The organism is Brevibacterium linens ATCC 9172 (assembly GCF_900169165.1).
Taxonomy (GTDB): domain Bacteria; phylum Actinomycetota; class Actinomycetes; order Actinomycetales; family Brevibacteriaceae; genus Brevibacterium; species Brevibacterium linens.
The window spans coordinates 1-57,103 of record NZ_FXYY01000002.1; the positions used below are offsets into that span (position 1 = coordinate 1).

Annotated in this window: 53 protein-coding genes, 3 tRNA genes and 1 pseudogene (1 of these 57 cut by a window edge); 21 read left to right on the top strand and 36 right to left on the bottom strand. The window is 65.4% G+C overall.

Features of this window, described 5'->3' with window-relative positions:
• Positions 1-437 precede the first annotated feature (437 nt).
• Positions 438-1,517: a threonine aldolase family protein gene (locus tag BLIN9172_RS01540; protein WP_170286856.1), complete on the top strand. Its 1,080-nt coding sequence runs from the start codon at positions 438-440 to the stop codon at positions 1,515-1,517.
• Positions 1,518-1,523: 6 nt separating this feature from the next.
• On the opposite strand, the gene BLIN9172_RS01545 is transcribed toward BLIN9172_RS01540, so the two are convergent.
• Positions 1,524-2,840, bottom strand: a complete 1,317-nt coding sequence (locus tag BLIN9172_RS01545; protein WP_101553561.1) for an APC family permease — start codon at positions 2,838-2,840, stop codon at positions 1,524-1,526.
• A gap of 81 nt (positions 2,841-2,921) precedes the next feature.
• On the opposite strand from BLIN9172_RS01545, the gene BLIN9172_RS01550 reads away from it, so the two are divergent.
• Positions 2,922-3,896: a GlxA family transcriptional regulator gene (locus tag BLIN9172_RS01550; protein WP_101553562.1), complete on the top strand. Its 975-nt coding sequence runs from the start codon at positions 2,922-2,924 to the stop codon at positions 3,894-3,896.
• Here BLIN9172_RS01550 and BLIN9172_RS01555 read toward each other — a convergent pair.
• Entirely contained in the window at positions 3,868-4,278 is a 411-nt protein-coding gene (locus BLIN9172_RS01555; protein WP_101546844.1) for a universal stress protein, read from the bottom strand. The two genes, BLIN9172_RS01550 and BLIN9172_RS01555, sit on opposite strands and share 29 nt — an antisense overlap.
• Before the next feature lie 161 nt (positions 4,279-4,439).
• Between BLIN9172_RS01555 and BLIN9172_RS01560 the strand changes: the two genes are divergently transcribed.
• Complete coding sequence (locus tag BLIN9172_RS01560) at positions 4,440-5,717, top strand: class I SAM-dependent methyltransferase (protein WP_101553563.1); 1,278 nt, start codon at positions 4,440-4,442, stop codon at positions 5,715-5,717.
• A 96-nt stretch (positions 5,718-5,813) separates the two neighbouring features.
• Here BLIN9172_RS01560 and BLIN9172_RS01565 read toward each other — a convergent pair whose 3' ends face one another.
• The 4 genes from BLIN9172_RS01565 to BLIN9172_RS01580 all read right to left on the bottom strand — a co-directional run bounded on the left by BLIN9172_RS01565 (position 5,814) and on the right by BLIN9172_RS01580 (position 10,603).
• Positions 5,814-6,785 (bottom strand): HAAS signaling domain-containing protein, encoded by a 972-nt coding sequence (locus tag BLIN9172_RS01565; protein ID WP_101553564.1) that lies wholly within the window; start codon positions 6,783-6,785, stop codon positions 5,814-5,816.
• Positions 6,782-7,129: a PadR family transcriptional regulator gene (locus tag BLIN9172_RS01570; protein WP_101553565.1), complete on the bottom strand. Its 348-nt coding sequence runs from the start codon at positions 7,127-7,129 to the stop codon at positions 6,782-6,784. The genes BLIN9172_RS01565 and BLIN9172_RS01570 overlap by 4 nt, the downstream gene beginning before the upstream one ends.
• Positions 7,130-7,579: 450 nt before the next feature.
• Positions 7,580-8,941: an APC family permease gene (locus BLIN9172_RS01575; RefSeq protein ID WP_101553566.1), complete on the bottom strand. Its 1,362-nt coding sequence runs from the start codon at positions 8,939-8,941 to the stop codon at positions 7,580-7,582.
• A gap of 15 nt (positions 8,942-8,956) precedes the next feature.
• Positions 8,957-10,603: an amidohydrolase gene (locus tag BLIN9172_RS01580; protein WP_101553567.1), complete on the bottom strand. Its 1,647-nt coding sequence runs from the start codon at positions 10,601-10,603 to the stop codon at positions 8,957-8,959.
• Positions 10,604-10,668: 65 nt separating this feature from the next.
• Here BLIN9172_RS01580 and BLIN9172_RS01585 point away from each other — a divergent pair, with 65 nt between their 5' ends.
• The 3 genes from BLIN9172_RS01585 to BLIN9172_RS01595 all read left to right on the top strand — a co-directional run bounded on the left by BLIN9172_RS01585 (position 10,669) and on the right by BLIN9172_RS01595 (position 12,508).
• Positions 10,669-11,364 (top strand): TetR/AcrR family transcriptional regulator, encoded by a 696-nt coding sequence (locus BLIN9172_RS01585; protein ID WP_240811908.1) that lies wholly within the window; start codon positions 10,669-10,671, stop codon positions 11,362-11,364.
• 80 nt (positions 11,365-11,444) lie between these two features.
• Positions 11,445-11,882 (top strand): ASCH domain-containing protein, encoded by a 438-nt coding sequence (locus BLIN9172_RS01590; protein WP_101553774.1) that lies wholly within the window; start codon positions 11,445-11,447, stop codon positions 11,880-11,882.
• The gene (locus BLIN9172_RS01595; RefSeq protein WP_101553569.1) at positions 11,879-12,508 is read left to right on the top strand and encodes a maleylpyruvate isomerase family mycothiol-dependent enzyme; all 630 of its coding nucleotides are present in this window, start codon (positions 11,879-11,881) and stop codon (positions 12,506-12,508) included. Before BLIN9172_RS01590 ends, BLIN9172_RS01595 begins: the two co-directional genes overlap by 4 nt.
• A 4-nt stretch (positions 12,509-12,512) precedes the next feature.
• On the opposite strand, the gene BLIN9172_RS01600 is transcribed toward BLIN9172_RS01595, so the two are convergent.
• Positions 12,513-12,953 carry an anthrone oxygenase family protein gene (locus tag BLIN9172_RS01600; protein ID WP_101553570.1) on the bottom strand — a complete coding sequence of 147 codons (441 nt, stop codon included), beginning with the start codon at positions 12,951-12,953 and terminating at the stop codon, positions 12,513-12,515.
• Between the two features lie 114 nt (positions 12,954-13,067).
• Here BLIN9172_RS01600 and BLIN9172_RS01605 point away from each other — a divergent pair, with 114 nt between their 5' ends.
• The gene (locus BLIN9172_RS01605; protein ID WP_197021741.1) at positions 13,068-13,715 is read left to right on the top strand and encodes a MerR family transcriptional regulator; all 648 of its coding nucleotides are present in this window, start codon (positions 13,068-13,070) and stop codon (positions 13,713-13,715) included.
• 51 nt (positions 13,716-13,766) lie between these two features.
• Here BLIN9172_RS01605 and BLIN9172_RS01610 read toward each other — a convergent pair whose 3' ends face one another.
• The 8 genes from BLIN9172_RS01610 to BLIN9172_RS01645 form a co-directional block, all read right to left on the bottom strand.
• Entirely contained in the window at positions 13,767-14,231 is a 465-nt protein-coding gene (locus BLIN9172_RS01610) for a GNAT family N-acetyltransferase (protein ID WP_101553571.1), read from the bottom strand.
• 200 nt (positions 14,232-14,431) lie between these two features.
• Positions 14,432-14,516: transfer RNA gene (locus BLIN9172_RS01615), tRNA-Leu, on the bottom strand.
• Between the two features lie 142 nt (positions 14,517-14,658).
• A complete protein-coding gene (gene bcp, locus BLIN9172_RS01620; protein ID WP_101553572.1) occupies positions 14,659-15,132 on the bottom strand; it encodes a thioredoxin-dependent thiol peroxidase in 474 nt (157 codons plus the stop codon).
• 117 nt (positions 15,133-15,249) lie between these two features.
• Positions 15,250-17,019, bottom strand: a complete 1,770-nt coding sequence (locus BLIN9172_RS01625) for an acetyl/propionyl/methylcrotonyl-CoA carboxylase subunit alpha (RefSeq protein ID WP_101553573.1) — start codon at positions 17,017-17,019, stop codon at positions 15,250-15,252.
• A gap of 3 nt (positions 17,020-17,022) precedes the next feature.
• Positions 17,023-18,729, bottom strand: a complete 1,707-nt coding sequence (locus tag BLIN9172_RS01630) for a 5-oxoprolinase subunit B/C family protein (RefSeq protein WP_101553574.1) — start codon at positions 18,727-18,729, stop codon at positions 17,023-17,025.
• Positions 18,726-19,544, bottom strand: coding sequence for a putative hydro-lyase (locus BLIN9172_RS01635; RefSeq protein WP_101553575.1), 819 nt, complete (start codon positions 19,542-19,544; stop codon positions 18,726-18,728). The genes BLIN9172_RS01630 and BLIN9172_RS01635 overlap by 4 nt, the downstream gene beginning before the upstream one ends.
• Complete coding sequence (locus tag BLIN9172_RS01640; RefSeq protein WP_373270434.1) at positions 19,541-20,326, bottom strand: LamB/YcsF family protein; 786 nt, start codon at positions 20,324-20,326, stop codon at positions 19,541-19,543. Before BLIN9172_RS01640 ends, BLIN9172_RS01635 begins: the two co-directional genes overlap by 4 nt.
• Before the next feature lie 2 nt (positions 20,327-20,328).
• Positions 20,329-21,660 carry an NRAMP family divalent metal transporter gene (locus tag BLIN9172_RS01645; protein WP_373270447.1) on the bottom strand — a complete coding sequence of 444 codons (1,332 nt, stop codon included), beginning with the start codon at positions 21,658-21,660 and terminating at the stop codon, positions 20,329-20,331.
• Positions 21,661-21,839: 179 nt separating this feature from the next.
• Between BLIN9172_RS01645 and BLIN9172_RS01650 the strand changes: the two genes are divergently transcribed.
• Complete coding sequence (locus BLIN9172_RS01650; RefSeq protein ID WP_101553576.1) at positions 21,840-22,478, top strand: GntR family transcriptional regulator; 639 nt, start codon at positions 21,840-21,842, stop codon at positions 22,476-22,478.
• Between the two features lie 350 nt (positions 22,479-22,828).
• On the opposite strand, the gene BLIN9172_RS01655 is transcribed toward BLIN9172_RS01650, so the two are convergent.
• The 7 genes from BLIN9172_RS01655 to BLIN9172_RS01685 all read right to left on the bottom strand — a co-directional run bounded on the left by BLIN9172_RS01655 (position 22,829) and on the right by BLIN9172_RS01685 (position 27,874).
• Positions 22,829-22,901: transfer RNA gene (locus BLIN9172_RS01655), tRNA-Lys, on the bottom strand.
• A gap of 224 nt (positions 22,902-23,125) precedes the next feature.
• Positions 23,126-23,446, bottom strand: coding sequence for a GroES family chaperonin (locus tag BLIN9172_RS01660; RefSeq protein WP_101553577.1), 321 nt, complete (start codon positions 23,444-23,446; stop codon positions 23,126-23,128).
• Entirely contained in the window at positions 23,439-23,723 is a 285-nt protein-coding gene (locus BLIN9172_RS01665; protein ID WP_062862037.1) for a DUF3618 domain-containing protein, read from the bottom strand. The genes BLIN9172_RS01660 and BLIN9172_RS01665 overlap by 8 nt, the downstream gene beginning before the upstream one ends.
• A gap of 96 nt (positions 23,724-23,819) precedes the next feature.
• Positions 23,820-24,074, bottom strand: coding sequence for an ASCH domain-containing protein (locus BLIN9172_RS01670; RefSeq protein ID WP_101553578.1), 255 nt, complete (start codon positions 24,072-24,074; stop codon positions 23,820-23,822).
• A gap of 51 nt (positions 24,075-24,125) precedes the next feature.
• Positions 24,126-24,443: a hypothetical protein gene (locus tag BLIN9172_RS01675; protein ID WP_101553579.1), complete on the bottom strand. Its 318-nt coding sequence runs from the start codon at positions 24,441-24,443 to the stop codon at positions 24,126-24,128.
• Positions 24,444-24,449: 6 nt separating this feature from the next.
• On the bottom strand, positions 24,450-26,072 hold the full coding sequence (locus BLIN9172_RS01680; protein ID WP_101553580.1) for a hypothetical protein: 1,623 nt from the start codon (positions 26,070-26,072) through the stop codon (positions 24,450-24,452).
• A 131-nt stretch (positions 26,073-26,203) separates the two neighbouring features.
• Positions 26,204-27,874, bottom strand: a complete 1,671-nt coding sequence (locus BLIN9172_RS01685; RefSeq protein ID WP_101553581.1) for a hypothetical protein — start codon at positions 27,872-27,874, stop codon at positions 26,204-26,206.
• 227 nt (positions 27,875-28,101) lie between these two features.
• Here BLIN9172_RS01685 and BLIN9172_RS01690 point away from each other — a divergent pair.
• The 4 genes from BLIN9172_RS01690 (at position 28,102) to BLIN9172_RS01705 (ending at position 32,648) form a co-directional block, all read left to right on the top strand.
• Positions 28,102-28,174: transfer RNA gene (locus tag BLIN9172_RS01690), tRNA-His, on the top strand.
• Positions 28,175-28,358: 184 nt separating this feature from the next.
• Positions 28,359-29,204 (top strand): PfkB family carbohydrate kinase, encoded by an 846-nt coding sequence (locus BLIN9172_RS01695; RefSeq protein ID WP_101553582.1) that lies wholly within the window; start codon positions 28,359-28,361, stop codon positions 29,202-29,204.
• A gap of 108 nt (positions 29,205-29,312) precedes the next feature.
• Positions 29,313-30,230 (top strand): dihydrodipicolinate synthase family protein, encoded by a 918-nt coding sequence (locus BLIN9172_RS01700; protein ID WP_240811909.1) that lies wholly within the window; start codon positions 29,313-29,315, stop codon positions 30,228-30,230.
• 231 nt (positions 30,231-30,461) lie between these two features.
• Positions 30,462-32,648: a choice-of-anchor I family protein gene (locus BLIN9172_RS01705; RefSeq protein WP_180956935.1), complete on the top strand. Its 2,187-nt coding sequence runs from the start codon at positions 30,462-30,464 to the stop codon at positions 32,646-32,648.
• 95 nt (positions 32,649-32,743) lie between these two features.
• On the opposite strand, the gene BLIN9172_RS01710 is transcribed toward BLIN9172_RS01705, so the two are convergent.
• Positions 32,744-33,559 (bottom strand): siderophore-interacting protein, encoded by an 816-nt coding sequence (locus tag BLIN9172_RS01710; protein ID WP_101553583.1) that lies wholly within the window; start codon positions 33,557-33,559, stop codon positions 32,744-32,746.
• Positions 33,560-33,794: 235 nt separating this feature from the next.
• Positions 33,795-35,126: a glutaminase gene (locus BLIN9172_RS01715; protein ID WP_101553584.1), complete on the bottom strand. Its 1,332-nt coding sequence runs from the start codon at positions 35,124-35,126 to the stop codon at positions 33,795-33,797.
• A gap of 248 nt (positions 35,127-35,374) precedes the next feature.
• Between BLIN9172_RS01715 and BLIN9172_RS01720 the strand changes: the two genes are divergently transcribed.
• Complete coding sequence (locus BLIN9172_RS01720; protein ID WP_101553585.1) at positions 35,375-36,232, top strand: hypothetical protein; 858 nt, start codon at positions 35,375-35,377, stop codon at positions 36,230-36,232.
• Between the two features lie 11 nt (positions 36,233-36,243).
• The gene (locus BLIN9172_RS01725; RefSeq protein WP_145997911.1) at positions 36,244-36,969 is read left to right on the top strand and encodes a hypothetical protein; all 726 of its coding nucleotides are present in this window, start codon (positions 36,244-36,246) and stop codon (positions 36,967-36,969) included.
• Positions 36,970-37,087: 118 nt separating this feature from the next.
• Here the strand turns inward: BLIN9172_RS01725 and BLIN9172_RS01730 are convergent, their stop codons facing one another.
• From BLIN9172_RS01730 to BLIN9172_RS01755, 7 genes and pseudogenes are all read right to left on the bottom strand, one after another.
• Positions 37,088-37,441: an antitoxin gene (locus BLIN9172_RS01730; protein WP_101553587.1), complete on the bottom strand. Its 354-nt coding sequence runs from the start codon at positions 37,439-37,441 to the stop codon at positions 37,088-37,090.
• Between the two features lie 165 nt (positions 37,442-37,606).
• Positions 37,607-38,956 (bottom strand): Na+/H+ antiporter NhaA, encoded by a 1,350-nt coding sequence (gene nhaA, locus BLIN9172_RS01735; protein ID WP_373270448.1) that lies wholly within the window; start codon positions 38,954-38,956, stop codon positions 37,607-37,609.
• 142 nt (positions 38,957-39,098) lie between these two features.
• On the bottom strand, positions 39,099-39,251 hold the full coding sequence (locus tag BLIN9172_RS18030; protein WP_164742817.1) for a hypothetical protein: 153 nt from the start codon (positions 39,249-39,251) through the stop codon (positions 39,099-39,101).
• A gap of 270 nt (positions 39,252-39,521) precedes the next feature.
• Positions 39,522-40,256, bottom strand: a complete 735-nt coding sequence (locus BLIN9172_RS01740) for an LmeA family phospholipid-binding protein (RefSeq protein ID WP_101553589.1) — start codon at positions 40,254-40,256, stop codon at positions 39,522-39,524.
• A 91-nt stretch (positions 40,257-40,347) separates the two neighbouring features.
• Positions 40,348-41,070, bottom strand: coding sequence for a LutC/YkgG family protein (locus BLIN9172_RS01745; RefSeq protein WP_101553590.1), 723 nt, complete (start codon positions 41,068-41,070; stop codon positions 40,348-40,350).
• Positions 41,067-42,587 (bottom strand): LutB/LldF family L-lactate oxidation iron-sulfur protein, encoded by a 1,521-nt coding sequence (locus BLIN9172_RS01750; RefSeq protein ID WP_240811910.1) that lies wholly within the window; start codon positions 42,585-42,587, stop codon positions 41,067-41,069. Before BLIN9172_RS01750 ends, BLIN9172_RS01745 begins: the two co-directional genes overlap by 4 nt.
• Positions 42,588-42,829: 242 nt before the next feature.
• Positions 42,830-43,579, bottom strand: a pseudogene (locus tag BLIN9172_RS01755) ((Fe-S)-binding protein); the annotation flags it as partial.
• Positions 43,580-43,885: 306 nt separating this feature from the next.
• Here BLIN9172_RS01755 and BLIN9172_RS01760 point away from each other — a divergent pair.
• On the top strand, positions 43,886-44,806 hold the full coding sequence (locus tag BLIN9172_RS01760) for an SCO6745 family protein (protein WP_101553591.1): 921 nt from the start codon (positions 43,886-43,888) through the stop codon (positions 44,804-44,806).
• 7 nt (positions 44,807-44,813) lie between these two features.
• Here BLIN9172_RS01760 and BLIN9172_RS01765 read toward each other — a convergent pair whose 3' ends face one another.
• The 3 genes from BLIN9172_RS01765 to orn all read right to left on the bottom strand — a co-directional run bounded on the left by BLIN9172_RS01765 (position 44,814) and on the right by orn (position 47,549).
• Positions 44,814-46,478: a SulP family inorganic anion transporter gene (locus BLIN9172_RS01765; protein WP_101553592.1), complete on the bottom strand. Its 1,665-nt coding sequence runs from the start codon at positions 46,476-46,478 to the stop codon at positions 44,814-44,816.
• On the bottom strand, positions 46,475-46,846 hold the full coding sequence (locus BLIN9172_RS01770) for an ArsR/SmtB family transcription factor (protein ID WP_101553593.1): 372 nt from the start codon (positions 46,844-46,846) through the stop codon (positions 46,475-46,477). Before BLIN9172_RS01770 ends, BLIN9172_RS01765 begins: the two co-directional genes overlap by 4 nt.
• Positions 46,847-46,964: 118 nt before the next feature.
• Positions 46,965-47,549, bottom strand: a complete 585-nt coding sequence (gene orn, locus BLIN9172_RS01775; RefSeq protein WP_101553779.1) for an oligoribonuclease — start codon at positions 47,547-47,549, stop codon at positions 46,965-46,967.
• 203 nt (positions 47,550-47,752) lie between these two features.
• Here orn and BLIN9172_RS01780 point away from each other — a divergent pair, with 203 nt between their 5' ends.
• The 3 genes from BLIN9172_RS01780 (at position 47,753) to BLIN9172_RS01790 (ending at position 52,342) form a co-directional block, all read left to right on the top strand.
• Positions 47,753-49,372, top strand: a complete 1,620-nt coding sequence (locus tag BLIN9172_RS01780) for a DUF8094 domain-containing protein (RefSeq protein ID WP_101553594.1) — start codon at positions 47,753-47,755, stop codon at positions 49,370-49,372.
• Positions 49,373-49,529: 157 nt separating this feature from the next.
• Positions 49,530-50,486, top strand: coding sequence for a tetratricopeptide repeat protein (locus BLIN9172_RS01785; protein WP_101553595.1), 957 nt, complete (start codon positions 49,530-49,532; stop codon positions 50,484-50,486).
• Between the two features lie 167 nt (positions 50,487-50,653).
• Positions 50,654-52,342, top strand: a complete 1,689-nt coding sequence (locus BLIN9172_RS01790; protein WP_240811911.1) for a hypothetical protein — start codon at positions 50,654-50,656, stop codon at positions 52,340-52,342.
• A gap of 197 nt (positions 52,343-52,539) precedes the next feature.
• Here the strand turns inward: BLIN9172_RS01790 and BLIN9172_RS01795 are convergent, their stop codons facing one another.
• Positions 52,540-52,941 (bottom strand): hypothetical protein, encoded by a 402-nt coding sequence (locus BLIN9172_RS01795; protein WP_101553597.1) that lies wholly within the window; start codon positions 52,939-52,941, stop codon positions 52,540-52,542.
• A gap of 146 nt (positions 52,942-53,087) precedes the next feature.
• On the bottom strand, positions 53,088-53,438 hold the full coding sequence (locus BLIN9172_RS01800) for a hypothetical protein (protein ID WP_025778593.1): 351 nt from the start codon (positions 53,436-53,438) through the stop codon (positions 53,088-53,090).
• A 114-nt stretch (positions 53,439-53,552) separates the two neighbouring features.
• Between BLIN9172_RS01800 and BLIN9172_RS01805 the strand changes: the two genes are divergently transcribed.
• The 3 genes from BLIN9172_RS01805 to BLIN9172_RS01815 all read left to right on the top strand — a co-directional run.
• Positions 53,553-54,764, top strand: coding sequence for a cysteine desulfurase family protein (locus BLIN9172_RS01805; protein WP_101553598.1), 1,212 nt, complete (start codon positions 53,553-53,555; stop codon positions 54,762-54,764).
• A complete protein-coding gene (gene mnmA / locus BLIN9172_RS01810; protein WP_101553599.1) occupies positions 54,761-55,975 on the top strand; it encodes a tRNA 2-thiouridine(34) synthase MnmA in 1,215 nt (404 codons plus the stop codon). The genes BLIN9172_RS01805 and mnmA overlap by 4 nt, the downstream gene beginning before the upstream one ends.
• Before the next feature lie 66 nt (positions 55,976-56,041).
• Positions 56,042-57,103: the 5' portion of a S9 family peptidase gene (locus tag BLIN9172_RS01815; RefSeq protein WP_101553600.1), read on the top strand. Its footprint extends 990 nt past the window's final position; the window shows 1,062 of its 2,052 coding nt (coding positions 1-1,062); the start codon lies at positions 56,042-56,044; the stop codon falls past the right edge of the window.

The following is a 57,103-nucleotide window of genomic DNA, read 5'->3' on the forward strand; positions in this document are numbered from 1 at the left end:
GCGCAGCATCCGGAACGGTTCGCGAAACCACCGACGACCCCGGCACCAGCCGAGGTCGTCGGGATCAACCATCGAGAGATAGACACGCTAGCAGCGTGAGTGACTCCAAACAGCTTGACAGGGCGCGCGCACGGCATAAATGCTCTGCTCCTGCACTTTGAGCCAGCTGCTGTCTTTGGAGGATGAACTGCGCCGATTGTGGCGGTGCGCAACAGCTGGGTCAACGTGCGGGCGCAGCGCACACATGCTCTGCGCATGCACGTTGAGCCAGCGGGTGTATGGAGAGGTGCGTGACGCCGGCGACTCCACTCCGGACAATTCGCCGCGCGTGGACCGCACTGCACACCTCGCGCGGCACGTACTAGTCTGAGAGCGTGAACTCCCAGACACCTGATCAGACAACGCCGTCGACGAACCCCGCGGACATCCTCCCCGACATCGGCACCGCCGCCCCGCCCGTCGACACCAGACCGACCGCGCACCCGCGCAACTTCGGCTCCGACAACTGGGCCGGAGTCCACCCCGAAGTCATCACCGCCATCGCCGAGGCCAACGTCGGCCACACGCCCGGCTACGGCGGCGACCCGTGGACACAGCGCTTCCGCGACATCATGGCCCACCATTTCGGGCCCGAGGCCCAGGCGTTCCCCGTCTTCAACGGCACCGGAGCCAATGTCCTGGCCCTGCAGTCGGCGCTGCCGCGGTGGGCCGCAGTGATCACGGCCGCCTCGGCGCATATCAACTACGACGAAACCGGAGCCCCGGAGAAGGTCGGCGGGCTCAAGATCGTCGGTGCCGCCACCGAGAACGGCAAACTCACCCCCGAAACCATCATGGGTGCGATCATCGGCCGCGGCCACGAACACAATGCGCAGCCGCTGGCCGTGAGCATCTCCCAGTCCACCGAATGGGGCACGACCTACACCCCGGACGAGATCGCGGCGATCGCGGCCACCGCGCACGAGAACGACATGATCCTCCACGTCGACGGGTCCCGACTCGGCAATGCCGCCGCCCACCTCGGCGTCGGACTCGGCGACATCACGACTGTGGTCGGAGTCGACATCCTCAGCCTCGGCGGAACGAAGAACGGCCTGCTCGGTGCCGAGGCGGTCGTCGTTCTGAACCCCGACATCGGCCACGGAATGCGATTCCTGCGCAAGATGAACCTGCAGCTGGCCTCGAAGATGCGCTTCCTCTCCGCTCAGCTGAACGCACTGTACGAGGGCGATCTGTGGCGCAACTCCGCCACCCGGTCGAATGCGATGGCGCAGCACCTTGCCCACAGACTCGCCGAGGCGGCCGAACGCGGCCGTGTCCCCGGGCTCGAGATCGTGCAGAAGGTCGAGTCGAACGTCGTGTTCGTCCGGATGCCCGCCGAGGTGGCCGCCCGGGCCCGACAGACGTTCGCCTTCGCGGACTGGCCGTTGGCCAAGGACATCGTCCGCCTCATGTGTGCGTTCGATACGACGACCGAGGACGTCGACGCCCTGGTCGCCGCCATCGTCGGTGACTGAAGGACCTCACGCTCGGTTTCGGGCCCGGGCGAGGGTGACCGCACCGGCGACGAGGAAGACCGCGACGGGAAAGATCGCGCGGGGCCCCGATGCGATGAGCGACCATGCCATGAGCGGGACGAGCGCGAGATTGGCCACGCTCCACACTCGCAGTCCGGCGGTGCGGACGTAGGCGACGATGCACATGATGTAGATGATGACGAAGACGCCGCTGGCCGAGGCGATCATGTCGACGACGAGATCCGGTCTCACCAGGAGAATCACCAGCGACACCGTGAATCCGACGCTGAGGACCAGGATGGCCCGGCGCGGCGTCGCACCGGTTTCGACGGCCAAGGACCGCGGCAGAATCCGCTCCGTCGCGGCCACAGCGACGATGGTGGCCACGCCCCTGGTCCAGGCCACGGCATTGATCGTGATCGCCAGGATCCCCATGGCGGCCAGGACGCTTGCGGCGACTCCTCCCCACGGCGTGGACCGCAGAGCGTCGACGATCCCGGTGACCGGATCGACCTGGCTCGACTGCGCCTGAACGGCCACGGTGAGGGTGAGGACGAGGACCAGCAGCAGTGCCAGCGAGATGATCGCCACCGGGGCGAAGTCACGCCGTGGATCCGGCAGCTCACGGGCGAGGAAGGTGAGATTCTCGAAGCCGATGAACGCCCAGAACGCGATGAGCGCCCCGGCGGGGATGAGGGCCAGCTCGGGGATGTCGGGGACGACGTCGGGCGTTCGGCTCGGGTGCAGCAGAGACCAGGCGACGACCGCGACGATGGCGATGGCGAGGACCACCGCGCCGACGCGCTCGACAGTGCTGCCCAGCGACCGGCCGCGCAGATTGACGACGACGGCGAAGGCCATGAGCGCGGCGGCGATCGCGATCTCGGGAACGTCGATGGCCATGATGGCCGCGAGGTTCCGCGCCGCCATCACGGACCCCGAGGGCAGTCCGACGACCACGACCATCGAGAACATGAGGGGGACCATCTCCGCGGGACGACGCCCCAGCCCGACCCCGATCGTCTCGCGAAGAGGATCGGCGCTGTGCCCCGAGGCGGTGACGGTGTCGCGGAAGAGCATGAGCATGGGCAGGCAGACGAGCGCCGCGATGATCCAGGTGAGAGCGGCCGCGCCTCCGGACTCATGCAGGACGGCGGCCGGCACCGCGATGAGTCCGGCTCCGACGACGGATGACAGACCTGCGGCCACGCCCGGTCCGAGTGACCAGATCCTCGCCCACCCCGTATGGTGTCCGTCGGGGAACCTCGGTGCAGACGATTGTGATGGTGCGACCGAGGTCGCAGAGGTGCGTCGTGAAGTCATGACTCCACTCAACCGTCGATCGCTGAGAACCACGAGTGTCTTAAACGACACGCCTCACCGGTTTTCGGTCATACTGGGACCATGTTCACCGCAGCAGTACTCGTTCGCAATGGGCTCTCACTCTTCGAATTCGGCGTTACGGCCGAGGTCTTCGGGATCGATCGCACGGAAGTCGGGTCACCGCCGATCGACTTCCGCGCCTGCTCGGAGGACGGACCGCGCTGGTTGGAGACGAAGCACGTCTCCACGGTGAGGATCGAGTCCACGCACGGTCTCGAGGGCCTTCGCGGCGCCGACGTCGTCATCGTCAGCGCCAGCCTGCCCCACACCGGCACCGAGGCGGAACGGGCAGCCCTCCGCCGTGCCCATTCGGAGGGTGCCGTGATCGTCTCACTGTGCAGCGGTGCTTTCCTGCTCGCCGGCGCGGGCCTCCTCGATGGTCGTCAGGCGAGCACTCACTGGCTGTTCGCCGACCAGTTGGCACGCGATTTCCCACGCATCGACGTCGTCGAGGCCAACCTGTTCACCGATGCGGGGCAGATCGTCACGGCCGCGGGCACCGCTGCGGCGATCGACGCCTGTCTGCACATCGTCCGACGCGAGATCGGAGCGACGACGGCCCGCATGATCGCGCGGAGAATGGTCGTCGCCCCGGCCCGCAGCGGAAACCAGCTGCAGTTCGTCGAGCGGCCGGTTCCCGCAGCCGCCGATCAGGGGCTCTCGGCCACGCTCGAGTGGGCGGCGAGCCGCCTCGGCGAGGACATCGACGCACCTGCCCTGGCCCGGCACGCGAACGTGTCCGTACGGCAGCTGGGCAGGCGGTTCAAGCAGGAGCTCGGAACGACACCGCTGCAATGGATCACGCAGGAGCGGATCCGCGCGGCACAGGAGCTGCTCGAGGTCAGCGACCTGTCGATCGAGACGATCGGGCGGAAGGTTGGCTATTCGTCGGCGACCCAGCTGCGTGAGCACTTCCGCCGCTCGGTCGGGACGAGCCCATCGCAGTATCGGGAGTCCTTCGCCGCGGTTACTTCTTCGTCCGTCGGTCGACCTTGACCGAGACGACGGGGACGTCGGAGTCGAGGATGATGCGTTGGGCCGTCGACCCCATGATGAGCTTGCCGACAGGGGAGCGGCGGCGTGAACCGATGACGATCATGCGGGTGTCGGAGGTCGCCTCGGCCAGCGCCAGGAGCTCTTCGACGGGATCGTTGCCGCGGAGGAACTGAAGGATCTCGTGGGAGACGTCGGAGGACTTCAGAGTCTCCTTGAGCTCCTCGATGTCTTTGCTGGTGGCGACGCCGCGTTCGTCGGGGGTCTCACCGATTCCGGCATTGAGCACGACGAGGACGTCGTCGAATGCGCGGGCCTGCTCGATGCCGAATTCGACAGCGGCCTTGCCTTCGGGCGACGGGGAATAACCGACGAGGATTGTCATGATCTCTCCTGGTGCGACATTGGACGAAGCTCTCTCAACTACTAGCATATCCGCCCAGTTCGGACGGGTGGCTGTTCACTCTGCGGGGAGGGCCTCGGCCGGTGATTGACGGCACACAAGCGAGGAGGCGGCACACGGCCCGCTCGGTTTAGACTGATCGAATGTCCGCCTCCCTGCTGCCCTCTGACTCCGCCGCCGCCCACCGCAGCCGGGAACTGTTGGCGGCTTACCCCCGGCTGAGCGACATGCCCGGTCTGCCGCAGGCGCGGATGCTCATCGATTACGTCATCGGACGCCGCTGCGGAGTCCTCGACGTCTCGGGCCGAGACACCGAAGGCGCCTTCGTCGCCGCCGAACTCTCAGCTGAGGTCCCTGAGAACCTCATCCTCGTCGATGATGGGCACGGCCTGCAGGCGACCCTGCTCAGCCGTCTGACGCAGGTGTGCACATACAACGACCGGCTCGACGAGGCGCGGGCCTCGGCTGCGGCGGTCGAGTCTTCGGCCGGCGCCGGCGATTCCGCGGGAGTAGCCGGAGAGCTCGGTACCGAAGCGGCACCCGTGCTGGCGGTGAGCGAGCTCAGAGAGATCGCGGAACTGGCCGAACTCGCGGTGGGGGAGACCTGGGCCGTCGTCAACGCTCCGAAGGCGCTGAACGCGCTCACCGAGACGATCGCGGTGCTGCAGCCGTTCGTGAGCACCATCATCGTCATCGGCCGCAGCGATGCGATGAGCCGCGGCGTCAACAAGGAACTTGCCCGCGGCTTCGGTCGAGTCGATGTCTCTCCCGGGGTCGGCAAGCACCGGATGATCATCGGCAGCCGCCCCCTGTCCTCTCCGAGCCTGCCGGAATTCCCGCGCCGCGGAGTGATCTCCCACGGCGGTGTCGGTGAGCTCGAAGTCCGCGCACATGGGGCCTGCTTCTCCGGGACGAAGAGCGATGAGGGCTCGGAGCTGCTCATCGACTCTCTGCTGGGGCTGCTCCCGGGTGAAGCGCTGGAGTCTGTGCTCGACCTCGGCTGCGGCAACGGTTGGCTGCTCACCGTGGCCATGCGGGCCTCGGGGGCGAATACGGGATTCGGCGTCGATGTGTCGAAGGCGGCGGTCACCTCGGCGAGGGCCACAGCGGAGGCGAACGGAGTCGACGTTGACATCATCCTCGGTGATGCCGCGGACCGGGAAGAGCCGGCGCTCGCGGGCCTGGGCGGATTCGACCTGGTCCTGCTCAATCCGCCGTTCCATCAGGGAACGACCATCGAGACAGAGACGGCCGCGGCGCTCATGGCCACGGCCGCCGAGCATCTGGCTCCGGGCGGGCAGGTGCTCACGGTGTTCAATTCGCATCTGCGCTACCGGGATCGTCTCGAATCGATCATCGGACCGAGTCAGCAGCTGGCCCGGAACAAGAAGTTCACGGTCATCGCCAGCCGCCGCCCCTGAGGCCTTTCGGCAGCCGTGCGACCGGGACGGCTGGTGTGCGATCGGGTCGGCAGCTGTGCGATCGGGACGGCAGGTGGCCGTCCCGACCGCACAACCTCACCGACGATTGCGGCGATAGATCCGCCAGGTGCTCACCTGGTCCCAGATCACGATGGTCCAGATCGCGATGACCGTGATGATCTGCTGGATGTCGGCGTTCGCGGTGTTCGTGAGCTCGAGGTGGAGGACCGGCTGAGTGAGCAGCGCGATGGTGAGGAAGACGGCCATGGCGACGTCGACGATTCCGCCGATGAGGGCCACGGCCGGTTTCGCCGAGGCGGTCGTGAACTTGATGATCTCGACGGCGGCCATGAGGGCAAGGAAGGCCCAGTAGCCGACCAGCCAGCCGACGCCGAGGTCGGGGTTGATGAACGTCTCCCCATTGTTGAGGTGGCCGACGTAGAGCAGGGTCGTGGGGATGAATGGGATGGCTGCCAGGGCGACGATGAAGACCAGCCCGAGCCCCGCCTCGGCGCGGATCTGCCTGCTGTGGGAATCGCGACGGTCGAGGTCATCGATCGTCCACGTGCCCGACTTCCGTTTGCGCATCGTTTCGGCTGCGCCGCCGTCCGAACTGCGGTCGCCGAGGCCGATGATGATCGTGATGACGGCGAAGGCGGTCAGCAGCGCGGTGACGGTGCTGCCGACGGTCTTGCCGATCAGTTCGCCGATCTGGACGTCGGGGGAGGTGGCGAGGGTGACCACGACATTCGTGAGAATGGCCAGCAGGCCGACGGCCGGCAGGATCCAGCGCAGGCTCCAGAGGAAGAGCGGGTACGATTTCGGGCCGATGAAATGCTGTGGTGAGTTCGAGTACTCCCGAGACAGCGCGACGGGATCGCCGAGCTCTTCGAGGACTTCGCGTTCGACAGTCGCCGTGTGATCCGGGGAACTGTCGGCATCCTCGCCGAGGCGGGCGTAGACCATGTCGTCGATCGTGGCGGTGATCTCGGCGGCGATGTCCGGGCGGGACTCTTCGGGGAGGTGGCGGGTGACGTTGTTGACGTAGATTTCGGTGAGCGCACTCATGGGGTGCCGTCCTTCCAGAGCTTGGTGATGCTGGAGTCGAGTTCGAGCCAGTGGCTGTGCAGTGCGGCGGCGACTTCGGCGCCGCTGTCGGTGAGCGTGTAGTACTTGCGGGGACGGGCTTGTTCGGTGTTCCAAACCGATGTGAGCAGCCCCTGTTTCTCCAGCCGCCGCAGCAGGGGGTAGAGGGTGTTCGCTTCGGTGGCGATGCCGGCTTCGGTCAGCGTCGTCAGCAGCGAGTAGCCGTACTGCGGCCGTCGACAGGCGACGAGGCTGGCGAAGACCACGGTGCCGCGTCGCAGCTCCTGTTCGTGGGTGGCCAGAGCCTTCACTGCTTCTTCGTTCATGCATCACACGATAGTGTGTGACGCACACTATTACAAGAGGCGGGGTATATTTCGCTGCGGCACGGTGTGCGGCACGGCGAAGCACGGTGCAGCGTACGCCACGGCAGACCATCGGCGTCGACAGCCGTTTAGGTACAGATTCCTCTCAACTGATCAGGTTCCTCGGTGTGCATATTGGAGCAGGGCGTACCAAACCTCAGACCTTCGCCTGGCAGTGTCCTCTGCGGTGCTGATGCTGCTTTCCAGGACTGCTGGATGTCCCTGCAGCCTGGCATGTGTGGGGAGCGTGGATGGCCGCCGGATGTGTCATCGCCTGCGGGGACGGGACGGTGAAGTCCCGACCCTACAGGCGATGAACGAAGTGCGATCGCGTCACGCCCGTGCCATGACCTCCGGCTGGTCGGAGTCGGCGGAGCCAACGGCGAATTCGGAAAGCTGGGTGCGGAGGCGTCAGTCTGCCAGGTCGAGCATCGGTGTCGGCCGACGGAAGCCCCGTGTGACGAAAGCGAGGTATCCGACTCCGAGAACCAGCCAGATTGCGCCGATGAGAAGAGTTCGCGGAGACAGGCTCGTCCACAGCCACAGGGTCAGACAGAATCCGATTCCCGGTAGAACGATCGAACTGAGAACAGCACGTGAACCACGATTCTTCTCGTCGATGATGAAGTGTTTGATGACCGACAGATTCACTGCTGAGAACGCGATCAGAGCACCGAAGCTGACCATCTCCGATATGAATGCGAGGTCGACGGCGAGCGCAAGCAGAGAGACTCCGCCGACTGTGAGAGTCGCAATCGTGGGTGTGTGAAAGCGCGGTGACAAGCGGCCGAAGTAGCTTTTCGGGAGCACGCCGTCTCGACCCATCGCGAAGAGAACGCGTGAGACTGATGCCTGCGAGGTCAGAGCTGAGCCGCATGCTCCGGCGACATAGGCGGCGGTGAAGAAGGCGGTGAGGAATTCGCCGCCGGCCGCCGCCATGACGTCGAGCGCGCCTGAATCGACATCGGCGAACTGATTCGACGGGAAGACCAGCTGAGCCAGGTATGACAGAACAATGTAGATGAGGCCGCCGGTGACAGTGGCGATGACGATTGCGCGGGGGACTGCTCTCTTCGCGTCCTTGGCTTCCTCGGACAAAGTCGAGACCGCATCGAAGCCGAGGAATGACAGACACAGTATCGCTGCGCCGGCCATGACATTGTCGAATCCGGGTGCCGAGCCGTCACCAGTGAACGGCGCCGCTAGGTCGACAGCACCGGATTCGGTGAATGAGGCGATGCCGAGCGCGGCGAAGACAACGATGAAGATTGCTTGAGCAGCGATGATGACGATGTTGGCCCGTGCAACGGAGACGATTCCGATGACGTTGAGGACGGTGACGAGAACAATGGCAGAGACGACGAAGACCCAAGCAGGGATCATGGGGAAGGCTGCGCTGAGGTAGATGCCGATGACGAGATAATTGATCATCGGCAAGAATAAGTAGTCGAGAAGCAGTGCCCAGCCGGCAACGAAGCCGATTCCTGCACCGAAACTCTTCTGCGTGTACGTGTATGCCGAACCGGCAAAGGGCATCGCCCCGGCCATCTTCGCGTATGACCTGGCGGTGAACACCATTGCCAGCAACGTGATGACGTAAGCGGCCGGGACGCGGCCGCCGGTGACCTGGGTGACGATTCCGTAAGTCGTGAAGACGGTCAGCGGAACCATATAGACGAGGCCGAAGAAGACGAGTGAAGGTACCCCGAGTGCACGTTTCAGGTGGGTTTGGGAGGTGTCTTGAGCGGTGGCGTTGTGATTGGAATGGGACATCATTGTCCTTTCGATTCAGTCCGCTGGATGGACGGCCACGCCGCGCAGGTATGTGCGGCGAACAGGGGCATCAGACAGTACCTGTGGGAGAAGTGTTCGAGGATCCGAATCGAGAACGATGAAGTCGGCGCTCGCGCCCGGACGGATCACTCCCCACTCGTCGGGGCTTTGGTCTGCAAATGCTTGGTGGGCAACCGCAGCCGAATAAGCGTCGAGAGAGCGTTCGACGTCGAGGATCTCTTCGGGAGTCCACCCGCCGTCGGGCTCACCGTCATCGGTCTGTCTGCTCACGGCAACGGCGAGACCCTCGAGCGGCGCACCTGACGTGCAGGGCCAGTCCGAACCGAACGCAAGGTGTCCGCCGCTGTCGAGGACGCTGCGCATCCGATATTGCGCCACGGCGCGTTCTCTGCCGATCCGGGGGACAGTGAGTACTGTCATGAGGTCATCGAGCTGAGCCCACAGAGGCTGCATATTCGCGATGACGCCGAGTTCAGCAAAGCGGGACAGGTCGGCAGAGTCGATGATCTGGGCATGTGCGATCACCGGCCGTCGATCACGGGCTTCGTTGTTCCGGATTGTGTACTCGATGGCATCCAATGCTTGTCGAACGGCCGCGTCGCCGATGGCGTGGATGTGGATCTGAAAACCCGCCGCGTCGACTTCGCGAACCGCCTCTGCCAGCGAATCTCCTTCCCAGACTCGCATGCCGTGGTTGTGAAGGGAGGAGCAGTAGGGCTCGATGAGCGCACCGGTTTCGTTCTCGATGACTCCGTCGGCGAAGAACTTCACGGTCTGAGCGGTCAGGTACGGATCCGAGAGTTCCTCGATCCTTTGGCGCGCAGAAAGCATTTCGGGCAGCTGTTGCGTGAAGCGGCGGGGATCGGCGTAGAACGCGAGGTTGAATCGCAGTTTGAGCCGATTCTGCTGAGAGGCGGACGCATAGGTCTCGACATCGGCTGGCTCCACCCAAGCGTCCTGGACCCAAGTGACGCCTCGAGCCAGGTAATAGTCGGCTGCCCGATCGAGAGCGCGAAGTCGGACGGAATCGTGGTGTGGCGGACGAACGGCGCCGATCAGATCAATTGCACCCCATTCACGCAGAGTGCCCAGCGGTGAGCCGTCGTCTCGGCGAGGAATCTCGCCTATCTGCGGCTCCGGGGTTGCGGCAGTGATTCCCGCGAGTTCCAATGCTCGAGAATTGCACCACACGGTGTGGTAGTCCCAAGCGCGAAGGACGACCGGTCGGTCGGACACGGCTCTGTCAAGCCATTCGGCGTCGAAGAGGCCGTCGCGTACGAGGCTGCCGTCATATGAGGCACCAGTGATCCAGTCGTCGTCGGGGTGAGCCTCGGCGTACCGTTTCACTTCAGCGATGATCTCTTCGACGCTCGTGCACGATCTCACCCGTGGGCCCTCTGCTTCCATGCCACCGAAGATCGGATGAGCATGGCCGTCGCCGAAGGACGGCATGAGGAACCCGCCGTCGAGATCGATGGACTCAAACTCTGCGCCGTCGTGGCGCGAGACACGATCGAGGACGAGAGCCACCGCGTGTGAACCAGCGGCAACGACAATGCCGTCTTGAACCACAAGGGAGTCCGCAGGTTCGGCACCGGCACCTAGCCAGACCGTGCCGTTGTGGAAGTGCTGAGTCTTCATGGCCGTCCTCCTGCTCCATTGCGTGTGGCCGGCCGCACCGGCGTTTACACGAACAGTGTTCGTATGTGACTGGGAACACGATACACTGCTCGAAAGATGTAGGGAAGTGCGAAATTGAGAGCGAGCATTCTGTGAGATTGAATCAGGATCGGCTGGTTGATGCCGCGCTCGCGCTTGTCGACGACCTCGGCGAAGAGTCATTGTCGATGCGAACTCTGGCGGCTCGCGTCGACAGACAGGTGTCCTCTCTGTACAACCATGTCTCCGGCCGAGGTGAACTCATCGAATTGATGCGCGCCCGTATTGTGGCTGGAATCGACGTTCAAGTATTCTCTAGGGTCGAGGGATCGTCGGAGAGCATGCCGTGGGACAGAGCTCTGGAGCTGTGGGCCCGGACGTATCTCAGAGCCTTCGCCGACCACCCGAACCTCATCCGATTGCTGGCCACGACCTCGATTCGAGACCTCTCAACGTATGAAATGTATGACTCAGTGATCGGTGGACTTCGTCGAGGGGGGTGGCCGCAGGGTCAGACTGTGGCGGTGATGCGGTCCGTCGAAGCCTATGTCCTCGGTTCCGCTTTGGACATCGTCGCTCCGGTCGACCTCATCACTCAGGAATCGGCCGGAGATAGATTTGCGGAGATTCGAGGTGCGCTGGATCCTCGATTCGGCGAGAACTCGTCAGCGGTGGCGTCCTTCGAGTTTGGGCTGACTAGCCTGATCCAAGGTCTGAAGCATCGGCTTGAGGCTGTGTCGTGAGTCATTCGGCAAAGCTCGATGTCACGCTCGACTCGTTCTGGGGGCGGGCCCGCAGACAGAACCCCGACCTACCGGAGGCGATGCCTGAAGCATGGGCCTTCGGGGCGACTCCCGAGCATGCGGACGACCTCCTCGCTCTTGTGCTGGCTGGGACGAAGACAGGCACCGCCTCGGCGCTGTGGGACATCGAAGCCGATGACGAATCCGTCCCCGAGGTGGGCGAACTGAGCATCATCCTCGACGGCCGAGGCCGGCCGAGAGCCCTCATCGAAACCACGGCGATCGACATCGTTCCGTTCTGCGAGGTGACCGCCGAGCATGCCCATTCGGAAGGTGAGGGCGACCGAACCCTGGCCGTCTGGCGCGAGATCCATGAGCGGTTTTGGCAGGAGCATGGTCGACGCGGGTTCTCGTTCGAGATGCCGGTCGTCTGCGAACGCTTCCGATTGCTGTTCGACTTAGAAGGTGAAGGGCGCGTGAGCGTCTCCGGCGACGAATCACAGGGGACGAGCAGATGAACGAGACCGAATACTGGGATCTCATTCACACGGAACGCGCGCGCCTGGCCGATCTGCTCTCCACCCTCGAGCCGGAGCAGTGGGCGCTCGCCACTCTGTGTGCAGACTGGACGGTCGAGCAGGTCGTCGCCCACCTGGGCGTCGCGGCAAACACCGGACGATGGGCCTGGATCCGCAGCATCGTCCGGGCGGGTTTCGACCCGGCTAAGCACAACGCGCGACTGCTCGAGCGCAGCCTCGGTGGCTCACCTGAGGAGACCCTTGCGAAGTTCCACAGCTCGATCTCACTGACTATCGCGCCGACCAAGGACTTCCCGGCCTTCCTCGGCGAAGTCATCGTTCACGGACAGGACATCGCACGACCACTCGAGCTCGACCTGATCCCCGACGCCGAGGCGACAGTCGAGGTGGCCCGATACTTCGCCTCGAAGGACTTCGCTGTGAACTCGAAGACCCTGGTCAAAGGGGTGAGACTCAGTGCTGTCGACGCCGACTTCGAATCCGGAAGCGGGCCGCAGGTGGCGGGTCGTCTCCTCGATCTCGTCATGGCCATGGCCGGCCGACCGGAGGCATTGGCAGACCTGACCGGGAGCGGAGTCGCCGAGCTCCGGCGACGGATGGACTGAAACCTCAGCCGAATCCGACGACGCCGACCGTCACCAGGACGAATCCGAGCAATTGCAGCGAAGCGCGCACGATCTGGAAGACGTCCCACCGTCTGCGCATGGCGATGAAACCTGTGGGGGCGGTCTCCTCGGTGATCCGTCCCGTCCGGGAGTTGATCGGGACGTTCCCGACGATCGTCACGACCAGAGCGACGCCGAGGCTGATTGCAGCTGAGACCAGCCAGACGTTGGGCTCATCGATGGCAATGATGATGGCAAGCGCGGTCGCCGCGGTCATCCCCACCGGCATCACCCGGCCGAACGTCTTCAGCAGGCCCTTCTCCATGATGAGCTGATCGTCCGTCCCCAGTCGACGGATCACCGGGTGGACCAGGGCAGCCGACCCGAACTCCGCTGAGCCGACGAAACCGGTGACGAGGACCGTGGCCAATGCGACGGCGTCCATGGCCTCTCCTTCTAATAGGTAGTTTAACTATCCGTAATAGATAGTAGAGGTATCTGCTAAGGTCGAGCAAGATCAGTCACACAAAATTGCTGGCGGTGCCGGGAGGAGAGGGCGATGCAGGAGCCGACGGACAGACCGGAGATGAGGATGGCGGAGCTGTCCCGCCGTTCGGACCTCAGTGTGCCGACCATCAAGTACTACCTGCGAGAAGGGCTGCTGCAGCCGGGACGACGGACGAGCGTGAATCAAGCCGTCTACGATCGAACTCATCTCGAGCGGCTGCGCCTCATCCGGGCGATGACGTCGGTGGCCGGACTGCCCTTGGCGAAGGTGCGAGCCGTCGTCGATGCGGTGGACGGGCAGGCTTCGGAGATCGAAGCGATGGGCGTCACCCAGGACGCGCTCATCGGCGAGGCCGAGACGGACGATACGGCTGCCTCGGCGATCCTCGACCGTGCGATCACCGCGCGAGGATGGCGCTGCGCAACCTCATCGCCGGCCTATCGGGCGGCCGTGAACGCGATTGCCATGCTGTCCGACGAGGGCCTGACTCCGCTCCTCGAACGGCTCGACGCCTATGTCGAAGCGGCAGAAGACGTCGGCCGGACCGACCTCGACGCGATCAGCGACGCCGTCAGCCTGGAGGGGCGGATCCGCGGAGTCGTCCTCGGCAGTGTGCTGCGGACACCACTGCTCGAGGCGCTGGTTCTGCTTGCCCAGCAGCACTTCGCGCAGGACCTCACTCGCTCGGACGAGAGCTGACAGAGAACGGTTCGGTCTGGGCGACAGCCTCAGACCCATTGCTCCCATCGATCACAGTTGTGCCGGCTTCGCGTCGTAGGTGAGCCAGTTCGTCTTCGCTGCGACATCGTCATAGAGCACTTGAGCCTGAGTGTTGTCATCGGCGGTGATCCACCGGACCACCGAACAGCCTTCGGCCGCGGCAATCGTCTGCAACTGGGAGATCAAGGCACGGCCGGCGCCTTTGCCGCGCGCCTCGGGATCGGTGAAGAGATCGTCGAGCCAGATGCCGACGCTGCCGGTCGAGGGACGGGAGAAACGACGGTAGTCGGCGATTCCGATGATCGTTCCGTCCGCCTCGGCGACGAGTCCCTGGCACTCATGATCGGGATCGATGATCCAGCCCCATACGCGGGAGACGACCTCCTCGGACGGTTCCAGTCGGTAGAACTCGCGGTAGGCACGGAAGAGCTCCTTCCACCGGGTCTCGTCGGACGGGGCGGCGGGGCGGATAGTCGGGGCCGGGAACGTCGTCATCGGCAGTCCTCTCACTGGGTTCGGTGCAGCACTGACCACATTATGTTCTCCGCATCAGTTCAGGCGGAGTTCCGGACGATGTGTGCTGAATGTGTGCGGCAGATTCCGCACGGATCGTCCGGAACTCGTCGCATGCGGCTCACGAAGAGACAGAAAAAGGCCCCGGAGAGGAAGCGTGTCGACTTCCGACCCGGGGTCCGTGGTACGCGAGAGGGGACTTGAACCCCTACGTCCGAAGACACTGGAACCTAAATCCAGCGCGTCTACCAATTCCGCCACTCGCGCTGAAGCGGCCACCCACGCGGCCACAACGTCCTCAAGATTAGCAGGGGCGGCCCGAGTTGCTGAAAACTCGGACCGCCCCGATGCTCAGGCCACGGTCGCGCCGCCGCCGCTCCCTGGGCAATGCGACGAAGTCGCAGTCGACTCAGGCTGCGTCGATGCCGAGCTCCTTGCGCACGCGGGCGACGTGCCCGGTGGCCTTGACGTTGTACTGGGCGAGTTCGACCTTGCCCTCGGCATCGACGACGACGGTCGAGCGGATGACGCCCTGGACGACCTTGCCGTAGTTCTTCTTCTCGCCGAAGGCACCCCACTCGGTCATCATCGTCTTGTCCTCATCGGAGAGGAGGTCGAAGTTGAGCCCCTCCTTCTCTATGAACTGCTGCAGCTTCTCCGGCTTGTCCGGGGAGATGCCGACGACGGCGATGCCGGCGGCCTTGAGTGCCGAGAGCGAGTCCCGGAAATCGCAGGCCTCGGTCGTGCAGCCCGGGGTCATAGCGGCCGGGTAGAAGTACACGACGACCCGCTGACCTCGGAAATCGCTGAGGCTGACGGACTTCCCGTCCTGGTTGACGAGGGTGAATTCCGGGGCGGTGTCGCCGACCGACAGACGTGACATGAATGCTCCTCCTGATTGGGGTGGTCTCCATGGTGGACAACCATTGCTGACCACCACTCTATTCCGTTGCCGAGCCCGACGCCTCGACCGATCCTTTCGCCGAGGCGGCCCGCCGTCTCAGTCGACCCGTGCGATGGCCTGCCCGACCGACACGACGTCGCCGACGGCCGCGACCTGGCGCAGCGTTCCCGCCACCGGTGCTTCGACCCGGGTCTCCATCTTCATCGCAGACAGCACCGCGACCTCGTCACCGGCCGCCACCTGCGCACCGTCGTCGACGAGGAAATCCACGAGGCTGCCCGGCACGGGTGCGGTGACATCCCCGGCACTCGCCGAGGCGGCTCCACCGTTCCCGGCGGCACCGTCCTCACCGCCCTGGCCGGTGTTTCCCTGACCGGTCCCACCGACCGAGCCGAGGGCAGCGAGCAGTGCGGCGGGCAGGCCGATGGTGGTGAGCTTCCCGTCGATCTCGATCGACATGCGCTGCATCTCGCCATCGGCGACCGGGGCCGGGCGCTGCTGGGGGTCGAAGCGCGGCAGCAGCTCGGCTTCGATCCACTGGGTGTGGATGCCGTCGACACCGGCGACGCCGAGACCGGTGAATGCCTCATCGGTGAGGATCGCCAGGGAGCACGGCACCATGGTGGCCGGGCCCTCGACATGGAGCTCCTTCGCCGCTGTCACGGTGCGCGCGATCGCCTGCTCGCGGTCGGGACCGTGGACGATGAGCTTCGCGAAGAGGGAATCGAAGGCCGGCTGCACGGTGTCACCGGCACGCACACCGGAATCCCAGCGCACACCGAGGCCGCCGGGCACATCGAGGACATCGATGCGTCCCGGAGTCGGGAGGAATCCGCGGCCGGGATCCTCGGCGTTGATGCGCAGCTCGATCGCATGACCGACCGGCTGCGGGGTCGCCTCCAGTGACAGGCCGTGACCGAAGGCGATGCGGAACTGCTCGGCGACGAGGTCGACCCCGGAGGTCACCTCGGTGACGGGATGTTCGACCTGCAGTCGGGTGTTGACCTCGAGGAACGTCATGGTGCCGTCGGCGGCGAGCAGGAATTCGACGGTGCCGGCACCGCGGTAGTCCACCTCGGCGCAGATGGCTTCGGCCGAACGGTGCAGGCGTTCGCGCTGCTCATCCGTCAGTCCCGGGGCGGGCGCTTCCTCGATGAGCTTCTGATTGCGCCGCTGAGCGGAGCAGTCGCGGTCACCGACGGCCACGACCCGACCCTGGCCGTCGCCGACGATCTGGACCTCGACGTGGCGGGGACGTTCGAGGTACTTCTCGACGAAGCATTCGGGTCGACCGAAGGCCTCGACGGCCTCACGGGTCGCCGATTCGAAGGCGCCGGCTACCTCGGTCAGCTCGTGGACGATCTTCATTCCGCGCCCACCACCGCCGTGGGCGGCTTTGATGATGATCGGCAGTCCCGCCTCGGCGGCGAAGGACTCGACCTCGGCCGCGTTCTCGAGGGGACGGTCGATGCCCGGTGCCAGGGGAGCGCCGACCTTCTGCGCGAGCTGACGGGCGGTGACCTTGTCGCCGAGGGCGGTGATCGTCTCCGCGTTCGGGCCGATCCAGATGAGCCCGGCGGCTTCGACAGCGGAGGCGAAGTCGGCGTTTTCGGACAGGAATCCGTACCCGGGGTGGACGGCATCGGCGCCGGCGGACTTCGCGGCGGTCAGGATCGCATCGATGTTGAGGTAGGTCTCACCCGCTGTCGTCCCAGGCAGAGCGAACGCTTCGTCTGCGAACCGGGTATGCATGGCGTCGGCGTCCTGATCAGCGTAGACAGCCACCGAGGTGTGCCCGTGCTGGGCGCAGGCGCGGATGATGCGGACGGCGATCTCGCCGCGGTTGGCGATGAGGATTCTCGACATTGTTCAGCCTTCGTTGTCGTCGGTACGGGGTGCCTCGGCCGGGCGGGCGTTCGGCGTCGGTCGGGCAGAGGTGGTGAAGCGCAGCTTCACGCCGGGAGGCAGCTGCGCGGCGAGGTCGACATCATCGACGCTGGCGATGATCGGATAGCCGCCGGTGAGCGGATGGTCGGGCCCGAAGAGCACCGGCTGACCGTTCGGCGGAACCTGCAGGGCACCGGTGACCGCGCCTTCGCTGGGCAGCTCCCCGGTGCGGGCACGTTCGAGCGGGACCTCACCGTTCAGTCGCAGTCCGACCCGGTCGGATTCGTGGGTGACCGTCCACTCCTGTGACAGCAGAGTCTCGATCCCGGCCTCGGTGAACCAGTCCTCGCGCGGTCCCAGCGTCACGCTCAGCGTCACGGTTTCCCCCGCCTGCGGAAGATCCCTTGGCTGCGTGGGAGTGGGATCGACGAGGTGGGGCGCCGTCCGCGGATCGTGTACTCCCACCGTGGTGCCTTCGTCCACAGCGGCCGGACCGAGCCCGGCCAGGGTGTCGGCGGAGCTGCTGTCGAGAGCCGTCTTGACAGCGATTCCACCGCGGACGGCGAGGTAGCGGCGGACTCCGCGTTCGGTTGGTCCGAGTTCGAGTTCGTCCCCATCGGCCAGGGCAAAGGCCTCGCCGAGGCGGGGTGTGAGAACTGTGCCATCGACCGCGGTCACGGTGATCGACCCGGTGGCACCTGTGGCAGCGGCGACGCCGTCACCCGTGCAACGCAGGAGCACTGCGCGGCCGAAGCTCTCCAGCCCGGCAGCGGTCTCGGCATTGCCGACGAGACGGTTGGCCGCGGTCAACGCGGTGCGATCGGCGGCACCGGCAGCGGAGACACCCATGGAGGCGAAACCGGGTCGACCGAGATCCTGGATGAGCAGCTGCAGCCCGGGACGCAGCACCTCGAGGGAATGGGAGGCCGCTGCCGCCGAATCCGCTGCTGAATCCACCGCAGAATCCGACGCCGCACCTTCCGCACCTGGCGAACCCGAGAAACCTGAGGCACCCGACCTCGCACTCGAGCCCGCGACCTCGACGATCTCCCGCCCCGCCTCGGCGAACTTCACGATCGTGCCGGGTACGAACAGGGCCGGGGGCTGGCGATCGAGATCCCACAGCTTCGCATCGGTGCGTCCGATGAGCTGCCAGCCGCCGGGGGAGGAGCGCGGGTAGACACCGGTGAACTCACCGGCCAGAGCCACCGAGCCCACGGGCACACGCGTGCGAGGGGACGATCGGCGGGGAACGTCGAAGAGCTCGTCGTCACCGGCGAGGTAGCCGAAGCCGGGAGCGAAGCCGGCGAACGCGACCTGCCAGGTCGCGGCCTGGTGGCGTTTGATCACCTCGTCGGGGGAGACGGAGAGGAGGTCGGCCACCTCGGCGAGGTCGTCCCCGTCGTAGTGGACATCGATCGTCACCTCACGGGCCGCATCCGAGGCCGACTCGGTGTGCCCGAGCCCGCGCACTGCCTCGGCGAGGATCTCGGCGTTCGTGCGTGCGGGATCAAAACTGATCAGCACTGTGCGGGCGGCGGGGATGAGTTCGGTGACGCCGGGCAGATCGGCGGCTTCGAGACTGTGGTGCAGGGCCATCGTCGCGCCCAGATCCGCGCGTTCGACGAGGAGGTGACGCCTGGAGGCGGTGTGGAAGGTCAGGGAGTCGGCCGGCGGTGTCGAGGTCATTGGCGGTAGGTGTCTTCCGGTTCGTCAGTGATGAACATCTTTCCAGGTGAGTGCGTGATTGCGAAGGGGATTCCCGAGGCCTGGATGGCTGCCTGCGGAGTGACTCCGCAGGCCCAGAAGACGGGAATGTCGCCGTCGTGGATGACCGGGGCATCGCCGAAATCCGGAGTATCGAGGTCGTCGATGCCGATCTGGGACGGGTCGCCGATGTGGATCGGGGCACCGTGGACGGCGGGGAAGCGGTCGGTGATACGCACCGCCTCGGCGACCTGGGATGCCGGGATCGGACGCATGGACACGACCATGTCGCCGCTGATCCGACCGGCCGGGGCGCACGCGGTCGACGTGCGGTACATCGGCACATTGCGGCCGGCTTCCTGGTGGCGGATCGGGATGCCGGCCTCGGTGAGCCCGTTCTCGAAGGTGAATGAACAACCGATGAGGAAGGACACGAGGTCCGGGTGGGTCTCCCAGGCCCCCGTGGCGTCGGTGACTTCGTCGGTCAGGGCGCCGTTCTCCCAGATCCGGTAGCCGGGGATGTCGGTGCGGATATCGCTGCCCGGCGCCAGCGCGGATGCCAGCTGTCCGGGTTCGAGGACGTCGACGACCGGGCACGGCTTCGGGTTGCGCTGGGTGAAGAGGAGGACGTCGAAAGCCCAGTCCGCGGGGACGGAGATGAGATTCGCCTGGACGAGTCCCGGCGCCATCCCCGAGGTGGGACCGTCGAATCCTGCCCGGATGCGTGCGCGGGCTTCCGCACCCGCAACCCGCATCGTGTCCATGGCAGAGGTGCCTGTGGGGGTGGCGGCGCTCATCGTTCGGCTCCGGCGAAGGCGGCGATCGTGACGCCTTCGGATTCGAGGAGGTCACGGGCCGCCCGGGCCATGTCGATGGATCCCTGGCTGTCGCCGTGGAAGCAGATGGACTGCGCATCGACGTCGACGAGGCTGCCGTCGATGGCTTCGACCTGTCCGGTCTGGACGAGGCGCAGGACGCGGGAGGCTACGGCCTCGGGATCGTGGAGGACCGCGTTCGGCTCCGACCGGGAGACCAGGGAACCGTCGGGGTTGTAGGACCGGTCAGCGAAGGCCTCGGCGGCGACGGTCAGCCCGGATTCGGCGGCGACGCGGTTGGCCACGCTGCCGGCGAGTCCGAGGAAGACCAGCGAGTCGTCGATGGCACTGACGGCATCGACGACGACCTTCGCCTGCGCCTCATCGTGGACGATCGCGTTGTAGAGGCCGCCGTGGGGTTTGACGTAGGAGACGGTTCCGCCGACGGCAGTGGTCAGGCCGATGAGCGCGCCGATCTGGTATTCGACCTGGGCCTGCAGGGTGGCTGCGGGCACGTCGAGGGCGCGACGGCCGAAGCCTTCGTAGTCGTCGTATCCGGGGTGGGCTCCGATGACGACTCCGCCCTTCGTAGCGGCGTCGACGGTAGCGCGGATGCCTTCGGGATTGCCGGCGTGGAACCCGCAGGAGACGTTGGCGCTGGTGACGAGGCCGAGCATGGCCGCATCGTCGCTGACGACGCGGTCGGGGACGTTCTCCCCGAGGTCAGAGTTGAGGTCGATTCTCAGTTCGCTGTTGACAGACAATGTCATCCTCCGATTCCGATCATGGCGAAGATGGGGCCGACGGACTGTGTGGCCGTGTACCACGTGACCAGTGTTGCTGCGGTGCCGATGATGAGCAACCACTTCGGGTACGAATCCGTGCGTAGCAGGCGCGGCCTGAACCAGCCGATGTACATGAAGATCGTCAGACCGATCGGCAGGATGAGGCCGTTGAAGCCGCCGACGAAGACGAGCAGAGTGGCGGGTGCCGTGCCGAGGGCGAGGTAGACGATGAGTGAGACGACGATGAAGGCCACGGTCGCCAGCTGCAGCGGCCAACCGCCCTTGAGGCGCGTGGAGAAGGCGGAGAGAAAGGTCGCGGAGGTGTAGGCTGCGCCGATGACCGAGCTCAGTGCCGCGGCCCAGAAGATGGCGCCGAAGATGCGCATTCCCGCATCACCGAGGACTGCGGCGAAGGCCTGACCGGCGGGGTTAGCCACGCTCGAGTCGAGGTCGAGGGCGACTCCGGAGGCGACGACGCCGAGGATGGCGAGGAAGAGGACGTAGCGCATGACACCGGTGACGATGATGCCCGACAGCGCCGAGCGCATGACCGAACCGGCGTTCTCCGGGCCGGTTTTGCCCGAGTCGAGGTATCGGTGGGCACCCGAGTAGGTGATGTAGCCGCCGACGGTGCCGCCGACGATCGTGGTCACGGTGGCGAAGTTGATGGTGTCGGGTGCGATCGACTGTCTGAGCGCCTCACCGACGGGCGGATTGGAGACGATGGCGACGATACAGGTGAGGATGATCATCCCGATGCCGAGGACGAGGACGACGGTGTCGACGACCTTTCCGGCGCGTTTGAACAGGAAGATGCCGATCGCGAGCACGCCGGTGAGCAGTCCGCCGAGTTTCGGGTCGATGCCCAGCAGTGCGTTGAGGCCGAGCCCGCCGCCGGCGATATTGCCGATGTTGAAGGCCAGTCCGCCGATGACGATGAGGACGGACAGGAGGATGCCCGACCCCGGCACGGCCGAGGAGGCCAGCTGGGCCGCGCGCTTGCCCGAGGAGGTCACCATCCGCCAGATATTGAGCTGGATGGCGATGTCGATGAGGATCGAGGCAAAGATCGCGAAGGCGAAGGCCGCCCCCATCTGAGCCGTGAAGGTGGCCGTCTGGGTGATGAAGCCCGGACCGATCGCCGAAGTGGCCATGAGGAAGATGGCCCCGACGATCGCGCTGCGGCTGATCTTCGAGCCGATCTCACTCGAGGCATTGGCGCGTCCCGACGCGGTTGCGTCCGACGAGCTCGATTCCGGCGGTTGGGATTCCGGTGCGTGTGACATGGGAGTCTCCGACTGTCTGGTGGTCATGAGTTCCTTCGCGTGCGCCGATGGGGTGAGGACAGCGATGTCTGTGTCCTGGCACACGTGAAGTGGTAAACAATCTAGCACCTATTGTTGAACAAACATAGACGGGGGTCACATTTTTCTTCGTGAGATTGTGGACGGACGGATGGGAGTTTGCGGTGTCGGTTCAGTAGGATGGAGAGGTGAATCACGATTCGTCCCTGGTCAACAGGCTCACTGACCGTCTCATCGCGGGAGAGCTGCGCCCTGGTGAGCGGCTGTCCGAAGCTGCGCTGGCGAAGGAGTTCGATGTTTCGCGCAATACTCTGCGCGAAGCCTTCCGCGTGCTCGGGGAGCAGGGCCTGGTCACGCACATCCCGCACCGTGGCGTCTCCGTGGCGTCGCCGAACACGGCCGATGTCGTCGATATCTACCGAGTTCGCCATCACGTCGAGTGCTCTGTGCTCGAGCACGCCCCGCGCAACCACCCGAACGCCGTGAGGATGGAGGCGGCCGTCGACGCCGCCGAGAAGTTCGCCGCCGAAGAGAACTGGCTGGAAGTCGGCACGGCGAACATGGGGTTCCACAATGCCGTCGTCTCGCTGTCGGACAGCAGGCGGTTGATGCGGTCGTTTGCCAATGTGCTCGCCGAGCTGCGCCTGGCCTTCCTCAAGGTCGAGGTCCTCGACTTCCTCCATGCGCCTTTCATCGAGCGCAACCGCGAGGTGGTCGAGATCTATCGCTCTGATGGGCCGGGGGCTGCGGCGACGATCCTCGGCGCCTACCTCGGTGATTCCGAGCGCCAGGTGCTCGGCGCCTACGCCCGCGCGGGACAGGACTGAACCGGGCCCTGCCCGTGCCGAGAGCCGCTCGTCCTGCCCCTGACCGGAGCCGAATCTGCTGGCAGCCCACCTGAAGTCAGACAGCACAGTTTCCAACAAGGGCTTTTCGACTCAAACAGTGCCGCCAGCATCAAGGGCCGGCCCGCGTGGCCCGCGAGTCGTTCCCGACCGAGACGCCGCCGCAACAAGTCCAAACCCGCGAATCAGTACACCCTGTTCTGGATTGCACATGGAGGAACCTGGTGACGTGAGAGCAGGGTGAACCGAACTTGAGAGCAGGGTGGGCCGACAAGGGTGAATGCGAAAGAACCGCCTCCGACGTGATGTCAGAAGCGGTTCTCAGTTCTCTGTGCACCCCCCGGGACTTGAACCCGGAACCCACTGATTAAGAGTCAGTTGCTCTGCCAATTGAGCTAGAGGTGCGTGCCGCACATGCTGTGCAACGAGAATTAATATTACTCAGGTGACGACCGATCATGCAAACCGAGATCGGCCCATATTCGATTTTGTGATGAAGGTCGCAAGCCCCTGGTCAGAGTCCCTGTCCCAGCGATCTCTGCGACCCGGAACCCACTGATTGAGAGTCTAGTTCCGGGCCCAGCCGGCGCGGCGTTCTCATCACCGACGCCCGTACGCCCGGCGGCATCTCAGAGGTACATTCCTGAACTCGACTGCTCGGCCGGCTCGGAGATCGCGTGGACGTCGCGTTCGCGCAGCAGCACATACGCGCGTCCTTCGAGCTCCACCTCGGCGAGTTCCTCGGGATCGTAGAGGACGGTATCGCCGAGGTTGGCCTGCCTCACATGCGGGCCCGCGGCTACGACCTGGCCCCACACGAGGCGTCTGCCCATGCTGGCGGTGGCGGGAATGACGATGCCCGCCGAAGATTTGCGTTCCCCGGCTTCCTCGCTGGGTTCGAGCAGGATCCGGTCATGGAGCATCCGGATCGGTAGTGCGGCATCAGCCACGCTTGCGACCGGAGAGTCCGACGATGAGGGCGGCCACACCGAGGACGGCACCGGCACCGAGTGCGATGATCTCGGGCTTGGGGGAGCCGTCTTCCTCGACGACCTCGGACTTCGCCTTGTTGACGGCGCGCGTTGCGAGCACCTTCGGGTGGATGCGGCCGACGAGCTCGTCGATGTTCTCGGCGATGCGCTCTTCGCGCAGTCGGATCGACTCCGCGAGCTGCGCGGTTGTCGCCTGGTCGACGGTCACATCTGAGGTGTAGACGTTGTCAGTCATCGGGTCGAGTCCTCCCGGTCGAGAATGCTTTGCTGCGTCTGTGACCTTGTGCCACAGTGCTTCGATGTCCAGCTTAGCGGCTGGGCGCTGCGAGTGTCAGATATCGGCCGCGGTTCGACGGAATCTTACGATCTCGACGTTCGCGTCGACGGGCATCGTCGGGTAGTGGCCGCGGGGACCGGCGATATACCGCTCCAGCGCACCCGGGCGGGTGAGGTCGAGATCCTCAGGCTCCAGTTCGTCGAGTCCCTTCACCATCACCGAGGCGACTTCCACGGGAAGCGTGCCATGCTCGGTGTTCTCGAAGTACGCCAGAGCCGGCCCCGTGCAGTGGCGTTCGTTCCACCGCACCGTCAGAGTCTTCGTCTCGTCGGCGACCGCGTCGAGGTAGCGGGCGTTGAATCACAGCAGCTGTGCGGGGGCAGAGTCCGGATGCCGGTAAGTCTGGGGGAGCAGCGCCGGAATTGGGGCGATCGACGTCTGGCCCGTGGTGTCGTCAGTTACGACGACGAGCACATCGGTATGGAGGTCGAGGATGGCCTGACGGCAGCGTCCGCACGGGGCCAGCACACCGCGGTTCCAGTCGCCGACCGCAGCGATCGTGACCAGAGGTCCGGCGTTCGCGGCCGCGGCAACGGTGTGGTTGTCATCGCTGCCGAGTCCGCTAACGAGCTGCTCGGCAGCGGCGATGACTCGCAGTTCGGAGTCGAAGAGGTCCACGCGGCCTCAGTCCTGTTTTCCGCGTCGTCCCATGAGGTAGATGATGAACCCGACCGCGGCCATACCGGAGGCGGCGAGGACGAAGATGGGCCAGGAGCTGACGATCGTGGAGATGATGGATTCGCCGAACGAGGTCGCCGGATTCTGGTTGGCTCGCGGGGACGGCTGATCGCCACCCGTGATGAGGTCCGTATCGTCTTTGGGTGCAGGCTCGTCGGGGTTGCGAGGCACAGGGTCCGAGTAGTCAGGGGTTTCGGTATCCTCGTCATCCCCGGGCAGCCATTCATCACCAGCATTGCCGGGAATGGTCTCGCGTTCATCATCGGGGGAGCCGTTGCCGTTCGACGGGTCCGGAGTGGTGCCGTCGGCATCAGAGGCGCCGATCGACGAGCCGGAACCATCCTTGTCCGAATCCTTCTCGTCATCGTCTCCGGAATCCGAACTGGAGCTCGAACTGTCGGAATCGCTGCCGCGAGAGTCGTTCGAGCCTGAACCGGAATCGGCGTCAGATTCTCGGCCGTCGGAGTTCTTGTCGCCCGAGGAGTTCGCGCGGTCCTTCGATCCCGAATCCGATGAGGTGGAGCCATCGGTCGAGGTGGCGTCAGAGGCTTCGCTGTCCGCGGACGATCCGTCTTTGCCGGCCTCGCGGTCGTTCGCGGAACCATCGTCGGAGGTGGCGCCGTCCTTACTGGCGGTCTTGCCGCCGTCCGGGTCACTGTTGGCGGTGGCGCTGTCTGACGAGGCCGATCCATCCGCCTTTGTATTGGGATCGCTGTCTGCCGTCCCGTCCTGTTCGGTGTCGGTTTCTGAATCGTTAGAAGTGGAGCCGTCCGAGCCGCTGGATGCTTCGGCGTCATCTCCCGCGTCGTCATCGGGGTAAGGCTGCCCATCGGCCACGGCGATTTGGCCATCGTCGTTGAGCGCGAACGTCCAGGCAGGGTCGGGGCCTTCAAGGGCATCAAAGTTCTCGAACTTCACTGGACCGGAACCGTCGGCGTCGACGATCACCCCGTCTTCGTTGAACTCAACAGTATCCGGGATAGAGGCCCGTGCGGTCGCTTCGGCAACGGACTGACCGCTGTCATCGGTGCCCGAACCGTTCTCGACCGAACCAGTGGCGTGGTCGGCGGACGACTGTGCCGGAATGCGCTTCATTGCCTGTTTCGGGGCTTTGAACGGCTTTCCGACCCAGCTCTCCGGCAGTGTCCCGGAACCTTTTTCCTGATCGTTCGGCGGAACAGCCAGTTGCTTGCCGATCCTCTGCCACTTGGCGGTGAGTTCACCCTCGATCACGCACGGTTGGTCCGAGGTCCACTCCTGATCTTTGCAGGCCTTGTCGCCGTCTTCGGTTGGGCCCGGATCGGGGCCGCTGTCGGCCCCTCCTTCGGAATTGGCGTTGCCGTCGTCGGCACCGTCAGCACCGTCTGCCGACGAATCAGCGTCGTCCGCGGACGTGGAATCTGCTCCTGTGGAAGCACCGGCCTCGGCACTCGAATTGGCTTCGGCCGTGGGGGTGGGGCTCGGCTGGGCGAATGCAGGTGTGAACGTCCCCGAGATAGGTAGTGCTGCCAGGGCAAGCGCGGCGCCGATTGCGGCGGCTCTGCGGCTGAACCTGTGTGAGACTGGCACTACGTTCCTTCGCGGTGGGGATTCCGACTTCATTGGGTCAAGGGGACATGACGTTCAGACACATCGGGCACTATCTTAATGTCTCGGCCAGATGTGTTAAAGCCGTAGGCGTGTTTCGCCGTGGCGCGGAATCAGCGATCCTGCGTCTCTGACTTCTTCGGATATGCGCGAACGGTCGAGTCGTCGCCGAGCACCAGCGCCTTGTTGCCCTCATCGACGACGGCCAGCAGGTCGGTGTCTGTCTTGAACGCCTGCTTTCCGGCGAGCAGGCAGGAGGTGTTCGTGTCCATCGTGCAGGGCACGATCGTTCCGCGCGGTTCGGAGAGATGGATGTCGCGGCTTGAGACGTCCATGAGCAGCAGACCCGACTCGAGATCGAAGAGATAAGGACCGATATAGGCGCGCTTTCCGGCCTGTCCGCGCACCCAGGACTGCTCGCCGACGATATCGGTTGTCGTGGTCACGGTCGAGAGGATCGACCCGTCGTCGAGGGAGTGGACGACGAGTTGGATCCTGTGGCCCGAGTTCGTCGAAGCACCCTGTTCGCCCCACAATGTGATCGCCTTGCCGTGGCCGGCCGAGATCCAGTCGATGATCTTCAGGTCGTCGCCGGGGCTTTCGAGTTTGATGCTGCGCTCGTCGCCGGTCTTGATGTTCTTCGCCTTGACCGGACCGTTCCAATCCGAGCTGAAGAGCTCATCGTCGTCGATGGCCATCGGTGTCGAACCGGCCTGCGGGGTGGGGACGTCTTCCAGTCCGTCGGCGCCGAAGGTCGAGAGTGTGTTGCCCGATTTGATGAGTACGCTCTTGCCGGCCGAGGTGATGCGTGCGTTCTCCGGCAACTGGTAGGTCTTCGGCTTCGATTTTCCGTCGAAGAGCGCCTCGGCGGTATCGCCCGACTGCCACAGCAGGGCCGGCCGCCCGTCGATGACGGTGTCGACGGCGAAGGTCGGGGACTCGTCGATCGTGCCCATATACCGAGACCGGCCGGTGTCCGCGTCGAGGACTTCGAGGCGGTTGTCGTTGACGAGGAGGACTCCGCGATCAGAAGCCGTCACGGAGGCGCGTTTGGGGACCTCGGCTTCCCAGGCCGGGGAGTTGTCGTAGCTGGGCACAACGTCTTGGGTCTTGTCGACGGAGAGTTCGGAGGCGGGGTTGACCTGCTGTTCCGAGCCGATCGTCTGCGGGGTGTCGGGGGAGTCGACGGGGACGATGTTGGGAACGACGAATGCGCCGATCATGAGGATCGCCAGACCGATGAGCACGAGCCCGGGGACGGTGATCTTCTTCAGCCGCTGCGGACGTTTGCGGGCCGAGCGTCTGCGCACCGGGGTCTTCTTCACTGTCGGCGTGGCCGGCGCGGCCGGTCCGGAGAACGGGGTGCCCAGCGGGTAGCTGTCACCGTTCGACCCTGGTGAGTCGTCCTGAGGCGCGAAGCCGTTCTGCCTGCCCGTGGACTGGCCATTCGTGCTCTGGTCCTTCGAATTCCGGTCGGAATGCTTCGGAAGTCCGGCCGACTGCGCCGAACCATCCGTGGACGCCACGGTGGACGATTGGTCCATGGTCGCCTCGGCGCTGGTGTCGTCCGTGGGGACTGCCCCGACTTTCCCGTTCTCATCGATGCCGATCTCGGTCTTCTTCGACCCGTCGTCAATCGTCACTGCCAGAGGAGTCGCGGTCTCTTGGGCATAGTCGCCGAGGTAAGAGATGGCCTGCCCGGTGTCCGAATAGCGACTCGTCGCCCCGTTGAGGGTGATGTAGGTGAACCCGTCGTCAGAGACGGAGATCAACGCACGAGGCATGTACAGGGTTCCTTGAAAATTATCGAGGACAGGACCGAGTCAATACTAATGAATGTCTGGGGGTGCTCCTACCCGTTGTCCGAAACCGTTATAGATCGCTACTGAATCGTTGCACGTAATGAGATCTGCGTCTCATCGGGGTTCAGGGGCGATTCTGGTTTGCCCGGGTCAGGCGGGAGCGGTTAGGATATATCTTGCTGTCTGCGCCTTGAGTCGCAGTGCATGTGGTGGGTATAGCTCAGCTGGTAGAGCGCCGCGTTGTGGTCGCGGATGTCGCGGGTTCAAGTCCCGTTACTCACCCCGATCGGGAAGCCCCGTGATCTGTGCGAACGGATCACGGGGCTTCTTCCATTTCCCCAGTGTGCCCACGATCGGCAGCGGTTTCCCACCGTGTGCCCAACCTTGCCGACAGGGCACCGGCACATTCCGTCCTCGATCACCGACGGTCATCGTCGGCCCGCCCGCGATCGTCGATAATGAGGCCATGACCATCGACTGCTCCCTGACGGTCGTCGGCAGCATCAACGCCGACATCACCGCCACCACCTCCCGACTTCCCGCCGCCGGTGAGACCGTGGGAGGCGGCCGACTGTCCCGTTCGCCCGGTGGGAAGGGCGCGAATCAGGCCGCAGCTGCCGCCCGCCTCGGTGCGCGGACCCGCATGATCGGTGCGGTCGGCCCTGACTCGGAGGGCCGGGCGATGCTCGAAGCCCTCCGTGCTGCCGGAGTCCGGACCGATGGCATCGCCGAGGCGACCGCCGAGACCGGGACCGCGCTCATCATGGTCGATGCCGCAGGTGAGAATCAGATCGCCGTGTGCGAAGGTGCGAATGCCGAGGTCAGCCTCGCGGGAATCGAATTCGGTGCCGACGAGGCAGTGCTCACTCAGCTCGAGATCCGCCTCGACCTCATCGTCGAACTGGCCCACCGTGTGCCCGGGTTCCTCACCGTCAATGCCGCTCCTGCCCGTTCTCTGCCCGCCGAGGTGGTCGATCGTGCCGATCTCATCATCGTCAACGAGTACGAATACTCCCAGCTGCCGCAGCTGCAGACCGCGCAGCTCGTGGCCGTCACCTACGGGGCGGAAGGGTCGGCACTGCTGCAGAGAGGTGAGCAGATCGCCTTCGCCGAGGCGCTGGAAGCGACCCCCGTGAGCGCAGTCGGCGCCGGAGACGCCTACTGCGCGGCCCTGACCATCGGTCTGACCAGCGGAATCGAAACGGGACGCGCACTGCGGGCAGCCAACGCCGTGGGTGCTGCGGCCGTGGAAGTCGCCTCCGCCCAACCGGAGTTCGATCGGTTCGAGATGTACCTGCCTACTCTCGACTGACCTGGCAGACTGAACGCAAGCGGACCCATCCGCTGCTGCCGACCGCGTTTCGTCGCGGCCACCCGAGGTTCGCGCCATCGGTGGCCCGCGTCCACCCGAGGAGGACCATTGACGAACACCCACGACTTGTCCCTGTTCACTGGGCTGAGTGCCTTTCCGCTGACGCCGCTGAAGGATGATCGCCTCGACGAGGATGCCTTCGTCGGGCTCATCGAACGCCTCGTCCTCGCCGGAGTCGACTCGATCACAGCCTTGGGCTCGACCGGTTCGTACGCGTATCTCGACACCGACGAACGCGCCCGGGTGGCGCAGCTGAGCTCGGAATCCGCTCTCGACATCCCCGTCTTCATCGGCGTCGGGGCGCTGCGGATGAGGGATGTGTTGGCCAATGTCGCCTCGGCCGAAGCCGCCGGAGCGCAGGGACTGCTGCTGGCGCCGGTGAGCTATCAGTCGCTGACCGAGGACGAGGTGTTCGCCCTCTTCCGCACGGTCACCGAGTCCACCGACCTGCCCGTCGTCGTCTACGACAACCCCGGCACCACGCACTTCACGTTCACCACCGAGCTCTACGCGCGGCTGGCGGCGCTCGACGGAGTGGCCTCGATCAAGATCCCCGGAACTCCGGCCTCGCCAGCCGGATGGGACGAGCGCATCGGCGAGATCCGTGCGGCCATCGGCAGCGAGGTGACGATCGGCATCTCCGGCGATGCCCATGGTGCCGAGGGCCTCATCGCCGGCTGTGATGCTTGGTACACGGCAGTCGGCGGCACCATCCCCGAGCCGATGCTCGAGATCACGCGGGCCGCGGAACTCGGCAATGCGCAGCTCGCCCGCGAACTCTCGGCCGAGCTGCAGCCGCTGTGGGATCTGTTCACCGAATTCGGCGGAAGCCTGCGCGTGACCGCCGCCATCGCCGAACATCTCGGGCTCGTGGGTGCAGACACCCTGCCTCTGCCGGTGCGTGACCTCGATGCGGCAGCGAAGCGCCAGGTCGCCGAGGTGGCCGACAACCTCGATCTCGCCTGACCCCGAACCTCGGCTGACCCCGAACCTCGCCGAGCGCTGACGTCTCCGCCGACCGCGCACCGCACACCCTGGTACAGCGACGGCAAGGTGAGCGGTCGGCGAGTCGTCGCCGCGCCGGACGAGTTCACCGTCCGTCCATCTGCGGTTCGGAACCGGTCCATTCCGGGTGCCTATGAATAGGTGTTTGCGGGTTCAGTCGGCCCGCGACACCCAATCGATCCCGGAGAACCGATGACGATCCCACTGTCTGCGAAGACGCTCACGGCCTCGGCGGCCGCCCTCCTGTTGGCCACCGGCTTCACCGTCGGCGGCTCGACGACAAGCACAAGCTCCGCCCAAGCTGCAGAAGTGGACGATCCCATCAGCTCCTCGGCCTCGGATGCGCAGATCGAGATGGGCTTCCTCGGTTCCCACGAGACCAGACAGTTCGACGAATCCGCCGCCGAGATCACCGCGGTCCACGGTGACACGGTCTTCACCGTCAACGCCCAGGCGGCCACCGTCGACGTCATCGACGCTTCGGACCCGACAGACCCGCAGAAGGTCTCCGAGATCACCGGCACCGGGGTGGCGAACTCGATCTCCATCCGCGAGGACGGCCTCGGCGTCATCGCCCTCGAGAACGAGGACAAGACGCAGCCGGGAACCGTGATGTTCTTCGACGCGAACGACTCCGAGGCGGACATCCTCGGCGAAGTTCCTGTCGGGTCCCTGCCCGACATGGTCACCGTCACCCCGGATGGCAGCCACGCCCTGGTCGCGAACGAGGGCGAGCCGGCCGATGATTTCTCCACCGACCCCGAAGGTTCGGTGTCCGTCATCGACCTCCCCGCCGAGGTGGCCGCACCGTCGGCCTCGGACGTGCACACTGCGGACTTCCACGAGTTCGAGGACGGCGGGACGAAGACCCTGCCCGAGGATGTGCGGATCTTCGGACCGACACCCGAAGAGGACCTGCCGATTTCGCGCAATCTCGAACCCGAGTACATCACTGTCGCCGGTGGCAAGGCCTATGCGACCCTGCAGGAAGCGAACGCGATCGCGGTCGTCGACATCGCCTCGGCGTCTGTCGAGGAGATCCTCCCGTTGGGTCTCAAAGATCATGGCCAGGCCGGCAACGGACTCGATGCATCGGACCGGGGTCCCGAGGATGCTCCGACCGTGAACATCACGGAGCACGAGGGGCTCAAGGGCGCCTATATGCCCGATACGATCTCGACGTTCACCTCCGGCGGCACCGACTACCTCGTGACCGCGAACGAGGGCGACTCCCGTGAATGGGGCGATTTCGTCGATGCGGCCAGGGTCAAGGATCTCGGCGAGGACGGCCTCGCCCCGGTGTGTGAGACCTCGCCGCTGGCGGACAAGCTCGGCGACGAGGACCTCGGACGGCTGAACATCGTCACCGATCTGGGCCTGAACGACGCCGGCGACTGCTTTGAGGAGCTCGTGGTTTTCGGCGCCCGCTCATTCTCCGTGTGGACCACCGACGGGAAGCTCGTCGCCGATTCCGGGGACGAGTTCGAGAAGCTGACCGCCGAGGCAGTGCCCGAGTTCTTCAACTCCAACCATTCCGAGTCGAACCTCGAAGGACGCAGCGACGACAAGGGCCCAGAGCCCGAGGCGCTGACCACCGGCGAGGTGGGGGAGACGACCTACGCGTTCGTCGGCTTCGAACGCATCGGCGGAATCGCGGCCTTCGACCTCAGCGACCCGAGCGCCCCGAAGTTCGCAACCTACTTCGACAATCGGGACTTCTCGGTCTCCGTCGAGGACGAGATCGAAGATGTCTCGGATCCTGCTGCGCTGCTCGCGAGCGCCGGAGACCTGGGGCCGGAGGGCATCACGTTCCTCAACGCGGACGAGTCGCCGATGGGAGAAGCCGCGCTGGTCGTCGGCAACGAGGTCTCGGGCACGACGAGCATCTACTCGGTCGCCGATCTCGCGAACGACGGGCGCGACGGCGGCGATGAGAATGCCGGCGCTGATGCTGCGGGTGCCGATGACGATGCCGGCGCTGACCAAAACGCGGGGGCGAACGAGGACGCGGGTACCGACGACAATGCTCAGGCCGATGCCGGCAGCGAATCGGACTCGGGCAGCGAATCCGACTCGGCCGCCGACGGTACGGGCGCTGATGGGGCGGAGTCGGACAGCGACTCGAACACCGGCGCTGGCAGCGACTCAGCGACCAGCTCGAACGCAGACTCGGGTATCGGTCCTGAGGCAGCGTCGGACGCAAGCGCCTCCGACGCGGGCTCGAGTGCTGACGGTTCCGAAGCTTCCAGCGACGCCGACGGAGACCCGCTGCCGCGTACCGGCGCCGATCTCGGTCAGTACCTCATCCTCGGCGGCGTCGCCGTCGGCCTCATCGCGATCGGCAGTGCGGCCTTCTTCCTCACCCGCCGCCGCAGCTGAACCCACGCCGACCGCTCACCTCAGCGTCGACCGCTAGCAGTATGTCGTGAGCGGTCGACGGCAACGTGCGCGGTCGGTGTGACCGGGCAGGCAAATCAGTCGATCTGGCCGATCGGCTCGCGCTTCTCGGCCTGGAACTGATCCTCGGCGCGGCCGCGTGCCCAGTAGGCGGAGATCGATAGGGACTCCCTCGGCACTTCGCGGTCCTTGAGGATCTTGCGGATCGCCTTGATCGTCTCGCGCTCGCCGTGAGCGAAGACCTTCGGAGTGCCCGCGCGCCACTCGAGCCCCTCAACTGCGGCAATGAGCTCCTCGTCCGAGTCCACCCACCTCACCTCGACGCCTTCCGGGGCCTCGGGCAGAACGCGATCGGCGTCGTCGGCGACATAGGCCAGGACGACCCCGGTGGCTTCGGTGGGCATGGCTTCGATGGCCGAACTCACCGCGGGTATCGCGGAATGGTCGGCGATGAGCAGGTGCCAGTCGACGTCGGCGGGGGCGTATTTTCCGCCCGCGCCGGAGAGGACCAGCGTGTCTCCTGGTTTCGCGTTCCTCGCCCAGGGACCGGCGATGCCGTCATCGTCGTGGATGACGAAGTCGATGCTCAGCCACTTCTCGTCCAGGTCGATCTCTCGCACCGTGTAGGTGCGGCGACTCGGCAGCTTCTCGGGGGACTGCTCGCGCAGCTCCGTCAGATCGTAGGGTGGGACGAGCTCATGTGCCGGATCGGCGAAGAGGAGTTTGACGTACTTGTCGGTCGCGTCGTTCGAATCGATGTTGTCGAAGGTGTCCCCGCCGAGGCGGATCCGCATCAGGTGCGGGCTGATTTCGGTGGTCTCGAGGACAGTGAGAACAGCCTGCTGGCGGACGGGTCGTGCAGTGCGTTCGGGGGAGTTGGGTGCGGTCGTCACAGGCGGCCTTTCTCAAACGGGGTGCCCCTGCAAGCTCACGGTCGACTCCGGAGTGCGGAGCCGCCTCGGCGCAGGGGATCAGTAAGGCTCACCTTATCAAATCCCCATCGGCCGCCGGTTCCGGATCCCAGCGGACGGATTCTACGCCTCCTGCAGCAGGGATCGGCCTCCATTGCTTCCGCCACGCGGATCGGCCCCCACCGATCCCGCTGGTGGGACCGACCCATCGCTGCCGTCAGTTGGAGCGGTCGGCCATCTCCCGGCGACGATCGTCGCGGATGCGTTTGAGTCCTTTGACTGATTTGAGCGAATCGAGGATCTGCACGCCCGGAAGCGCGGAGTTCGGTCCCTTGCACTGCATCATGTCGTCGGGGTCGAGCAGGACCACGCGGATCCCATCGTCCTTCATTCGTGACAGCGCCTCGGTGAGCATGCCCCGGGCGACGGAGTTGATCTCGTTGACGCGGCGCAGGTCGAGGACGAAGGTGTTCGTGGTGGAACCGGGTTCGTCCATCGCGCGCAGGACGTTCTCCGAACCGCTCCACTGGATGAGTCCCTGCAGGCTGCAGATGCGGACCATCTTGCCCTCCGAGTCGACGAAGCGACGGTCACGGCGGATGATCGAGCGGGCCGGTTCGGGAGCATCCATGATATGCAGGCTCAAGCGATTTGAGAGGTCCTGGAAGATCTTCGCTCCGCGGACGCTCGTGCCGTGCCTGTCCAGTCGTGGAGAGAACGTGGCGATGCCGACCTGACCGGGCATGACACCGAAGACACCGCCGGAGACTCCGCTCTTGGCGGGGAGACCGATCTCTGTCATCCAGTCGCCGGCTGCGTCGTACATGCCGCAGGTCATCATAACGGCGAGCACCTGCCGGTTGACTCTGGGAGAGAGCACCTGTTCACCGGTCAGCGGGTTGATGCCGCCGCCGGCCAGAGTCGAGGCCATGATGGCGAGGTCTTTGACGGTGACGGTGATCGCGCACTGTTCGATATAGCCGCGGACCACCTCGTCGGGGTCGTCGTAGAAGATGTCGTAGGACCGGAGCATGTTCGAGATGGCGACGTTTCGGTATGCCTCCCGCCATTCGCCGTCGGCCACCGATTCGTCGATCGACAACTCCCGGCCGGCGAAGCGGGAGAGCCCGGCGCGCGCGATCTCCGTGCGTTCGGCCAAGCTTGCACCGGGCTCGCCGAGGATGGAGTGAATTGTCATCGCCCCGGCGTTGATCATCGGGTTGAGCGGTCGGCCCGACTTCTTGTCCAGGGAGAGTTCGTTGAACTTCTCACCGCTGGGTTCGACGCCGACCATCTCGAGGACTCCGGCCAGGCCCTCCTGCTCGAGGGCGAGGCCGTAGATGAAGGGTTTCGACATCGACTGGATCGAGAATTCGAAGTCGGCATCACCGGAGGTGTACTCGACGCCGTCGAGGGTGGAGATGCAGATCGCGAGCTTCTCCGGATCAGCTGCGGCAAGGTCCGGGATGTAGTCCGCAGTCTCCCCGGACCGGTCCGGTCGGAATCGTTCGAGCGTCTCATCGAGGAAATCCGGGATGGGCGATCGCATGGCAACTCCTGCTGCAGTCGTGGTCGGTGGGCACAGCGTAGTTTGACGCAGACTGCCATTCTCACACACTCCTCCGCCGGCTGCCGTTCGTCGGCAGCAGAGCCACCGGTTCGGCCGAACGGGGCCGGTGCGGCGGAACTTCGACGACGCAATCGGCGGCACAGCCGCAGCAGCGTACCCAGCGATTGTTCCAGGTCTGGCACCGAACGTGCAGCTCCTGTGACGGGCCCTGGCCATAGTGTGGAGTCATGACCCGCCCCAGGCTGCTCCTCCTCATCGGCATCGCGTCCACCGCGGTCGCCGTCGTCGTCATCGGCGTGATCGTGACCGCGCTGGTGCTGCGATACTCGGCCCCACACCCAGAGACCAAAAGCCTGCCCGAACATGCGCTGACCCCGCAGGAAACCATCACCGAGGTGGCCCCGCGCAGAGACGGCACCGTGCAGATCCGCCAACGGCTGATCTTCGAGACCCCGCCTGAAGGCGGAAAGCCGGTCAGTCTGTGGATCAGTGATGTCGGCGTGGGCAGAGATCCGCGGACCGGCAACAGGCTGGCGATGATGCCGAAGGTCTCGTCGCTGAGCGCTGTCGAGCTGAGCACAGCCGACGATTCGACTCAGGACTCACCGAAAACCCTCGGAGAGCTGAACATCGACGTCGACGAGTCGGAGCAGAAGGGCTTCGACCATCCGGCGGTGCACGTCGAAATCACCCCGCAGGATTCCGACGGAGAGGTCGTGCAGTGGAGCGAAGGCCGCCATGTCGTCGAGCTCGAATACGTCCTCGACGAGGTGTTCGTCACCGTGGCCGGCGAAGACTTCTTCGCCGTGCCCGTCCCCGCCCTCGGCAATGGTCAGCTCGCGCAGAAGACACATACGCTCGACATCGACACCGACGGGCCGGTCTACTGTCCTGCCGACAACGTCGACTTCGCCCTCGGCGACGGCTGTGACGCTGAAGCATTCGCTCGGGTCGATGATGCTGATGACTCTGATTCCGGCGGGCACGTGGTGTGGCGGGAGTCCGTAGCCGACAGCCATGAAATCATCGCCTTCGCTCCTCCTGCAGGAATGACGGCGTCCCCGATCCCCGCGTCTGAAAGGTAGGGATGAGCGAGATGAAGCACAGATTCGCACGCAGTCGCGCGTTCTCCGTCACGGCGGCGCTCGCAGCGGCTGTGACGATCACGACTGTGATCGCAGCGCCCGGCGGAGTGGATGCCGCACCGAGCCCGCTGCGCAGCAAGTATGTTGAGCACACGGTCAGCATCGCCGCCGATGGCAGCTACTCGGTGCGGATGGACACGAAACTCGAGCTCGCGCTCGATACGGCATGGGGGTTCGGCCGGGAAGTCCACGACGGATTCCGCCTGCCCGACACCGAGTCCCTGCTGCCTCCGTACCTGCGGGCTCAGTATTCGAATCCGCGGGGAACCATCGATTCGACCGCTGGCGAGGCGCACATCGACACAGAGCTGCATTCGGTCGATATGGACTTCTCCACGGACAGGCTCGCCGCAGGATCTCACCGAGGAATCCTCGACTACGAGGTTGCCGGAGCAGCCGTGCCGGCCGCGGACCTGAACGGAGAACAGGACAGCGGTGTCGTCGTCTACGTCCGTCCCCTGGACCGCGGAGACCTCGTCATCGAGTCCACGGCACCGATCACCGCTGTGGACTGTGAGGTCTTCGCTCCGCGCGGCGAGTCATGCGGAGAGAAGAACGGGGATGGTTGGGCAGTCCCGGGAGAGGAGCTGTTGCGCGATCACACTGTCATCGACGCAGTGCGGATCACGATCGACGCCGATCCGAAGGGTGTGCCGGCCCCGGACATCGATTCCTGAGGCCGGATTGTCTGCACCGTCGCATATCTGAACCTGCTGGTCAGACCGCTGCTTCCGCTTAAGACCGCCGAACAGAGATCGAGCCCTCGGCAGGGGCTCGATCAGGTGACGCAGACGATCAGCGGCTTCCGGCAGGTCCGTTGCCGCCGTCGAAGCCATTGTCGCCACGATCATCTCCGCGGACACCGTTCCCACGAACGGCGTCGCTGCGGCCCGCACCGCCGGACTGCTCGTCGCCGCGACTCGCACTGCCGGGCTGACCACGGTCACTGCCGATGGCGTTGTCGGCGGCGTCCCGGGCCTTCTTGATCTTGTCAGAGTGCTTGCCTCCGGTCAGGGAATCGGCGACACCGGCGGCCTTGTCGAGGATTGAGTCGGTGGCCTTCTCGGCTTTGTCAGAATTGAGCTTGTCTTTGACCTTGGGATCATTGGCGAGGTTCTTGGCCTTGTCGAGAAATTTGTCGAATGCCATGGCACGGTCCTTCTCAGTTGGTCGAATGCACTGCACTATCGGTGCTGATCGTGGGGAGGAACACGGACGATTCGAAGCCTAGTGGGGCTGTCTGTGACGGAACTGGCAATCGGCTGCTTCGATTTCGCCGGTCACCGACGGACCACACGCCCGTGACCGTCTTCCTTATACGCCTGAGGCGGACTGCTTTCGTGCCTGGAGCAGTCGACGATAGCGGGCGTTCCTCATAGTGAGGATGAGCGCGGCGAGTGCGGCCGAGAGCAGGGAGGCGCTGAGTACGGCGACCTTCGCCACATCGTGTTCGATCGAACCGGCGGTGAAGCTGAGCTCGGCGACGAGGAGCGAGACGGTGAAGCCGATGCCGGCAAGCAGCCCGATGCCGGTGATATCGGCCCAACGCAGACCGGGATTCAACCCACCGGTGAACCGGGTGACCAACCAGGTGGAGACGAGGATGCCCAGCGGCTTGCCCACGATCAGTCCCGTCATGATTCCGTAGGTCAGGGGATGGGAGAACGCCGAGGCCAGACCGTGGGTTCCGCCGATATCGACGCCGGCGGCGAAGAATGCGAAGACCGGGACGGCGAAACCGGCCGACAGCGGTCGAAGGCGGTGTTCGAGCGCCTCGGCGAGGTCGATTCCAGCCCTGTTCGCGCACTCGGCAGAGGGATCGAGGTTGCTGGAGGCACCGTGGTCGGTGCCAATCGTGCGGGTCGAACCACGACCGACGACGGCGGGGATCATGAAGCCCAGCAGCACTCCGGCGATGGTCGCGTGGACACCGGAGGCGTGCATGAGTGCCCAGGCGATGAGGCCGAGCGAGAGGAGGACGACCCACGCGGCCCACGCACGGTCGACGAAGACGCGACGGAAGCGGTGTGCGACGAGTCCGAAGACGAGGACGACTCCGAGTGCCGTGGCAAGGGGGAGAATCGCGATGGTCTCGGTGTAGAAGACCGCGATAATGGTGATCGCCAGCAGGTCGTCGACCGCGGCCAGGGTGAGCAGGAAGATGCGCAGCGCCTTGGGCAGGTGGGAGCCGACGATCGCGAGGACGGCAACGGCGAAGGCGATGTCGGTCGCGGTGGGGATGGCCCAACCGCGCAGCAGCTCCGGACGGGTGAGCAGAAGGGCCGCACAGATGAGGGCGGGGACGAGGACTCCGCCGGCCGCCGCGGTGATCGGGACGACGGCGGTGCGGAGACGCCGCAGGTCACCGCGGGTGAATTCCGCCTTGAGTTCGATGCCGACGAGGAAGAAGAAGACTGCGAGCAGTCCGTCGGCGGCCCATTGTCCGATGCTCAGCCGCAGGTGCCAGGGTTCATAGCCGAATTCCCAGTCGCGGATTGCGAAGTATGCAGCCGATGCGGGGGAGTTCGCCCAGATCAGAGCGGCAGCAGCGGCGATGAGGAGCAGTGCGCCGCCGACGGTGTCGCGGCGGAGCGCCCGGAACAGCTGCTGTCCCGGGGTGTTCGGTGAGGCGGATCGTGAGGTGGGTGCAGAGGTAGTGGTCACAGGGATCCCGTTCGTGGTCGGCAGACAAGAGAGATCGACCCGAAGAGTGGATGTGCAGACAGCGCTCAGTTCGGCGACGCTGAGCGTCCGTGCGCGATTCGAGCGGACATCGTCGGCTCGGCAGATGAGAGCTGTCGGAGAGTCACACCAGGGGTCGGAGCGGAAGATCTCCGTGTGAGAACGGCTGTGTGCCCGACTGCATCTCGCCCCACGCGGTGATGTAGCCGTTGGTGCCCGAGTGCGGCAGAACCCACACTTTCAGGCGGAAAGCGGCATTGCGCATGGAGGGAGTCATCCCCGACAGTGGAGCCGACCGGCAGCGCGCCGTGCCACCGAGACATAAGGCCGTGCCACCGGCCGAAGTCCTAGCTGATCTGCTGCATGAGCAGGTAGCTTGAGCCCAGTCCACTGTTGCACTCGAACCCTGAGCCCACCGGGCGAAGATGACACTTCGGCCCCACTGATCTTCGAGAATCGGGTTCGGTTCCCCCAGGAACCCGACCGCCGAGGAACCCGATCGCCGAGGCGGCCCGCCCCGACCGTAGTCGCCCAGGTCCCCAACCGGTCACTGCAGGCTGACCCCGGATCCGTGGAGGCTCACCTGCAGTCCCGCCTCGGTGGCGGTAATGTCGGTGAGTTCGAGACCGGCGGGCAGGAAGTCGAGATCGATGACGATATCGGAGATCTCTGAGGTGAGGAATCCAGGCAGGCGATCGAGGGAGAACTCAGCCGAACCCAGCTTGATCGTCGTCGCATCGACGACGACCCGTCTGCCGTCGGCATTCGGGTCGATGCCCACGAGCAGATCCTGACCGAGCATCGACCCCTTAAGGTAGAGCTCACCGTCGACGGTCGTGAAAGACATCCCCTCGGGCAGGTTCGCATGCTCGGCGGCGAGCTCGTCGAGGGTCGAGTGGGGGAGCACCGCAGTGCCCTCGACGGTGCCGATCGGCTTCGACCCGCCGGTGGGAACGTCATAGAGCTTCGCATTGACATCGGTGAAGTCGACGCCCTCATAGTTGGCCTCATCGGCGGTGACATGCACCGAGTTCAGTTCTCTGGAAGCCAGCTGCGTGAGGATGGGGAAGCCTTCGACAGAGACCTCGGCGTCTCCGTAGTCGGCAAGCCTGTCGGCGATGCGCTGCTCCGTGGTGTAGTCGACGATGCGGTCGGCAGCGATGATGCCGATGATGAGGGTGAGGACGATGACGACGGCGGAGACGATGAACGTCCTCCGCCGGCGGCGACGTCGGGGCCGCTCGTTCGGCTGCGGGTACTGAAGAGTCTGCGCCGTAGTCATGGGCTCCATTGTTGCGCACTCGCCGGTCCATTCGCATTCGCTGGTCCGAGTGCGCTCGCCGGCTCGGCAGAGTCGAACGTCCCCGCTGCGCTCACTCGTTGAGAATGATGACGTCGAGGGTGCGCGGTCCGTGCACTCCTTCGACCCGGCTGAGCTCGATGTCGCTCGTGGCCGAGGGCCCGGAGATGAACGTCAGGGGTGCGTGCGCGTCGAGCCGAGCGATTCCCTCAGGGACGATGTCGACGATGTCGTCCGTCCGGACGATGCACACATGATGGTCGGGCACGAGCGTGATCGCCCTCCGGCCGCACTCGCCCGATCCGTCGAGGACGATGGTGCCCGTCTGCGCGATCGCCACCGCCGAGGCGGTCACCACCGCCCCCTGAGCGTCGAGCTCGTCGACGCTGAGCTCCTCACCGGGAGCATCGACCCGCACATCACCGGAGTACCCCTCCAGCCAGGACGAGTCGAGACCGCGGGGGACGACGACCGAGGAGTGGTCGCCGATGAGTTCGGCGATCGTTGCGCTCGGGTCGCCGTCGGCGCGGTGGACGTTGGCTTTGTAGTCGACGAGGCGGTCGATGAGCAGCTCGACGAGGTTCTCACCCGTGTGCGTGCCCTCATGGTGGTATCCGGCGTCGGCGGCCGTGGCGGCAGGCTCCGCCGAGGCGACCCCGCCGGATACGGCATCTGCCGTGCCGCCGATGCCCGGTACCGCCGTCCGCGGAGACGACGACACGTATTCCCCGCCGCCGCGGCGACCGAGGGCCTCATTGATGCGGGCGAGGATCTCCTCGCGGGCGGTATCGCTCATCGCTGTCCCTCCTCGCCGTCGTTCGTTTCCTCTTCGGCCCACAGCTGTCGGAAGCTCTTCTCGGGCAGGGCCGGGATGTCGCGGCTCGAGGTCCAGGCGCCGGCGATTCCGGGCAGAGCGTTGATCTGCTCGCCGCCGGTGACCTTGTGCGCGAGAGGCAGTCCCTTCTCCGCCGCGGCCATCCGCTTCCCGTCGCCCATCATCCACGACGCGCCGGTGAGGGCGGCGTCGAGCTGGGAGGACACAGGGGAGTGGTTGGCTTTGACATCTTCGCCCCGCAGATGGACGAGGATCTCCGGGATATTGATCTTCACGGGGCACACGTCGTAGCAGGCGCCGCACAGGCTCGACGCGTACGGCAGTGAACCGTTGCCCTGCTCTTCGACTCCTGTGAGCAGCGGGGAGAGGATCGCTCCGATCGGTCCCGGATAGGTCGAGCCGTAGGCGTGGCCGCCGGTGCGTTCGTAGACGGGGCAGACGTTCATGCATGCCGAGCAGCGGATGCAATTGAGCGCCGCACGTCCGTGCTCATCGGCCAGCGCCCGAGTGCGTCCGTTGTCGAGGAGAACGAGATGGACGTTCTGTGGACCGTCTCCCTCGGACTTCCCCGTCCAGAACGAGGTGTACGGGTTCATCCGCTCACCCGTCGACGAGCGTGGCAGCAGCTGCAGGAACACCTCGAGATCGGCGAACCTCGGCAGCAGCTTCTCGATGCCCATGACGGTGATGAGTGTCTCCGGCAGGGTCAGGCACATGCGCCCGTTGCCCTCGGACTCGACCACTCCGAGGGTGCCGGTCTCCGCGATACCGAAGTTCGCTCCGGAGATCGCGACCTTGGTGGTGAGGAATTTGTGGCGCAGATGTCGGCGGGCCGCCTCGGCGAGGACGGCAGGTTCGTTCGTCAGTTCCCCGGCGTCGGGCATCTTGTCCATGAAGATCTCACGGATCTCATCCCGGTTGCGGTGGATGGCGGGAACGAGGATGTGGCTGGGTTTGTCCTCGCCGAGCTGGACGATGAGTTCGGCCAGATCCGTCTCGAACGCATCGATGCCCTCGGCCTCGAGGTGCTCGTTGAGACCGATCTCCTGGGTGGCCATCGACTTGACCTTGATGACCTCGCGGCGGCCGGTCTCGAGCACCGGCGCATTGTCCTCGACGAGTTCGGTGACGATGGCATTGGCCTCATCGGCGTCACGGGCCCAGTGGATGATGCCGCCGGCGGCGGTGAATGCCTCTTCGAACTGCGCGAGGTACTCGGGCAGGTTCTCCATCACTTCGTTCTTCGTGGCCTCACCGGCGTCGCGCAGGTTCTCCCAGTCGTCGAGCTCGGAGACGACCTCGGCGCGCTTCGACCGGATCGTCGAGGTGGCGTGGCCGATGTTGTTGCGCAGCTGCTGGTTGCTCAGATGCTGGTGTGAGACCTCGGGAAAGGCCTCGGCTTCGATGATGTTGCCCTGCCCGCCGGGCAGATCGCTGCGTCGCTTCGACGGCAGCAGCGGCATTCCCAGAAAGGTCATCGCAGGCTCCCTCCGCTCACTTCTGCTCCTTCGCTCGGCGCCCGCAGCGGGTCCTCCCTCGTCGACGCGAGGATCCGGGCCAGATGGACCGCGGCTTGACCGACGCGGAACCCGGACTGGGTGCGGCTCGGCTCGGACGGAGAGGTGCCCCGATGGCCTGGGGCGAGGTGGTCATCATCGTCGGCCCCGACGACCGTCGTCAGCGTCTCGGTCGTGTGCCCATGCTCATCGGTCGAGCTCGTCTCCTTCACATGCACGGCGGTGACGTCCGGGGCGCCGTCGAAGCTGCCGGTGCGTTCGAACCGCGACATTCCGCCGCCGATGTGCAGCAGACAGGAGACATCGCCGCCGGTGCAGACATCGGCTTCGGTCGCCTGGATCGTGCGCACCTTGTCGGCGAGCATCGCCGAGGACACCTCCGGGTTCTTCACGGAGAAGGTGCCGCCGAACCCGCAGCAGGAATCGGCCAGAGGCAGTTCGACGAAGTCGATGCCCTCGACGGACCGGACGAGGGAGGACTGCCGATCGCCGAGGCGCAGCAGCCGCATTCCGTGGCACGACGGGTGATACGTCACGCGGTGCGGGAAGTAGGAACCGAGGTCGGCTGCGGCATCCGTGACGCCTTGGACGTCGGTGAGGAACTGGGTGAGCTCGTAGGTGCGTTCGGCCACTTCGGCGGCCTCGGACGCCAGGGCATCATTGCCCATCCTGGTGGCGACCATCGGCTGCTGGTGGCCGAGCGAGGCCACACAGGAGGCGGACGGGGCGACGGCGACATCCCATTCGGTACTCGTGAAAGCACGGACGTGATTGGCGATGACCGGTTCGGCCTGCGCGAACTTGCCGGAGTTGATGTGCATCTGCCCGCAGCACGACTAACCTTCGGGGAAGGTCACCTCATGGCCGAGCCGGCGCAGAATACTCACGGTTGCCTGCGCAACCTCGGGATACATCGCATCGACGATGCAGGTGGCGAACAGTGCGATCCTCATCTGACCTCCAAGCCGGACGCTGTGCTGATGCGGTTGGCGGATGGCTTCCGACCGGGACGATGCCGTGGTCGCAAACGGTCCGTGTCACTCCATGCTCAGACGGTAGCACCGGGTTCTGACGCGGCAAATGGACACGACCGGAGGGGCGCGCCGGTGCGCGGATCAACGCGGAAGTCCGGTCGCCTCGGGGGAGGGGCAAACGATTTAGGTCCTATAAGACTGTGCTAATCTCCTGCGCCGGTCGGTGCGGGCAGCGACGCACGCGCAGACCTTACGTGGGAGGGGGACCGCCCTTAGGATGACGATATGGATTCCCAGCGTACACAGAACATCAGAACGGTCTCGGCCCGCATCAACTCCTTCCACTCGTCGATCTACTTCTCACAGGCGGTCGGCGCCGAGTACGCCAAGTACGGACTCGAACCCGGTGTCGAAGGCAATATGGCCGCCCGTTCGGCGCCGCTGGGACGGGTGAATCCCGGAGTCGTGTCCGCCGCCTATTACAACTACTCCCCGAACTTCATCGCCGAGATGCTGCCCCGCATCTGGGAGACGGTCACTCCCGAGCAGATGATCGAGGCCCGCTTCGACGCCGTGAGCGCGTACATGGCCGAACTCTTCGGCGACCGTGACGATATCGCCCTGCTCACCGAGGCGGCCACCCAGCTGACCGAAACGCTGACCCCCGTGCTCACCGCCATGGACTTCGCCGGGCGGCCCCTGTCCGCGGCCACCGCCGACGTCATCGGCTCCCACCAAGCGAACACCGCTTTCGAGAAGCTGTGGGACGTGGCCACCGTGGCCCGCGAATTCCGCGGCGACGGCCATGTCGCCTCCCTCGTCACCGCCGGTGTGCCCGGAATCGACGCTCTCATGCTCGATGTCGCGACCGGAGCCGGATTCCGTCCGCGAGCAGCACAGAAGACCCGCGGCTACACCGACGAGGAATGGCAGACCGGACAGACCCGACTCGCCGAGGCGGGGCTGATCACCGTGGAGAAGGACGACCGCGGTTTCGACCTGCCTACCATCACCGAGGCGGGACGGGACCTGAAGGAACAGGTCGAAGCACTGACCGACGGCACCGTCGCCACCGCTTGGTCGGTGCTCGACGATGCGACGATCGAATCGCTGCTCGCCCCCAGCCGTGACCTGCTGCGCGTGATCGCGAAGTCCGGTGCCTTCCCGTCGAACATCTTCGCGCGGCCCGAGAAGAAGGCCGGCTGAAGCTGATTCAGCTCTGGTGTGCCCGCTCCACATGAGAGCGAGCGTGGTCGAGTGCCGCCGGCAGCTCATCGAACAGGTGCCGGTGGTGGCGCAGGGCGGCGAGCACTCCGACCTGTTCGAACAGTCCGGCCTGACTGTCCCTGACGCCTTTGATGAGCACCGTGATCCCGCGGCGTTCGAGAGCCGTGACCATTTCGGTGAGGATATGAGCTCCGGTGGCATCGACGAGTTCGAGCTGCGACATCCGCAGCACGACGACCGAGACTCCATTGAGTTCCATGACCTCATCGGAGATGCGATCGGCCGAAGCGAAGAACAGCGGTCCTCGGAAATGGACGATCGCGATCTTCTCGTCGCCTGGCTGAGCGGCCTCTGTTTCCGAAAGTCGTTCGATGCGAACCGAGGTCGTTGCGGACAGTTTCCGCAGAGCGAAGAACGCCGCCACGACGACACCGATGCCCACAGCCACGATGAGGTCGAAGGAGACGGTGATGAGCGCAGTGATGACGAACCCGAAGGCATCGGATTTCGTCGAGCGCAGAATCGAGCGCATCGTCTCAAGGTCGATCATGCGCACTGCGGTGACGAAGAGGACTCCGCCAAGGGCGGCCAACGGGATCTGACTCACCGGAGCCGCTGCCACCAACACGATGAGCAGCAGCACCGCCGCATGGGTGATCGAAGCCAGACGTGTGCGCCCTCCGGCCCGGATATTCACCGAGGTGCGGGCGATCGCACCGGTGGCGGGCATGCCGCCGAACAACGAGGACCCGATCGACGCAACACCCTGACCGACGAGCTCCCGATCGGGCTGGTAGGCACCGGCATCGGACATCGACGAGGCGACCCTGGCCGAGAGCAGCGATTCGATGGCGGCAAGCGCGGCGATCGTGCCCGCAGCCGGCAGCAGAGCCGGCAGAACGGCAGGATCGATGACGGGAATGCTCGGGGCAGGCAAGGACTGGGGGATCGCCTCGATCGTGGCCAACGGGTTCGGAATGATTCCAGACAGCACGGTGACGATGATGATGCCGACCAGCGATCCGGGAATCGCGGAATGGATCTTCGGGGAGACCACCATGCACACGGCGACGATCGCCACAGCGCCCAGAGAATAGGGCAGATACGACCAGTCCGCATCCGAGATGAGCTGCACGGCTGCCGCGAAGGCATTCATGCTCACCTCACCCGGTGCCAGATAGCGCGGAGTCGTGACGAACGGAATCTGCTGGAGGAAGATGATCGCTGCGATGCCGATCGTGAACCCCTCGATCACCGGCCACGGAATGAACGACACTGTCCGCCCCAAACGCAGCAGACCGGCGGCGACGACGATGAGCCCGGCGATGAGGGTGACCGTGATGACCGCCTCGGCGCCGTGACTGGCCACGATCGGCACGAGCACCACGGCCATGGCACCGGTTGGACCGGAGATCTGCAGGTGCGAACCGCCGAAGACAGCAGCGAAGAAGCCAGCGACGATCGCGGTGATGAGTCCCTGCTCAGCCGTGAGACCGGAGCTGACTCCGAACCCCAGCGCCAAAGGCAGGGCGACGATGCCGACGGTGGCTCCGGCCAGCAGGTCCTTCGGCCAGGAGCGGCGGGTCTCACGGTAGTCGGCGACCGACGGCAGCAGAGACCGGGTGCGGCGCAGCAACGATGCCGGGCTCATGCGGTATCCGCGCCCGGGATCTTCGGCAGTGACCGGGCTTCAGCGAGTCGCTGCTCATCGTCTTCGAGCATCGTCAGCAGCAGGCTCCTGGCCACCGCGAGCAGCTCTGCGGTGCGCCGGTCGGCCAGACGATAGTAGACATGGCTGGCCCGACGTTCGGATTCGACGAGACGGTGGCGCCGCAGTACCGCGAGATGCTGCGAGAGGTGCGAGGCCTCGAGCGCGGTCTCTGCCTGCAGATCGGCCACACTGACCTCGTCGTTGCCGGAGAGGAGCTCGAGGATGCGGATGCGGAAGGGGTGGGCGAGGCCCTTGAAGAGGTTCGCCTTGACCTCGTACAGGGGGCGCTGAAGCTGATCCAATGGCATGATGAAACCATCATATCGAAAGGTCGGGTTCAGATCCGACCGGTCTCAGAGAGTGATCAGCCCGGTTCCGCATCTGCGGAACCGGGCTGGTGCTCACGATCGCTTCGGAAGGCGGCGGTCAGTCCTCGTCGGTCTGCTTCGGGTAGGTCTCGGCCACCTCGGCGGCAATCGACTTCGCCTCGTCGGAGCTCGGTCCCTCGGCGGAGAACACGGCCCTCCGGTAGTACTGGAGCTCGATGATCGAGTCGATGATGTCGCCGAGCGCGCGGTGCCCGCCGTGCTTCGCCGGTGCCTGGAAGTAGGCGCGGGGGAACCACTGCTTGGCCAGTTCCTTGACCGAGGAGACGTCGATGATCCGGTAGTGCAGGTGCTCGACGAGTTCGGGCATCTGCTTGTTCAGGAACACCTTGTCGGTGCCGACCGAATTCCCGCCCAGCGGAGCCTTGCCGGACTCGGGGACATGCTTCTTCACGTATTCGAGGACCTGGGCCTGCGCCTCGGCGACGGTGGTGCCCGCGTCGAGTTCGGTGATCAGACCCGAGGTGGTGTGCATATTCGTGACGAACTCATTCATGTTCGCCCGGGCATCCGCCGAAGGCCTGATGACGATGTCGATTCCCTCGTCGAGGGGGTTGAGCTCGAAGTCGGTGACGATCGCGGCCACCTCGATGAGTTCGTCCCGCACCTCGTCGAGGCCGGTCATTTCGCAGTCGATCCACACAATTCTGTCGTTGCTCACCCGCCCAGCTTAGGCCAGGGGCCAATGATCGGGACATTCCGGGGCGGGCGTGTGAACGTCGACACACACTGAGCGTGCGCACAAAGGCGATGTCCGGCATGTGACTTAAACTTGGAGAGTCCCCGAACTGGGGTGCCATTTTTGCTCGGCTGAGGGAAGGTACGCACGTGCGCTACACATTCGCTGTGATCCTCATGGTGGTGGGTGTCGTCGTCGGTGGCCTCGGCATCCTGCAGAAGACCCTGTGGGCGCCGGAGGAAACGATCACTGCCACCGCACAGATCGACGCCGACAAACCGGCAGTCATCGTCGACCCCGGAATGCTCAACCTCTACGAAACCCCGACCACCCTCACGGTCAAGGGCAGCGGCGACCTCACGATCGCCCAAGCTCCGATCGAGAACGTCGAAGCCTGGGCAGGACAGTCCGCCTACGACCGCATCACCGGTCTCGCCGAAGGCGGAAAGCTCACGACCAAGGCGACCGACGGTGAAGGCAAGGTGCCCAACCCGGCCGGTGCCGATCTGTGGCAGTCGGAAGTCACCGGCACCGATTCGGTGGAACTGGAGTGGAACGACGATGCCAACCGAACCGGCTTCCTCATCGCCGGTGACGGTGAAGCCGGAGCGGTCAAATCCGTGACGCTGACCTGGCCCAACCACGCAGACACCCCCTGGGCGCTGCCGCTGATGATCATCGGAGGTGTCGTCTTCATCAGCGGCGTCGTCCTCCTCTTCCTCGGCGCGAACAATTCGAAGAAGGAAGCGAACCGACGCAAGGCCCGCCAGGAACGTCGCCGCAAGCTCGCCGAATATGGCACCGCATTCGCCGTCGTCCCCGTGCTCGCACTCAGCGCCTGCGGGCCCGAAGAGCTGCCGAAGCCCGAACCGTCCGAGGCGCCGAGCTCAGCGGCCGCGGGAGTCACCGACGACCAGGCCAAGCGGATCCTCGACTCTGTCGCCACCGACATCAAGGCCGCAGACAAGAAGACCGACAAGAAGGCGCTGGCCGAACGTGCCGCCGGCCCTGCTCTCAAACAGCGCGAAGACCTGTACACGATCAAGGAAGACGTCGACGACCAGAAGATGGCACCGGCCGTGGCCAGCGACGAGATCGTCGCCAACTACACCTCGGCCACCGATGCCTGGCCGCGCGTGACCAGCCTGATCACCTCTGCCGGAGGGAGCTCGCAGCTGCTCGTGCTGACCCAGGAGGATCCGCGCAGCGACTACAAACTGTGGTCGCAGACCCAGCTGACGGCCGGCACGAAGCTGCCCGAACTGCCCGACTCGCGTCAGGGCGCGACGATGCTCGAGCCCGGATCCAAGGACTTCGTCACGACTCCGGAGAAGGCCGTCGCCGACTACGCGAAGGCCCTCGGCAGCGGAGCGGACTCGAAGGAGGCGAAGAAATTCGACTCCGATGACTTCTCGAAGTCCATCTGGAAGAACCAGAAGGAGCAGAAGGCCAGCGCCGAAGAAGGCAATGCCGAGGTGAAGTACAAGTACACCCCGGGCAAGGAGCTCGTCGCGCAGGGCACCGCCGGGGACGCCGCCATCGTCACCGGAGTCATCGACGCCGAATCGACGATCAGCCCCGAATCGAAAGAGGGACGCACCGGCACCCTGACCCTGTCATCGCCGCAGAAGGAACTCGTCGGCTCTGCGACGACCAAGGACCCGGTGACGACGAAGACCACCCAGGTGCTCACCTTCCTCATGCCCAAGGACGGCAAGGTCAGACTCATCGGCGGTCTCGAGACTCTCGCCGGAGCCGAAGCAGGCTGAGGCGGAAGGGTCGGCACCGTGGTGCTACTTCCCTGACGGCTACAGAAATAGCCGTGGGCGCACCGGTGTTGATACGTTCTGTTGGAAAAGCATGGACCAGGTGCGTCACGGTTTGCACCGAGCCCACCGACCGCGTCACAAAGGAGACCACGTGTCAATGGATCCCTCGCAGGAGAACGCACAGCCCGATCAGGGACTCGACCTGTCGGCGGTGCGCAGCAAGAATATGCCGGCCGAACAGGGCGGACAGGCCGGTGCGGGTGCCGGTGCCGCCGGCGGCCAGGCCGGAGGGGACCCGAATGCGGTCGCCGTTCCCGGACTGGTCTTCGATGTCGATGAGTCGACCTTCACCAGCCTGGTGGCGATGTCCGACCGCGTGCCCGTCGTCATCGACCTGTGGGCCGAATGGTGCGAACCCTGCAAACAGCTCTCGCCCATCCTCGAACACGTCGTCACCTCCTATGGGGGACGCCTCGTGCTGGCCAAGGTCGACGTCGATGCGAACCCGCGTCTGCAGCAGGCCTTCGGCGTCCAGTCGATCCCCACGGTCGTCGCCCTCATCAAGGGCCAGCCCGTGCCGCTGTTCCAGAGTGCTCTGCCCGAACCGCAGGTCCAGGCATACTTCGACGAACTGCTCAAGCTCGCCGGTGAGAACGGCGTGACCGGGCACGCCGTCACCGGGGAAGCCGAACCCGAACCGGCCGGCCCCGCCCACCCGGAAGCCGAAGAGGCTCTGGCCAAGGGCGACTTCGACACCGCTGAGAGCTTGTTCAAGGCTGCGCTGGCGAACTCTCCGGCCGACGAAGAGGCGAAGTTCGGTCTAGCCCGGGCCGGACTGGGTCGCCGCCTCATCGACCAGGAACCGGCCGACCTCATCGCTGCCGCCGATGCCGACCCCAAGGACGTCGAAGCCGCGAAGGCAGCCGCCGATGCCGAAGTCGTCAGCGGCAACGCCGCCGGTGCCTTCAACCGACTCATCTCTCTCATCCGCACCTCCACGGGCGATGAGAAGGAATCCCTGCGCCTGCGCGTCCTCGATCTCTTCGAGGTCCTCGGCGCCGACGATCCAGCCGTGACCAAGGCACGGACCGCACTCATGAGGGCATTGTTCTGATCCAGCGAATCCGACTCATCACCGCCGTCCTCTTCGGCGTAGCGGCACTCACGCTAGCCGGACTGGTCATCTCTGCGCTCTCGGTCGTCGGCACCGACGAGATCACCGAGACGCCGGCCTTCACAGTCAGGGACGGGGCCTACGCCGTCGTCCTCGACGAGGCGATCGTGCCCTACTCGGGGTCGAGCGTGACCGTGACGGCGAAGAACTCGAAGGGCACGGAGCTGTTCGTCGGCACCGCCAGCGGCGTCGACGCCGACAGCTACCTCGACGGTGTGGCACAGGAGCAGATCAGTGATGTCTCCTTCCCGAACTCCGCCTCCCATCGGTTCACTCCCGGTGATGAGAAACCGGAGGCCGATATCGCCGACCGCGACTGGTGGATCAGCACAGATACGGGGCAGACGGTTGCGAAGACCTTCGACCTCGATGCTCAGCCGCAGGTGCTCGTCATCGCGCCTGCGAACTCCGATGACAGTCTCGAGGGAACGACGGTGAGCCTCCAGATGCGCGTCAAGGGCGTGTTCGCACTCAGCCTGCTCGGCATTGCCGGCGCCATCATCCTCGCCGGATTCTCCGTGTTCTTCTTCATGCGCTGGTGGGCCTCACGCATCCGCCCGCCGAAGAAGGACACCGGCAGCTCGGACAACAGCGGACCCGAGGACGGCGGACCCGCGGGCGGCGGCAGCGGACCCCACGATGGCGGCGAAGACGGTCCCTCAGGCGGCTCCGGGCGCAGCGGCCGTGACGACAGGGGGCCGGCCGCTGACCGCGCGGTCAAGGGTGAGCCGGGGCCGGCGACCCAGCCGATCTCGACAGTGCAGCCGGACACGGCCGGCCAAGCGCCGCCTCGGCGACGGGATCTGCGGAACCGGCGGTCCTTCCGCGCAGTGACGGCCTCGGTGTTGGGCACCGGACTCGTGCTCAGCGGCTGTGCGGACTTGCCGATCGCCAAACCCAGCAGCCCGGACGTCACTCCGTACGAACGCACCGCGGTCCGCCCCGGTGAGGCCGGGAAGTTCATGACGAACTACACGGAATCGCTGGACAAGACGCTCGGCGACAAGGGCACCGACCTCGACAAGATCCAGGCGGCACCGCTCATCGACCACACCCGCGCGCAGATCCAGATCGCGGACAAGGCGAAGCAGAAGCTGCGTGCGCCGAACTTCACCGAGGTCGTCGCCGGCAGCCCGAACTTCACCGAATACCCGATGTGGTTCTACGCCTTCGGCACCGCCGACAAGAGTTCCACGGACGGCGACGAGCAGCTGACCCAGGTGATGCTGGTGACGCGGGAATCGGCCTCGACCGATCCGCTCGTGCGCTCGGCATCCTATATCCCCGCTGACCAGATGCCGACGCTGATGGCCGATGACAGCGGAGCCGTCGAGGAGGGCCCCGAGGACTTCGCCGACGAGATGACGACCGCCTCCGATGACGTCTCGTCGTTCCTCGTCGACGGCAAAGCGAAGTCAGGGGGACCCGACGGACTCAAGGAGGGCGGATTCAAGGGATTCCGCGACTACGTGGGTGACCTGCGGGACAAGGACTCCGGCTTCGACAAGGTCGACATCGACTGCAAGCCCTATGAGGACCTCAAGTTCGAGGACATGAGTTTGAGCACCGAGCACGGTGCGATCGGAATGGGCGAAGTGCGCTGCACGCTGACGATCAAGGCGCCGTCGGACTACGCTCTCGACCTCGGCGACACCGTCGAAGCCGTGAAGACGAACGACAAAGAGGGCGACACCATCACGGTCGACACCGCGCACCCCTATGTGCTGATGCGAACCGGTGACGAACTCACCGCAGTCGCCACCGACTGGAACGTCTTGTCCTCCAAGGTGGAGTGACCCGGGTGCAGCTGTGTTGGGCGCGGTGCGTCAGCCGCGGTGGGCACTGGCCGCTCGTCGTGTCAGCACGCGCGGGTTCCAAACACCAGCGGGTTCGAAATTCATACGCACGGATCGAGATCACGGCATATGAACTTTGAGCCCGCTCATGCGCGACTCAGCCGCGGCTTGCGCGACTCAGCTGCGGCTGGCGCGGCTCAACTGCGGTTGCTGCGGCTGGCGCGGCGGCCGACGCGCAGCAGCCACCACAGGCCGATGAGCGGCAGGAGCAGCGGAATATAGCCGTACCCGCTGCCGAAGTTCGACCACACCGACGGCTTCGCGAAGTCCTCGGGATGGGTGTGGCTGAGGATGCCGACGACGATGACGCCGACGAACTCGATCGCGCAGGCGGCGACGGCGATCCGGTGTGAGACCCGGTTGCCGATGACCAAGCAGACCGTGGCGAGGATGTAGATCACCGCAGCCATGGCGGACAGCGAATACGCGATCGGCGCAACGTCGAACTCGCGGATGAGCTGATAGCCCGCCCGGGCCGTGGCCGAGAGCGCGAAGACGCCGTACACCGCTGTCAGCGCCCGTCCCGGCCCCGTATGCATCGCCGAGTACGGCGACCGTCCCGTCTTTCCCCGCGCCGAGGCGGCCGTGGAGTCCGTGTCGCCCGCTGCTTGTGCCCGGCCTGCTGGGCTATTGCCTGCTGAGTTCGCATCGTCGGCGGAGTCCCCGCCGAACCGATTGCGCCTGGTCACTGCCAAATCTGGTCCAATCTCTCGATCATGACGATCACCGTCAGCCCTGCCGCAGCCAGGACTCCCGGCCCCCAGCGGCTCAGTTCCGCAAAAGCCCAGAAACCGGCCAGCGCCATCACCATGATCGCGGTGATGATGTAGCCGAAGTACAGCAGCGGGTCGACATCATGCGTGGAACCGAAGGTCGCGATCGAGATGATCAGCTGCACGATGAGCAGCAGCAGAAGCAGAGCGGCACCGCCGAGCAGGGCCTTGCCGGCCGGACGGTTGCGGATGGTCTCGATGATCGACCACAGGGTCAGGATGCCGGTGGCGGCATAGAGGACGATGGTGAAAACGGTGAACACCCGAGTCAGTTTAGTCGGCCATGCCGGCGGGCAACTCGTCCGGAGGTGCCGCTCGGCGGGTGAGATGCCGCACGGATCCTGGCCGTAGCCCGGCTCACGGCCTAAAATTGCAGGGTGCCCATCTATCTCGATCACGCCGCCACCTCGCCGATGCCCGCCGAGGTGCTCGAGGTGTACACAAAAGAGCTGGCCCGCCGGGCCAACCCTTCGGCCCTGCACGCGGTCGGCCAAGCCGCGCGGATGCGCATCGAAGAGGCACGCGAGGTCATCGCCCGCGCGGTCGGTGCGGCCACCTCGTCGGAAGTGATCTTCACATCCGGCGGCACCGAAGCGGACAATTTCGCGCTCAAGGGCCTCTACCTCGCTCGCAACAACGACACGTTCAACGCGCCGGCACGCCCGCGGGTGCTGACGACGACGATCGAGCATCCCGCGATCCTCGAGACCGTGGAGTGGTTGGAGAGCCTCGGCGCCGAAGCCGTCTACCTCGACGTCGAAGAGACCGGACGACTCGATCTCGACGCGGCACTGACCGAACTGCGCCGCGACCCAGAACGCACCGCGCTCATCAGCGTGATGGCCGCGAACAATGAGATCGGCACTCTGCAGCCGATCGCCGAGATCGGTCAAGCCGCCGCCGAACTCGGCATTCCCTTCCATATCGACGCCGTGCAGGCGCTCGGGCAGATCCCGCTCGACTTCGCCGCACTCAAGGCGACGGCGATGACGATCACCGCGCACAAGATCGGCGGCCCCGTCGGCATCGGCGCACTCCTGCTCGACCGCGCGGCGACGCCGACGCCGATCCTGCACGGTGGGGGACAGGAGCGCAGCGTGCGCTCGGGCACTCTCGACGTCGCCGGTGCGGTGGCCTTCGCGGCCGCCGTCGATCTCGTCACTGCAGACCTCGAGGCCCGGGCGGCACGCCTGTCGGGGCTGCGGGACCGCCTCATCGACGGAATCGAATCGAGCATCGACGGGGTCAGGCTCTCCGGCCCGCGCGGAGCGGACCGCCTGCCGGCCAACGCCCACTTCACGTTCCCGGGGTGCGAGGGGGACTCGCTGCTGTTCGGTCTCGATGCCAGGGGATTGGCCACCTCGACGGGTTCGGCCTGTTCTGCCGGTGTCTCCCGTCCCTCCCATGTGCTCTTGGCCTGCGGTCTGGATGAGGACAGCGCCCGCACCACCCAACGCTTCACACTCGGTCACGATACGACCGAAGCCGATGTCGATGCCCTGCTCGCGGCTCTGCCCGAGGTCGTCGACCAGGCACGCCGAGCCGGGATGGTTTCGGCAACACCCCGATGGATGCAAGGAGCATCATGAGAGTACTCGTCGCCATGTCCGGCGGAGTCGATTCCTCCGTCGCAGCCGCCCGTGCCGTCGACGCCGGACACGAAGTCGTCGGCGTTCACCTCGCTCTGTCCCGGATGCCCGGGACCCTGCGCACCGGATCGCGCGGCTGCTGCACGATCGAAGACTCCCGCGACGCCCACCGCGTGGCGGGAATGCTCGACATCCCCTTCTACGTCTGGGACTTCTCCGAGAGGTTCAAGGAAGACATCGTCGATGACTTCATCGCCGAATACGCCGCCGGACGCACCCCGAACCCGTGCATGCGCTGCAATGAGCGCATCAAGTTCGCGGCCCTTCTCGACCGGGCCCTGGCGCTCGGCTTCGACGCCATCGCCACCGGCCACTATGCCGAAGTGCTCCGCGATGACGACGGCCGGCCCGAACTGCACCGCGGTGAGGATCTGGCCAAGGACCAGTCGTACGTCCTCGGTGTGCTCACCTCCGACCAGCTCGAGCACTGCTACTTCCCGATCGGGGCGACCGCGTCGAAGACCGAAGTGCGCGCCGAGGCGGCCGAGCGCGGTTTCTCCGTGGCGAACAAGCCCGACTCCTACGACATCTGCTTCATCCCCGACGGGGACACGAAGGCGTGGCTGGCCGACAAGATCCCGATGCGTCCGGGACTTATCAAGGACTCCGAAGGTGAGGTCCTCGGCGAGCATGACGGCGCGATGACGTACACGATCGGTCAGCGCAAGGGCCTGGGCATCGAGAAGCCCGCTCGTGATGGCAAGCCGCGGTTCGTCACCGGCCTCGACCCGGCGACGAACACCGTCACCGTCGGATCGCGTGCCGACCTCGCTGTTTCGCATCTGACCGGCATCCGCACCTCCTGGGCCGGTGCAGCACCCTCGGACATGGGGGACACCCCAGAGACCGGAATCGACTGCGAAGTGCAGATCCGTGCCCACGCCGATCCGGTGCCGGCCCGGGCCTGGCTCGGCGAGTTCGTCGCCGCAGCCCCCGAGCATGAAGTCAACCCCATCGTCGACGAGGTCGAGGTGCCTGCCGCACGTCCGGCCGGGCAGCTCATGCACGTCGATGTCGATGAGGAGCTGTCCGGAGTGGCTCCGGGCCAGACCATGGTCATCTACCGCGGCACCCGTGTGCTCGGCCAGGCCACCATCGACTCCACGGCGAAGGACCGCATCACCCCGGCACCCGAGTTCGCCGGCGCCTGAGGCGCTTTCGCGAGTCGAGGCGAGGGGTTCGGGCCCGATGTCGGCCACTGGCGATACTCTGGGGGCATGAAGGAAAGTCCCCAAGATGTCGTCACGGCGCCTTATGGAACCTGGTCGTCACCTCTGGGTGCCGCCGAGGTGGCTGCCGGTGCCGCTCCGATCTTCGATGCCGCTTTCCGCGGGGACGAGATCTTCTACTCGACGAAGATTCCCGCAGAGAAGGCCCGCACCGGACTCGTCCGCACGTCGCTGTCACGTCCGGGAGAGCGCGAGCAGGTCATTCCGACCGGGTTCAACATCCGCTCCGCCGTCCACGAATACGGGGGAGCCTCGTGGGCTCTCGACCAGAGCAGCGAGGTCATCTACTTCGTCAACGCCGCTGATCAGCGCGTCTGGCAGATCATTCCCGGGCGAGCCCCGCACGCGCTGACCCCAGACACCTCGGGGCGGATCCGCTACGGGGATCTGCACATGAGTCCGTGGGGGCTGCTTTGTGTGCGCGAGGACTGTCGGTCCACCCGTCGTGAACGCGCCATCGTGCTGCTGACCAAGCACGGGACGACGAATGTGCTCTCGACCCACTCGCATTTCATGGCCTGGCCCAGGCTCTCACCCGACGGCAGCACCCTGGCATTCATCGGCTGGGAGCACCCGAACATGCCCTGGGACGGAACCACGCTGTGGCTCGTCGATGTCCGCACCCCGGCCACCCCTGCGGTCGCCGTGCTCAGCGGCGACGGGATCGAACGCCCGCGCACATCCGACCCGGGATTGCCGAGTCCGACCGACCCGGGAATCTCGCTGCTCCAGGCGGAGTTCACGTCGGATTCGTCCCTCCACCTCATCTCCGACCATGAAGGGCACTGGTCGCTGTACGGCCTCGACATCGATCCCGTCGCCGTGCGTCCCCTCGTCACCGACGACCGTCAGGCGCCGGCGCCCGAAAGAATCGGATTCGACCGGCTGAGATCGGTCATCGACACCGGCGAGGAGATCGGCGGGGCCCTCTGGCAGCTGGGCACCCGGTGGCACCTCAACGACGGAGATGAGGTGTGGGCCCATTCGCAGGCGGCGACCGCGACACTCGTGCGCCGCCGGCTGCCCCCTTCCTCCACAACGCTGAGTCCT

Coding starts and splice junctions, on each gene's coding strand:
- BLIN9172_RS01645 (WP_373270447.1), bottom strand. CDS start 21,660: ATGACCACCAGACAGTCGGAGACTCCCATGTCACACGCACCGGAATCC.
- BLIN9172_RS01635 (WP_101553575.1), bottom strand. CDS start 19,544: ATGAGCGCCGCCACCCCCACAGGCACCTCTGCCATGGACACGATGCGG.
- BLIN9172_RS01685 (WP_101553581.1), bottom strand. CDS start 27,874: ATGCCTCGTGCGTTGATCTCCGTCTCTGACGACGGGTTCACCTACATC.
- BLIN9172_RS01770 (WP_101553593.1), bottom strand. CDS start 46,846: ATGCCATTGGATCAGCTTCAGCGCCCCCTGTACGAGGTCAAGGCGAAC.
- BLIN9172_RS01765 (WP_101553592.1), bottom strand. CDS start 46,478: ATGAGCCCGGCATCGTTGCTGCGCCGCACCCGGTCTCTGCTGCCGTCG.
- BLIN9172_RS01725 (WP_145997911.1), top strand. CDS start 36,244: ATGAAGCACAGATTCGCACGCAGTCGCGCGTTCTCCGTCACGGCGGCG.
- BLIN9172_RS01560 (WP_101553563.1), top strand. CDS start 4,440: ATGTCCGCCTCCCTGCTGCCCTCTGACTCCGCCGCCGCCCACCGCAGC.
- BLIN9172_RS18030 (WP_164742817.1), bottom strand. CDS start 39,251: ATGACTCCCTCCATGCGCAATGCCGCTTTCCGCCTGAAAGTGTGGGTT.
- BLIN9172_RS01575 (WP_101553566.1), bottom strand. CDS start 8,941: ATGTCCCATTCCAATCACAACGCCACCGCTCAAGACACCTCCCAAACC.
- BLIN9172_RS01625 (WP_101553573.1), bottom strand. CDS start 17,019: ATGTCGAGAATCCTCATCGCCAACCGCGGCGAGATCGCCGTCCGCATC.
- BLIN9172_RS01550 (WP_101553562.1), top strand. CDS start 2,922: ATGTTCACCGCAGCAGTACTCGTTCGCAATGGGCTCTCACTCTTCGAA.
- BLIN9172_RS01555 (WP_101546844.1), bottom strand. CDS start 4,278: ATGACAATCCTCGTCGGTTATTCCCCGTCGCCCGAAGGCAAGGCCGCT.
- orn (WP_101553779.1), bottom strand. CDS start 47,549: ATGACCGGCCTCGACGAGGTGCGGGACGAACTCATCGAGGTGGCCGCG.
- BLIN9172_RS01630 (WP_101553574.1), bottom strand. CDS start 18,729: ATGACCTCGACACCGCCGGCCGACTCCCTGACCTTCCACACCGCCTCC.
- mnmA (WP_101553599.1), top strand. CDS start 54,761: ATGAGAGTACTCGTCGCCATGTCCGGCGGAGTCGATTCCTCCGTCGCA.
- BLIN9172_RS01570 (WP_101553565.1), bottom strand. CDS start 7,129: ATGAACGAAGAAGCAGTGAAGGCTCTGGCCACCCACGAACAGGAGCTG.
- BLIN9172_RS01595 (WP_101553569.1), top strand. CDS start 11,879: ATGAACGAGACCGAATACTGGGATCTCATTCACACGGAACGCGCGCGC.
- BLIN9172_RS01545 (WP_101553561.1), bottom strand. CDS start 2,840: ATGACTTCACGACGCACCTCTGCGACCTCGGTCGCACCATCACAATCG.
- BLIN9172_RS01740 (WP_101553589.1), bottom strand. CDS start 40,256: ATGACTACGGCGCAGACTCTTCAGTACCCGCAGCCGAACGAGCGGCCC.
- BLIN9172_RS01720 (WP_101553585.1), top strand. CDS start 35,375: ATGACCCGCCCCAGGCTGCTCCTCCTCATCGGCATCGCGTCCACCGCG.
- BLIN9172_RS01600 (WP_101553570.1), bottom strand. CDS start 12,953: ATGGACGCCGTCGCATTGGCCACGGTCCTCGTCACCGGTTTCGTCGGC.
- BLIN9172_RS01760 (WP_101553591.1), top strand. CDS start 43,886: ATGGATTCCCAGCGTACACAGAACATCAGAACGGTCTCGGCCCGCATC.
- BLIN9172_RS01795 (WP_101553597.1), bottom strand. CDS start 52,941: ATGCATACGGGGCCGGGACGGGCGCTGACAGCGGTGTACGGCGTCTTC.
- BLIN9172_RS01715 (WP_101553584.1), bottom strand. CDS start 35,126: ATGCGATCGCCCATCCCGGATTTCCTCGATGAGACGCTCGAACGATTC.
- BLIN9172_RS01610 (WP_101553571.1), bottom strand. CDS start 14,231: ATGACGACGTTCCCGGCCCCGACTATCCGCCCCGCCGCCCCGTCCGAC.
- BLIN9172_RS01590 (WP_101553774.1), top strand. CDS start 11,445: ATGCCTGAAGCATGGGCCTTCGGGGCGACTCCCGAGCATGCGGACGAC.
- BLIN9172_RS01695 (WP_101553582.1), top strand. CDS start 28,359: ATGACCATCGACTGCTCCCTGACGGTCGTCGGCAGCATCAACGCCGAC.
- BLIN9172_RS01730 (WP_101553587.1), bottom strand. CDS start 37,441: ATGGCATTCGACAAATTTCTCGACAAGGCCAAGAACCTCGCCAATGAT.
- BLIN9172_RS01580 (WP_101553567.1), bottom strand. CDS start 10,603: ATGAAGACTCAGCACTTCCACAACGGCACGGTCTGGCTAGGTGCCGGT.
- BLIN9172_RS01785 (WP_101553595.1), top strand. CDS start 49,530: ATGGATCCCTCGCAGGAGAACGCACAGCCCGATCAGGGACTCGACCTG.
- BLIN9172_RS01750 (WP_240811910.1), bottom strand. CDS start 42,587: ATGACCTTTCTGGGAATGCCGCTGCTGCCGTCGAAGCGACGCAGCGAT.
- bcp (WP_101553572.1), bottom strand. CDS start 15,132: ATGTCACGTCTGTCGGTCGGCGACACCGCCCCGGAATTCACCCTCGTC.
- BLIN9172_RS01705 (WP_180956935.1), top strand. CDS start 30,462: ATGACGATCCCACTGTCTGCGAAGACGCTCACGGCCTCGGCGGCCGCC.
- BLIN9172_RS01565 (WP_101553564.1), bottom strand. CDS start 6,785: ATGAGTGCGCTCACCGAAATCTACGTCAACAACGTCACCCGCCACCTC.
- BLIN9172_RS01605 (WP_197021741.1), top strand. CDS start 13,068: ATGCAGGAGCCGACGGACAGACCGGAGATGAGGATGGCGGAGCTGTCC.
- BLIN9172_RS01745 (WP_101553590.1), bottom strand. CDS start 41,070: ATGAGCGATACCGCCCGCGAGGAGATCCTCGCCCGCATCAATGAGGCC.
- BLIN9172_RS01665 (WP_062862037.1), bottom strand. CDS start 23,723: ATGACTGACAACGTCTACACCTCAGATGTGACCGTCGACCAGGCGACA.